General features: G+C 67.3%; 49 protein-coding genes and 4 tRNA genes. 30 read left to right on the top strand and 23 right to left on the bottom strand.

From position 1 onward, the window contains the following. Positions 1-8: 8 nt before the first annotated feature. Positions 9-548: a GNAT family N-acetyltransferase gene (locus B146_RS0112395; RefSeq protein ID WP_155897497.1), complete on the bottom strand. Its 540-nt coding sequence runs from the start codon at positions 546-548 to the stop codon at positions 9-11. 299 nt (positions 549-847) lie between these two features. Continuing rightward, positions 848-1,981, bottom strand: a complete 1,134-nt coding sequence (gene odc2, locus B146_RS0112390) for an ornithine/lysine decarboxylase (RefSeq protein ID WP_019996763.1) — start codon at positions 1,979-1,981, stop codon at positions 848-850. Between the two features lie 528 nt (positions 1,982-2,509). Here odc2 and B146_RS0112385 point away from each other — a divergent pair. From B146_RS0112385 to B146_RS0112370, 4 genes are all read left to right on the top strand, one after another. Further along, positions 2,510-3,427: a LysR family transcriptional regulator gene (locus B146_RS0112385; RefSeq protein ID WP_040408542.1), complete on the top strand. Its 918-nt coding sequence runs from the start codon at positions 2,510-2,512 to the stop codon at positions 3,425-3,427. A 42-nt stretch (positions 3,428-3,469) separates the two neighbouring features. Next, a complete protein-coding gene (locus tag B146_RS0112380) occupies positions 3,470-3,991 on the top strand; it encodes a L,D-transpeptidase (RefSeq protein ID WP_019996761.1) in 522 nt (173 codons plus the stop codon). A 112-nt stretch (positions 3,992-4,103) separates the two neighbouring features. Continuing rightward, a complete protein-coding gene (locus tag B146_RS0112375) occupies positions 4,104-4,775 on the top strand; it encodes a DUF1007 family protein (protein WP_019996760.1) in 672 nt (223 codons plus the stop codon). 60 nt (positions 4,776-4,835) lie between these two features. Next, positions 4,836-5,918, top strand: a complete 1,083-nt coding sequence (locus B146_RS0112370; protein ID WP_019996759.1) for a nickel/cobalt transporter — start codon at positions 4,836-4,838, stop codon at positions 5,916-5,918. 4 nt (positions 5,919-5,922) lie between these two features. Here B146_RS0112370 and B146_RS0112365 read toward each other — a convergent pair whose 3' ends face one another. Then, the gene (locus tag B146_RS0112365) at positions 5,923-6,681 is read right to left on the bottom strand and encodes a gamma-glutamyl-gamma-aminobutyrate hydrolase family protein (protein WP_019996758.1); all 759 of its coding nucleotides are present in this window, start codon (positions 6,679-6,681) and stop codon (positions 5,923-5,925) included. Positions 6,682-6,962: 281 nt separating this feature from the next. Between B146_RS0112365 and B146_RS0112360 the strand changes: the two genes are divergently transcribed. The 4 genes from B146_RS0112360 (at position 6,963) to B146_RS0112345 (ending at position 9,504) form a co-directional block, all read left to right on the top strand. Continuing rightward, a complete protein-coding gene (locus B146_RS0112360) occupies positions 6,963-7,670 on the top strand; it encodes a hypothetical protein (RefSeq protein ID WP_019996757.1) in 708 nt (235 codons plus the stop codon). Between the two features lie 110 nt (positions 7,671-7,780). Next, a complete protein-coding gene (locus tag B146_RS0112355; protein WP_019996756.1) occupies positions 7,781-8,326 on the top strand; it encodes a regulatory protein RecX in 546 nt (181 codons plus the stop codon). Between the two features lie 223 nt (positions 8,327-8,549). Then, entirely contained in the window at positions 8,550-9,113 is a 564-nt protein-coding gene (locus tag B146_RS0112350; RefSeq protein ID WP_019996755.1) for a type 1 glutamine amidotransferase domain-containing protein, read from the top strand. A gap of 139 nt (positions 9,114-9,252) precedes the next feature. Next, positions 9,253-9,504 (top strand): aa3-type cytochrome c oxidase subunit IV, encoded by a 252-nt coding sequence (locus B146_RS0112345; RefSeq protein ID WP_019996754.1) that lies wholly within the window; start codon positions 9,253-9,255, stop codon positions 9,502-9,504. A gap of 91 nt (positions 9,505-9,595) precedes the next feature. Here B146_RS0112345 and B146_RS25895 read toward each other — a convergent pair whose 3' ends face one another. From B146_RS25895 to B146_RS0112325, 4 genes are all read right to left on the bottom strand, one after another. Beyond that, positions 9,596-10,096, bottom strand: a complete 501-nt coding sequence (locus tag B146_RS25895) for a DUF992 domain-containing protein (RefSeq protein WP_019996753.1) — start codon at positions 10,094-10,096, stop codon at positions 9,596-9,598. Between the two features lie 235 nt (positions 10,097-10,331). Further along, positions 10,332-11,186 (bottom strand): tetratricopeptide repeat protein, encoded by an 855-nt coding sequence (locus tag B146_RS25890; protein WP_019996752.1) that lies wholly within the window; start codon positions 11,184-11,186, stop codon positions 10,332-10,334. A 277-nt stretch (positions 11,187-11,463) separates the two neighbouring features. Then, positions 11,464-11,703 carry a 30S ribosomal protein S21 gene (gene rpsU, locus B146_RS0112330; RefSeq protein ID WP_026358568.1) on the bottom strand — a complete coding sequence of 80 codons (240 nt, stop codon included), beginning with the start codon at positions 11,701-11,703 and terminating at the stop codon, positions 11,464-11,466. 131 nt (positions 11,704-11,834) lie between these two features. Then, positions 11,835-13,856, bottom strand: coding sequence for an FUSC family protein (locus tag B146_RS0112325; RefSeq protein WP_019996750.1), 2,022 nt, complete (start codon positions 13,854-13,856; stop codon positions 11,835-11,837). A 226-nt stretch (positions 13,857-14,082) separates the two neighbouring features. On the opposite strand from B146_RS0112325, the gene B146_RS0112320 reads away from it, so the two are divergent. Beyond that, entirely contained in the window at positions 14,083-14,991 is a 909-nt protein-coding gene (locus B146_RS0112320; RefSeq protein ID WP_019996749.1) for a hypothetical protein, read from the top strand. A gap of 170 nt (positions 14,992-15,161) precedes the next feature. Here B146_RS0112320 and B146_RS0112315 read toward each other — a convergent pair whose 3' ends face one another. Beyond that, on the bottom strand, positions 15,162-15,458 hold the full coding sequence (locus tag B146_RS0112315; protein WP_019996748.1) for a hypothetical protein: 297 nt from the start codon (positions 15,456-15,458) through the stop codon (positions 15,162-15,164). A 204-nt stretch (positions 15,459-15,662) separates the two neighbouring features. Between B146_RS0112315 and B146_RS0112310 the strand changes: the two genes are divergently transcribed. The 3 genes from B146_RS0112310 (at position 15,663) to B146_RS0112300 (ending at position 18,451) form a co-directional block, all read left to right on the top strand. Next, positions 15,663-16,574, top strand: coding sequence for a class I fructose-bisphosphate aldolase (locus B146_RS0112310; RefSeq protein WP_019996747.1), 912 nt, complete (start codon positions 15,663-15,665; stop codon positions 16,572-16,574). A 64-nt stretch (positions 16,575-16,638) separates the two neighbouring features. Continuing rightward, positions 16,639-17,139 carry a Fur family transcriptional regulator gene (locus tag B146_RS0112305; protein WP_019996746.1) on the top strand — a complete coding sequence of 167 codons (501 nt, stop codon included), beginning with the start codon at positions 16,639-16,641 and terminating at the stop codon, positions 17,137-17,139. Between the two features lie 523 nt (positions 17,140-17,662). Then, positions 17,663-18,451, top strand: coding sequence for an outer membrane protein (locus B146_RS0112300; protein ID WP_019996745.1), 789 nt, complete (start codon positions 17,663-17,665; stop codon positions 18,449-18,451). 148 nt (positions 18,452-18,599) lie between these two features. Here the strand turns inward: B146_RS0112300 and B146_RS0112295 are convergent, their stop codons facing one another. Both B146_RS0112295 and B146_RS0112290 read right to left on the bottom strand, forming a co-directional pair. Beyond that, complete coding sequence (locus tag B146_RS0112295; protein WP_019996744.1) at positions 18,600-19,553, bottom strand: carbohydrate kinase family protein; 954 nt, start codon at positions 19,551-19,553, stop codon at positions 18,600-18,602. An 85-nt stretch (positions 19,554-19,638) separates the two neighbouring features. Next, positions 19,639-20,391, bottom strand: a complete 753-nt coding sequence (locus B146_RS0112290; protein WP_019996743.1) for a DUF3750 domain-containing protein — start codon at positions 20,389-20,391, stop codon at positions 19,639-19,641. Positions 20,392-20,571: 180 nt separating this feature from the next. Here B146_RS0112290 and B146_RS0112285 point away from each other — a divergent pair, with 180 nt between their 5' ends. Continuing rightward, positions 20,572-21,591 (top strand): asparaginase, encoded by a 1,020-nt coding sequence (locus B146_RS0112285; protein ID WP_019996742.1) that lies wholly within the window; start codon positions 20,572-20,574, stop codon positions 21,589-21,591. Here B146_RS0112285 and B146_RS25885 read toward each other — a convergent pair. Together B146_RS25885 and B146_RS0112275 are read right to left on the bottom strand one after the other, a co-directional pair. Continuing rightward, the gene (locus tag B146_RS25885) at positions 21,588-23,102 is read right to left on the bottom strand and encodes a putative bifunctional diguanylate cyclase/phosphodiesterase (RefSeq protein WP_019996741.1); all 1,515 of its coding nucleotides are present in this window, start codon (positions 23,100-23,102) and stop codon (positions 21,588-21,590) included. The two genes, B146_RS0112285 and B146_RS25885, sit on opposite strands and share 4 nt — an antisense overlap. 400 nt (positions 23,103-23,502) lie before the next feature. Next, the gene (locus tag B146_RS0112275) at positions 23,503-24,756 is read right to left on the bottom strand and encodes a TIGR03862 family flavoprotein (protein WP_019996740.1); all 1,254 of its coding nucleotides are present in this window, start codon (positions 24,754-24,756) and stop codon (positions 23,503-23,505) included. Positions 24,757-24,930: 174 nt separating this feature from the next. On the opposite strand from B146_RS0112275, the gene B146_RS0112270 reads away from it, so the two are divergent. Together B146_RS0112270 and pyc are read left to right on the top strand one after the other, a co-directional pair. Continuing rightward, positions 24,931-25,326, top strand: a complete 396-nt coding sequence (locus tag B146_RS0112270; protein ID WP_019996739.1) for a VOC family protein — start codon at positions 24,931-24,933, stop codon at positions 25,324-25,326. Between the two features lie 185 nt (positions 25,327-25,511). Then, a complete protein-coding gene (gene pyc, locus B146_RS0112265) occupies positions 25,512-28,973 on the top strand; it encodes a pyruvate carboxylase (protein ID WP_019996738.1) in 3,462 nt (1,153 codons plus the stop codon). Between the two features lie 30 nt (positions 28,974-29,003). Here the strand turns inward: pyc and B146_RS25880 are convergent, their stop codons facing one another. Beyond that, complete coding sequence (locus tag B146_RS25880) at positions 29,004-30,080, bottom strand: glycosyltransferase family 2 protein (RefSeq protein ID WP_019996737.1); 1,077 nt, start codon at positions 30,078-30,080, stop codon at positions 29,004-29,006. 10 nt (positions 30,081-30,090) lie between these two features. Then, positions 30,091-32,406 (bottom strand): Tex family protein, encoded by a 2,316-nt coding sequence (locus tag B146_RS0112255; protein ID WP_019996736.1) that lies wholly within the window; start codon positions 32,404-32,406, stop codon positions 30,091-30,093. Between the two features lie 131 nt (positions 32,407-32,537). On the opposite strand from B146_RS0112255, the gene B146_RS0112250 reads away from it, so the two are divergent. The 4 genes from B146_RS0112250 (at position 32,538) to B146_RS0112235 (ending at position 37,615) form a co-directional block, all read left to right on the top strand. After that, positions 32,538-33,359: a bifunctional allantoicase/(S)-ureidoglycine aminohydrolase gene (locus B146_RS0112250; RefSeq protein ID WP_019996735.1), complete on the top strand. Its 822-nt coding sequence runs from the start codon at positions 32,538-32,540 to the stop codon at positions 33,357-33,359. 194 nt (positions 33,360-33,553) lie between these two features. After that, positions 33,554-34,510 (top strand): substrate-binding domain-containing protein, encoded by a 957-nt coding sequence (locus tag B146_RS0112245; RefSeq protein WP_081630977.1) that lies wholly within the window; start codon positions 33,554-33,556, stop codon positions 34,508-34,510. 25 nt (positions 34,511-34,535) lie between these two features. After that, on the top strand, positions 34,536-36,584 hold the full coding sequence (locus B146_RS25875) for a HAMP domain-containing methyl-accepting chemotaxis protein (RefSeq protein ID WP_019996733.1): 2,049 nt from the start codon (positions 34,536-34,538) through the stop codon (positions 36,582-36,584). Positions 36,585-37,021: 437 nt separating this feature from the next. Beyond that, complete coding sequence (locus B146_RS0112235; protein WP_155897480.1) at positions 37,022-37,615, top strand: hypothetical protein; 594 nt, start codon at positions 37,022-37,024, stop codon at positions 37,613-37,615. A gap of 388 nt (positions 37,616-38,003) precedes the next feature. Here B146_RS0112235 and B146_RS0112225 read toward each other — a convergent pair. After that, positions 38,004-38,077: transfer RNA gene (locus tag B146_RS0112225), tRNA-Gln, on the bottom strand. 349 nt (positions 38,078-38,426) lie between these two features. Here B146_RS0112225 and B146_RS25870 point away from each other — a divergent pair. Further along, positions 38,427-39,941 (top strand): Ppx/GppA phosphatase family protein, encoded by a 1,515-nt coding sequence (locus B146_RS25870; RefSeq protein ID WP_407638558.1) that lies wholly within the window; start codon positions 38,427-38,429, stop codon positions 39,939-39,941. Further along, positions 39,938-40,681 carry an RlmE family RNA methyltransferase gene (locus B146_RS0112215; protein ID WP_019996730.1) on the top strand — a complete coding sequence of 248 codons (744 nt, stop codon included), beginning with the start codon at positions 39,938-39,940 and terminating at the stop codon, positions 40,679-40,681. The genes B146_RS25870 and B146_RS0112215 overlap by 4 nt, the downstream gene beginning before the upstream one ends. 70 nt (positions 40,682-40,751) lie before the next feature. Here the strand turns inward: B146_RS0112215 and B146_RS0112210 are convergent, their stop codons facing one another. Further along, entirely contained in the window at positions 40,752-42,140 is a 1,389-nt protein-coding gene (locus B146_RS0112210; protein ID WP_019996729.1) for an MFS transporter, read from the bottom strand. Between the two features lie 404 nt (positions 42,141-42,544). Between B146_RS0112210 and B146_RS0112205 the strand changes: the two genes are divergently transcribed. Together B146_RS0112205 and guaB are read left to right on the top strand one after the other, a co-directional pair. Then, positions 42,545-43,570, top strand: a complete 1,026-nt coding sequence (locus B146_RS0112205; protein ID WP_019996728.1) for an MBL fold metallo-hydrolase — start codon at positions 42,545-42,547, stop codon at positions 43,568-43,570. 104 nt (positions 43,571-43,674) lie between these two features. Next, positions 43,675-45,180: an IMP dehydrogenase gene (gene guaB / locus B146_RS0112200; RefSeq protein WP_019996727.1), complete on the top strand. Its 1,506-nt coding sequence runs from the start codon at positions 43,675-43,677 to the stop codon at positions 45,178-45,180. Between the two features lie 18 nt (positions 45,181-45,198). On the opposite strand, the gene B146_RS0112195 is transcribed toward guaB, so the two are convergent. Continuing rightward, positions 45,199-46,146, bottom strand: a complete 948-nt coding sequence (locus tag B146_RS0112195) for a hydrogen peroxide-inducible genes activator (RefSeq protein ID WP_019996726.1) — start codon at positions 46,144-46,146, stop codon at positions 45,199-45,201. 97 nt (positions 46,147-46,243) lie between these two features. Between B146_RS0112195 and B146_RS0112190 the strand changes: the two genes are divergently transcribed. The 4 genes from B146_RS0112190 to B146_RS0112175 all read left to right on the top strand — a co-directional run bounded on the left by B146_RS0112190 (position 46,244) and on the right by B146_RS0112175 (position 50,287). Then, the gene (locus B146_RS0112190; RefSeq protein WP_040408545.1) at positions 46,244-47,749 is read left to right on the top strand and encodes a catalase; all 1,506 of its coding nucleotides are present in this window, start codon (positions 46,244-46,246) and stop codon (positions 47,747-47,749) included. 143 nt (positions 47,750-47,892) lie between these two features. Then, positions 47,893-49,191 (top strand): RsmB/NOP family class I SAM-dependent RNA methyltransferase, encoded by a 1,299-nt coding sequence (locus tag B146_RS0112185; RefSeq protein ID WP_026358565.1) that lies wholly within the window; start codon positions 47,893-47,895, stop codon positions 49,189-49,191. Next, complete coding sequence (locus B146_RS0112180) at positions 49,188-49,640, top strand: TspO/MBR family protein (RefSeq protein WP_019996723.1); 453 nt, start codon at positions 49,188-49,190, stop codon at positions 49,638-49,640. The genes B146_RS0112185 and B146_RS0112180 overlap by 4 nt, the downstream gene beginning before the upstream one ends. Continuing rightward, complete coding sequence (locus B146_RS0112175) at positions 49,637-50,287, top strand: 5'-methylthioadenosine/S-adenosylhomocysteine nucleosidase (protein WP_019996722.1); 651 nt, start codon at positions 49,637-49,639, stop codon at positions 50,285-50,287. Before B146_RS0112180 ends, B146_RS0112175 begins: the two co-directional genes overlap by 4 nt. Positions 50,288-50,324: 37 nt before the next feature. Here the strand turns inward: B146_RS0112175 and B146_RS0112170 are convergent, their stop codons facing one another. Then, the gene (locus tag B146_RS0112170) at positions 50,325-51,686 is read right to left on the bottom strand and encodes an esterase-like activity of phytase family protein (RefSeq protein WP_019996721.1); all 1,362 of its coding nucleotides are present in this window, start codon (positions 51,684-51,686) and stop codon (positions 50,325-50,327) included. Positions 51,687-51,842: 156 nt separating this feature from the next. Here B146_RS0112170 and guaA point away from each other — a divergent pair, with 156 nt between their 5' ends. Continuing rightward, a complete protein-coding gene (guaA, locus tag B146_RS0112165) occupies positions 51,843-53,399 on the top strand; it encodes a glutamine-hydrolyzing GMP synthase (RefSeq protein WP_019996720.1) in 1,557 nt (518 codons plus the stop codon). Positions 53,400-53,809: 410 nt separating this feature from the next. On the opposite strand, the gene B146_RS0112160 is transcribed toward guaA, so the two are convergent. The 4 genes from B146_RS0112160 to cpdR form a co-directional block, all read right to left on the bottom strand. After that, a tRNA-Val gene (locus B146_RS0112160) sits at positions 53,810-53,884 on the bottom strand. Between the two features lie 129 nt (positions 53,885-54,013). Beyond that, a tRNA-Val gene (locus B146_RS0112155) sits at positions 54,014-54,088 on the bottom strand. A 147-nt stretch (positions 54,089-54,235) separates the two neighbouring features. After that, positions 54,236-54,310 (bottom strand) — tRNA-Val (locus tag B146_RS0112150). A gap of 69 nt (positions 54,311-54,379) precedes the next feature. Further along, positions 54,380-54,745, bottom strand: coding sequence for a cell cycle two-component system response regulator CpdR (gene cpdR / locus B146_RS0112145; protein WP_019996719.1), 366 nt, complete (start codon positions 54,743-54,745; stop codon positions 54,380-54,382). 157 nt (positions 54,746-54,902) lie between these two features. Between cpdR and B146_RS0112140 the strand changes: the two genes are divergently transcribed. Beyond that, complete coding sequence (locus B146_RS0112140) at positions 54,903-55,811, top strand: N-formylglutamate amidohydrolase (RefSeq protein ID WP_019996718.1); 909 nt, start codon at positions 54,903-54,905, stop codon at positions 55,809-55,811. Between the two features lie 99 nt (positions 55,812-55,910). Continuing rightward, the gene (gene hisN / locus B146_RS0112135) at positions 55,911-56,690 is read left to right on the top strand and encodes a histidinol-phosphatase (RefSeq protein ID WP_019996717.1); all 780 of its coding nucleotides are present in this window, start codon (positions 55,911-55,913) and stop codon (positions 56,688-56,690) included. Between the two features lie 82 nt (positions 56,691-56,772). Here the strand turns inward: hisN and B146_RS0112130 are convergent. Beyond that, positions 56,773-57,051 (bottom strand): transposase (locus B146_RS0112130; protein ID WP_019996716.1); only part of this gene is annotated, 279 nt, incomplete at its 5' end.

The raw sequence follows: 57,051 nt of genomic DNA, 5'->3' as shown, positions 1-57,051 counted from the left end.
TGCGCAGCCTATGCGGCTTCCGCCCGAACCTCCTGCGCCGCCTCGCGCCCTGTCGGCACGATCAGCCCTTGCGCGCCGGCCAGCGCGCCCGGCGCAAGTTCCAGCCCGAGCAGGCGATGCCGCTCGAAGGGGCCGGGCATGGTGAGACCCGCCGCCGCCTCCGCCGAAAAGCCGAAGCGCTCGTAAAAGGGCGCGTCGCCCACGAGAACGATCGCCTTGTGCCCCCGGAACGTCGCTTCCGCGACCGCGCGGCGCATCAGGCTGGAGCCGAGACCGAAGCCGTCGAACCCCGGCAGAACCGCGAGCGGCCCGAGGAGAAGCGCCGGAACGGTCGCGTCCGCAAGCTCGCCCGCCGCGACAGGCCACAGGCGCACGGTGCCGACGAGAAGGCCGTCCTCGGTCTCGGCCACGAGCGCCAGGCCTTCCGCCGGAAGCCGGCCCCGGCGCAGCGCCTCGGAGGACTTGCGCACGCGCCCCGGACCCATCGCGGCGTCGAGAAGCTGCTCGCGCACGCCGACATCGCCCGCCTCTTCCTGGCGAAGGCGCATCTCGGGCTGCGAGCGCAGAAGGTCGGAGAGGGAAACGGGACGCGCGGCCATGGGGCGATCCTCGAAACGGGGGCGAGCGAACTCGCGCGTCGGCTTGGGAGCGGACGCGCGCGCGGGAAGAGGCGGCCGGGCAGGGCGGGAGGCCGCGTCCGGGCATGGCAGCGATGGGATCAGCGCGAAGCGCCGAGGGCGCGCGAGCGCCATCGGACGGAAGATCGAGCGCCAAGGCCATGCGGCCTCGGCGATGTCATGAGGGGATCGAACCTGTCGGCCGCTTCTTTAGCGCGGCCGGATCACGGTCAGATGACGTAGGAGCGCAGCGGCTCGAAGCCGTTGAACGCGACGGCCGAATAGGTCGTCGTGTAGGCGCCCGTGCCCTCGATCAGAACCTCGTCGCCCACCGTCAGCGAGATCGGCAGGGGATAGGGGGTCTTCTCGTAGAGAACGTCGGCCGAATCGCAGGTCGGGCCGGCGAGCACGCAGGGCTCCTTGCGGTCCTCGTCGCGCGCCGTGACGATCGGGTAGCGGATCGCCTCGTCCATCGTCTCGGCGAGACCGCCGAACTTGCCGATGTCGAGGAAGACCCAGCGGTTGGCGTCCTCGGCCGACTTCTTCGACACAAGCACGACCTCGGCCTTGATGACGCCGGCGTCGCCCACCATGCCGCGACCCGGCTCGATGATCGTCTCCGGCAGGCGGTTGCCGAAATGGCGGCAAAGGCTGGCGAAGATCGCGCGGCCATAGGCCTGCGCGGTCGGCACGTCCTTCAGGTAGCGCGTCGGGAAGCCGCCGCCCATGTTGACGAGGGTCAGCGTGATGCCGCGCTCGGCCAGCGTGTTGAACACGAAGGCCGCGTCGGCCAGCGCGCCGTCCCAGGCCTGCGTGTCGCATTGCTGCGAGCCGACATGGAAGGACACGCCGGTCGCCACGAGACCAAGCGCCTGCGCATGGGTCAGAACGTCCACCGCCATGGCGGGAACGCAGCCGAACTTGCGCGACAGCGGCCATTCGGCGCCGGCGCCATCCGTCAGGACGCGGCAGAAGACGCGCGCGCCGGGCGCGGCGCGGGCCACCTTCTCGACCTCTTCCACGCAGTCGACCGCGAAGAGCGAGACGCCGAGCGCATGGGCGGCCGCGACGTCGCGCTCCTTCTTGATCGTGTTGCCGTAGGAGATGCGGTTCGCGGTCGCGCCGGCATTCAGCGCCATCTCGATTTCGGCGACGGACGCGCAATCGAAATTGGAGCCGAGCGAGGCGAGGAGGCGCAGGATCTCGGGCGCCGGGTTGGCCTTCACCGCGTAGTAGATCGCCGAATCGGGCAGCGCGCGACGGAAGGCCTGGTAATTGTCTTCCACCACGTCGAGATCGACCACGAGGCAAGGGCCGGTGGGACGTCGGGTGGCGAGGAAATCGATGATGCGCTGCGTGGCCATGGGTCAGCTCCGGTGAACCGCTGAGGTTGACGAGGAGCGCACGCGATCGATGCCACGAGCGGCCGGTGGAGACCCCGCTCATGGACCAAACGCGAAACGCGACAAGACTCCGCTTCGAACGGTCGAGCGACCGCGCAAAACAGACATGGGTGCCATGGCTTGGAGGGCTTGAACCCGCCGCACTTCAGGCAAGGATGGTGTGCCTCTGCAGTATTCCCGGAGATGGAGACCGGGAGAGACCAGAAAGGCCCGCACCGTCGTTGCTTCAAGGCGTCCACGATTTCGCCAGCAGCGAAACCGACCTGGAGGGTGACTCCAGTGACCGACCCGGTGTTCTTCGCATTCGAAGGACCGGGGGACGCCCACAGGCACGTGCGACATTGGGCAAAGCGGGATATAGGACCCGCCGAACCCGCGTACAAGCAAAAAATTCACCCTCTCCTGCGGTTTCGAACCTGCTACAGAACGGGGCCGTCCGGTGTCGTCCGACGGCAACACAGGTCGGTTTTGGGCAAGGATATTGTGCCGATGGATACGTTGACCCGGATGCGCGCCTTTCTGGCCGTGGTCGAGAACGAAGGCTTCTCCGCCGCCGCGCGCAAGACCGGTCGCTCCAAGGCGCTCCTGTCCAAATATGTGCGCGAGCTGGAAGACGAGCTCGGCGTGCTCCTGATCAACCGCACCACCCGCCAGGTCGCTCTCACGGCCTCGGGCGAGGTCTATGTGGCGCGTGCTTCGGCGATTCTTGCCGATCTCGAAGCGCTCAACGAGGAAGCCCGCGAGGCCACCGGCGAGGCGAGGGGCGCCCTGCGCGTCACCGCCGCGCGCACCTTCGGCGATGCCGAACTGGGGCTCAGCCTCGTCGAGTTCTCCGCCGCCCATCCCGACATCACGCTCGACCTTCATCTCAACGACAGTTTCGTCAATCTCGTGGAGGAGGGGTTCGACGTCGCCATCCGCATGACGCGGCTCACCGATTCGGCCATGATCGCGCGCCGCCTCGGGCAGCTCGACTTCGCCATCTGCGCGACGCCCGAATTCCTGGAACGGCACGGCACGCCGACGCATCCGACCGAAATCTCGCGAATGCCGGCGGTGATCGATTCCAACGCCAAGACGCTCTACAACTGGACCTTCCGCGATCCCAAGACGGGCGATGCGATCCCGATCAACGTGTCGGGCCGCTTTTCCGCCAACTCGCCCTATACGGTGCGGGCGGCGACGCTCGCCGGCCTCGGCGTCGCGCTCATTCCCGAATTCGTGGTGCGGCAGGACATCGCCGACGGGCGGCTCGTGACGATTCTCGATGAATTCGTGCCACACGATGCCGGCATCTACGCGGTTTTTCCGCATCGGCGGCATTTGCCGGCGCGAACGCGCGTGTTTGTTGACTTCTTGGCAACCTGGTTTCGAAAGAATTGCCCGGGTCGCGAGCCCTCCGCTTGACCGTCAGGGTCGCGGCGTGCCCGCTTTGATCGAGGTCATCCCATGCTCCGCTTCCGCGCCCTCGCTGCCTGCGCCGCTCTCGTCCTTTCCACCATGCTGGGTTCCGTCGCCGCCGAGGCCGCCGCCGGCGGGCGGCAGGAAACCCTGTTTCTGGGCGACTATGAGCCCGGCACGATCGTGGTCTTCACCGGCGCGCGCCAGCTCTTCCTCGTCACCGGCCACGAGCGCGCGCTGAAATACGACATCGCCGTCGGCAAGCCGAGCGAGCAGTGGTTCGGAACGAGCTGGGTGTCGAAGAAGCGCCTCAACCCGATCTGGGTGCCGACGCCCTCCATGCGCGAGGCCAAACCCACGCTTCCCACTTCGGTCGGCCCCGGCCCCAGCAATCCGCTCGGCAAGCGGGCGATGAATCTTGGCTGGGGCACCTATCGCATCCACGGCACCAACTCGCCGAACTCGATCGGCTCGGCCGCCTCCGCCGGCTGCTTCCGCATGCGCAATGCGGATGTGGAAGACCTGTTCGAGCGCGTCCATGTCGGCGCGCAGGTCGTCGTTCTCCAGTAGCAAGCCGCGTGTAGGACGGGTAAGGGCCATCAGCGCAGCTTGGCACTTGCTTCGTCCCCAATTTGGCCGCTCTTTGCGCTTCCAACGGGCCGAAGCCAACGGGGACGGCAGGATGAACGCGAAACGGATGAGCCGGATCGGCGCGGTGGCGCTCGGCCTGTGTCTGGCCGCGACCGGTCTGGCACAGGCGCATCCGCATGTCTTTGCCGATTCCAAAATGGAAATCGTCGGCAATGCGGAGGGCAAGCTCCTCTCCGTGCGCAACATCTGGCGCTTCGACGAACTCTTCTCCTCCTCGGTCGTCGTGGATTTCGACAAGAACGGCAATGGCAAGCTCGACCCGCCCGAGCTGGAGGAGGTCGGCAAGACGGTTCTCGGATCGATCGCCGAATGGGAATTCTACACCTTCGTCACGGTGGACGGGCGCGACATCAAGCTGACGCCGCCCAAGCAGATCCGTGGCCTCTACGATCATGGCCAGATCACGCTTTTCTTCGAGATGACGCCCGCCGAGCCGGTGGACCTGACGAAGAAGAAAGTGACCTTCTCGGTCTATGACGAGAGCTATTTCGTGGCCTTCGATTTTGCCGACGAGAACGCCTACCAGCTCCTCGACCTGCCCAAGGCCTGCCGCAAGAGCTTCACCAAGCCGGACCCGGACGCCGACGCGTCGGAATGGATGAACTCGGTTTCCATGCTGAAGCCCGACCAGAAGATCCCCGACGACGGCGTGAACTTCTCGCAGCTCATCGCGACCCGCATCGACGTCACCTGCGCGCCCTGACGCGCGCCGCCCCTCGAACGAACCGCCCCCGCTTCCGAGCGATCCCCGAAAGGCCCGTCCATGCGTTCGCCCCTGCGCCTCGCCGGTCCCCTCCTGGCTTTCCTGTGCCTCGTCTCGACCGCGGCGCTCGCCCAGTCCTCGCTCGGCATCGGAAACGCGGAAGTGACGGCCGTTCCGGGCGGCCCCTTCGCCGGGCTCTTCGTGGAAATCCTGCGCATCCAGCGCGGCTTCTTCGTCGACCTGCGGCACGCGCTCGTCAGCATTCGCGACGGGCAGGGCGGGTTGCCCTGGCTCGTCGGTCTGTCCTTCGTCTACGGCATCTTCCATGCGGCCGGGCCGGGCCACGGCAAGGCGGTGATCTCCACCTACATGCTCGCCAACGAGGTGGAGCTGAAGCGCGGCGTCGTCCTCTCCTTCGCCTCGGCCCTGGCGCAGGCGATCTCGGCGGGCCTCATCGTCACCGTCGGCTGGCTGGTCCTGCGCGGCACGGCCCTGTCCATGACCAATGTGGCCTATGGGCTGGAGCTTCTGTCCTATCTCGCGATCGGTCTGATCGGCCTCTGGCTGGCGCTGCGCAAGGGCGGAACGCTCCTGCGCCGGCTGCCGCTGCCCTCGCTCCCGGTTCTGCGCTCGGCCTCGCGCGGGCCGGATGGCCTCGCCTTCGCGGGGGCGGGCACGTTCACAGACGGTCGTGCCACCAAGCGCGCCTCGACCCTGCCGCGCGCCTCGGGCGGCTATGGCGCCGATGTCTGCGACGATGCGGCGGGCGATGATTGCGACTGCGGGCGCCCGCATATCCTGGGCCCGGCGACGCTCGGCGCGCCCGGCTTTTCCTGGCGCTCGGGGCTTGCTGCCGTCGTCGCCATCGGCCTTCGCCCCTGTTCGGGCGCGATCGTGGTTCTGACCTTCGCCATGCTGAACGAGCTTTACGGCAGCGGCGCGCTCTCGGTCGCGGCCATGGCGCTCGGCTCGGCGATCACGGTGTCGCTGCTCGCCACGCTCGCCGTCCTGTCGAAGGACGCCGTTCTGTGGCTCGGGCGCGGCACCCAGCGGCTGCGTCCGCTCCGCGCCGCCGTGGAACTCGGCGGCGCCCTGCTTCTCGTCTTTCTCGGCTTCGGAATGTTCCTGACGGCGCTCGGCTGAGCCTTCAGCCCCGCGCGTCGCGCCGCGCGCGGCAGGCGTGTGCGAAGGCTTCGAAGATCGCGCGGGACGGCCCGTCGCTCGTCGCCCAATATTCGGGATGCCACTGAACGCCGAGCGTAAAGGCTCCCGCGCCCGCGACCGACACGGCCTCGATCGTCCCGTCTTCGGCGCGCGCCTCGACGCTTAAAGCGTCCGCCATCCGGTCGATCGCCTGACGATGAAGCGAGTTGACCGGGAAGGGCGCGTCGCCGACGAGGGCGGCGAGCTTGCCGCCCGGCTCGGGGCGGACGGGATGGCGCAGCGCAAAGCGGCCGTCCTGCTCGGGATGCTCGGGCGCGCGATGGTCCATCCGTCCGTCGGCTTCCTGGATTTCGGTGGCGAGCGAGCCGCCGAGCGCGACGTTCAACTCCTGATGGCCGCGGCAGATCGCCAGAAGCGGCACGTCCTTCTCGATCGCCTTGCGGATCATGGCGAGCGACAGCCGGTCGCGCTCGCCGTCGAAGGGCTCGTGCGCGGGCGTGGCCTCGACCCCGTAGAGAGAGGGGTGGACGTTGGAAACCGAGCCGGTGACGAGCACGCCGTCGATCCGCTCGAACAGAAGGTCGAGATCGGCGTCCGTCGCGAGCGTCGGCACGATCAGGGGCAGGGCGCCCGCGACGTCGCGGATCGCCTGAAGATAGGTGCTGGGGCTGGCGTGCCAGCGATAGTTTTCGAAGCTGCGCATATCGGCCGGCACCGCCACGAGAAGCCCGTTCGCACCCATGAAACCCCTCAAATCCCTCTCCAGCGGCGCCGATCCGGCGCGCGAGGCTGTCGCGTGGCATACGCGGAACGGGCTGACAAGCCCCGCATCAGCCGCAGCGCCCGCGCGCGCCGAGGCGTTAACACCTCGTTAACCCTAACAGAAGTTTAATCAATCCAACGAGGGACTTAGCGGCCGATCCCGCTTTTCGGCCGGTTCTTCAGACGGTTAGACTTCAACCCCAGCGCGACGCCACGGCTCCTGTGCGCTTGAGCTTTTGCGCGCCTTGCGAAAGGCATGCCATGATTCCCGTTCTGTCCATCGGGTCTCTCAAGACCTCCGGCTCCTCCACCCTCGCGCTGGCTCTGGCGAGCGTCGCGTCGGCCGCCGACATTCCCGTGGTGCTGATCGACGCCTCGCGCGACAAGGACATCGCCGCCTGGGGCGCCAAGCCCGGCCGGCCCGAGCGCTGCACCGTGGAGATCGCCGACGACGAGATGGCGCTGGAGCGCCTGGTGCGCGCGGCGCGCCGTCGCGGCGAAGTGGCCATCATCGACGCCGGCGACAATGCCGATCTCCTGCGCGCCGGCGCGCGCCTCGCCGACAAGGCGCTGATCCCCGTGCGCTTCTCGCCGCTTTCGGCCTATGCGGCGCTCGCCACCGACCAGCTCCTGCGCATGGAAGCGGGCAAGGGCCGCCGCGACCGCGACTGGGCCTTCGTCGCCAGCGCCGTGACCACGATCCCGAGCCGCATCGCCCGCAGCATCGAAACCATGATCGAGCGCTCGCCGACGCCGCGCCTGGAGACCGGCCTCGTGCAGCGCGCCGCCTATGAGGCGCCCTTCATGCATGGCGGCACCTTGTTCAACCTCACGGAAGAGCATGTCTCCGGCCTCGACCGCGCGCAGACCGAGGCGACCATGCTGGCCTACGAAGTCGGCCTTCTCGGCGGCCAGATCGGCGCGCGCCAAAGCGCTCCCGCGATCGGCGGCTACGCTCGCGCCGCCTGATCGCGCGGCCTGCTATTCAATCGGGAGGGCCGGTGCGCGCGCATCGGCCTTCCGTCGTTTCAGCCTGTCGCCCTTGGTGCGGAGAGGCAAGCGCCCTATAGGCTTGTTGCATGCGCCGACCGAACCCCACCGACGAGCCCAAGCCGCCAAGGCCCATCACGGGCGACTGGCTGTTTCGCGCCGCTGCGCATTATCTGGAGCGCTACGCCGCCAGCACGGCGCATCTGAAGCGCGTTCTGGAGCGCAAGGTCCTGCGCCGCGCCATGCTGCGGGGGGAGGACCCGGCCGAGTTCGCGGGGCTGGTGGACGAAACGGTCGCGCGCTTCGTGGAGCTGAAGCTTCTCGACGACCGCGCCTTTGCCGAGGCCAAGCTCGCCAGTCTTAGGCGGCGCGGCGCCTCGCGCCGCCACAGCGCGCTGAAGCTCAGCGAGAAGGGCGTCGATCGCGAGACGGTCGCGAGCGTGCTCGAAGCCGACGAGACCGACGAGGAGGCCGCCGCCCGCGCCCTCGCCAAGCGGCGGCGCCTCGGGCCGCATCGCCTTCGCGAGCGCACCGAGCGCCGCGACAAGGACGTGGCCGCGCTGATGCGGGCCGGCTTTTCCTATTCCGTGGCCGCCGCCGCGATCGACGCGGACCCCGAGCCCGACGCCTTCTAGATCGGCGCTCGGCTTCGCCTTCATCCTGAAAGGCAAGGTCTGCCAACGGGTTCGCGGCAATGGCGACCGGCCGCGCTTCGACCGCAGGGCGTCGTTCCGGGTCTCGGCTCCCCGGTGGAACCATCCCCCAAAGCCTCCGTTAGCCCCTTCGAACGGCCGGGCACCGCCGCAGCTTCAAGCCGGCGCCGCCCTTCGAAGGCCGATATCCAACAGAGGTTTTCCCATGACGTCCATCAACCAGGCCAAGATCGCGATTCTCGCCACCGACGGGTTCGAGCAGTCCGAACTCACCGTGCCGCTCGAGAAGCTGAAGGCGGCCGGCGCCACCGTGCACGTCGTCTCGCTGGAGAAGGGCGAGATCAAGGGTTGGGACCAGACCGACTGGGGGCAGAGCGTTCCCGTCGACAAGACCCTGTCCGAGGTCACGGTCGCCGATTACGACGCGCTCGTCCTGCCGGGCGGCCAGATCAACCCCGACAAGCTGCGGGCCGAAGAAAAGGCCGTGTCCTTCATCCGCGACTTCTACAATTCCAAGAAGACGCTGGCCGCGATCTGCCACGCGCCCTGGCTCCTGATCGAGGCGGGCGTCATCAAGGGGCGTGACGTCACGTCCTTCAAGTCGATCAAGACCGATGTCGAGAACGCCGGGGGCCGCTGGCACGACGAAACGGTCGTGACCGATCAGGCGCTGATCACCTCGCGCAATCCGGGCGATCTCGACGCCTTCGTCGCCAAGATCATCGAGGAGGTCGAGGAAGGCCGCCACGAGAAGCGCGAAGCCGCCTGATCGGGCGGGTGAAGCGAGAGAGGAGTGCGGAGCGCCCACAAGGCGCTCCGTTTGCGTTTCGGCACAGCCCTTCGATTGCCCGAAGCCGGGCTTTTGGCTATTCAGGACGAACGTGGGTTTTGCGATCGGGGAGAAGAGGATGGCGGAGCAGTCGGGATACGAGGTCGGCCAAAGCGCGCCGATGGATTACCGCGAGCACAAGCGCACCTATTCCGGCTTTCTGTGGCTGGTGAAGTACGGCACGGCCGGTGTGATCGCGATCCTTCTTTTCATGTTGATGTTCCTGATCGTCGGCGCCGGGCTCATCATGAGCTTGGTCGGTGTCGTCATCTTCCTGGTTCTCATGCACTTCCTGGTGCTGAAGTCCGAAGAGGTATCGATGACGCATTGAGGCGATCCGCCTCGAATCGTCGTCAAAGAAAAGCCCCGCCGGCGAGCACTCGCGGCGGGGCTTCCTTTTGTCCGAAACGTTCGGCCTCGGCTCAGGGCTTGTAGACGATTCGGGCCGGCGCGGCCTCTTCCAGCGTCAGGCGGGCGACGCCGACCGTGGCGTTGACGCCTTCCTGGATCTGCAGGCTCGTCGGCTGCAGCGTGAAGCCGCGATCCGGCCCGCCGATCAGCGACTTACCACCGACACCCGCCGCGAAGGACGCGTCGATGCTCGTGCCGTAGTAGCGGCCGGCCAACGACTGCGGCTCGCCCGACGTGAAGCTCGCGGCCAGGACCGACCAGACCATGCGCGTGCGGCCGGTGATGCCGAGATCGATGCCATAGGTGTCGAGCGTGCCGACATAGGTCTCGGTCGGCTTGAAGCGGCCGAACGGCGTGTAATTGCAGAGAACCGTCTCGCTCGAGGTGACGATCTGGTTGATCGTGCCCTGGCTGCTGCAGGTGAGGGTGCCGACCTTGGCGCCGGCCGAAGCGGGCAGGACGGAGGCGGCGAGGACGAGCGCGCCGAGCGCGGCTGTGAGTCGGAGTTTCATGGTCTGCGATACTCGTGTTGACTACTCGGATAGGCCAACAACCCCAGAACAGACCGTCCGGTTTCGCAACGCGGTAAGATTTCGTTCACAAAGATTAACAAGCGCCGCATCGCGTGATGCTTTCGCGCGTCCGATCGCCCTCAGTCCAGCAGCGGGGCGCACGAAAAAGCCGCCGCAGCGGCGAGGCTGCGACGGCTCGATGGGAAGAGACGTTCTTGGTCGGATGCGGGTCCCGTCAGGACCCGGCGGCGCTTCTCGTGCGCGACACGCCGTCCTTGGCCGGCTGGTAGTTCGGGTCGAGAAGCGAGGCGTGCGAGAAGGAGCGGAAGGCCTTGGCCTTGTCGCCGCGCGCTTCGAGCACGAGGCCCTGGTTGACCCAGAACTCCGCGCGCTTGCCGTCGAGCTGGATGGCACGATTGATGTCGTCCGCCGCGTCCTCGACATTGCCGAGCGCCAGATAGGAGATGGCGCGGCCCGAATAGGGCTCGGGCGCGTTGGCGTCCATGGAGATCGCGGTCGAGAAATCCTCGATCGCCTGCCGGTGCTGGCCGTCGAGCTGATACAGAAGGCCGCGATTGTGATAGGCGCGCGGATCGGTCGTGTTGAGATCGATGGCCCGCTGGAAGTCGGCCAGCGCCTCGCGGTTGCGGTTGGCCAGACGATAGATATTGCCCCGGCCGATATAAGCCGTGTCGTATTTCGGGTTGATCTGGAGCGCGCGATTGTAGTCCGCGACGGCTTCCGGATTGCGGTTCATCTGCCGCAGCACCAGCGCCCGGTTGGCATAGGCCTGATAAAAATTCGCGTCGAGCTGGATGGCGGTCGAGAAGTCCTTGATCGCCCGGTCGTTGTCGCCCGAGCGGCCATAGGCGATGCCGCGCACGTTGTAGACTTCCGGGTTGCTCGGGCTGGCGTTCACCGCCGCCGTCAGCGAGGACAGGTTCTCGGCCGAGCCCTGCGCCTGATCGAGCGCGATTGATTGCAGCGCCGGGCCGGTCTGGCAGGCCGAAAGGGCGAGGCCGGACGCGACGAGCAGGAAGGCGGCGAGGGGACGAGCGGGCGTCCGGGCGGTCTTCAGACGGTGGAACACGCGGCGACTTCCTTCAAGGCACGGCAATCAAAGCCGGACGAATCCGGCGAGATGGTCTTGGATCGGGCGCGGGCAAGAGCCAGAGGCTTCCAGCCGGCGCGCCAGACTAGGGATGCAAGCTTGCGCGGAACCGGCGAGGCCGGCCCCCAACGAAGGCGGTGAGACGGTCGGATCGTCGCCGCTCTCGCCACATCGCTTCTGACGCCCAAAACGCGAGAAGGCGACGCGGCCGATTGGCGCGTCGCCTTCCCTGTCACGCTCTAGGCGAAACGTGCGATCAGCGAGCCGCAGCCGGCTTGGCGCGGCCACCAGCGACGAGGCCTTCGCGCTGCGCCTGCTTGCGAGCCAGCTTGCGAGCGCGACGAACCGCCTCGGCCTTCTCGCGAACGCGCTTCTCCGAGGGCTTCTCGTAGAAGTTGCGCATCTTCATTTCACGGAAGACGCCTTCCCGCTGAAGCTTCTTCTTGAGCGCGCGGAGAGCCTGATCGACGTTGTTGTCGCGAACGAGTACCTGCACAGAATAATCCGTTTCCAAGGGTTCGAATGGTGGCGTGGAGAAACAGCGAAACGCGCCGAACCTCCCGCGGGAAGCAATCTTCCCGTGATCGTGGCGGCTTCCTTACCAGACGGTCGAGCCCATGTCGAGCGTCAAGGCCGCGACGCCTCGCTCTTTGAGACGCTCGCTGGCTTGTCGGTCTCGCCCAATGCCTGACGAAGAATATGGCGCAGCGCGTGAAGGGCGAGGGTGGCGTCCGGCGCTTCCAGATCGCGGCTCTGCGCCAGCGCCTCGGTCGGGGTGAGGGCGACCGGACCGCTCTGGCGGAAGAAGTTGCCGCTGCCCGAGCGCAAGGCGGCAATATCGGCCCTGCATTCGGTGATCCGCGCCTCGATTTCGGCCCCGTCGCCGGTCGTGCTGCCCTCCGCCTTGGAATCACGCGCGGCGGAATCACCCGCCGCGCTCGCCAGCCGATGGCCCCAATAGGCGAGGGCGGCGAGACGCAGCAGCCCGAGCCGTACGAGGCGGCGGCGCGGCGCGGCGATCCAGCCGCTTTCGAGGGGCCGCACGGCGGCCACGATATCGAGATGGCGCCGGTCGAGCGCGCGCGTCACCGCCAGCACCTTCCAGGCCGAGGCGTTGCCGCGCCGATTCTCGAAGGTGATCTCGAGCAGCCGGTCGAGTTCGGCGAGAAACCGATCCACCGCGCCCCGGGAAATGTTCTCCGTGCGCTGCGGGAAGACGAAGAACGAGACGCTCATGCCGGCCAGCGCGCCCACCAGCGTTTCCTTCAGCCTGAGAACGAGGAGGTCCGGCGTGAAGCTGCCGAGAAGCCCGTAGATCAGCGACAGGCTTATCGTCACGAAGAAGGTCAGCGCGCCGTAGGACACCTGCACCAGATAGAAGCCGACGAAGACGCAAGCGATCACCAGCGCGATCGAAATCGCGAAGGCGCCGTTCACCAGCGTCGCGACGAGAATGCCGACCACGATGCCGGCGGCGGTGCCGAGCGCGCGGTCGATGCCGCGCAGCACCGTGTCGCCGCGCGACTGCGTGTTGACGAAGACCAGAAAGGCCGTGAGCACCGCCCAGAACCAGCGCTGCTCGGACACCCAGAGACCGCCGGCCATGGCGATGGCGCAGGCGAGCGTCACCTGGATCGCCAGCCGCAGGGCGGGTTCGCGGTGCCAGGGCATGGTGGAGCCGCCGCTCTTGGGCAGGGCCAGCGCGGGACCCGCAAAATCGGCTGATGTCAGCCCCTTGGCCGAGCGGCGCAGATCGAGCCGTGCTTTCGCGAGCCGATCGAGCGCCGGGGTCAGGTGAAGGCCGGGGCGCTCCGTGTCCTGCGGCTCGTCCAAGGCGGTGGCGAGCGTCGTTTCGGTGGCAAGATGCAGGTCGAAGAGCTTGATCGCGAGGCGGGAGGCCGAGGTTTCGCGCGTCGCCCCTTCCGCGTCGTCGGGCAGGAGAGCCTCGGCGACGGCGATCGCGTCCTTCACCTTCTGCTCGGCGGCGATTGCCGCGCGGCGGGCTTCCGGCGGCCAGCCGAGGCGCCGCCCGGCCCGAATGCGCGACACGAGCCCGCCGATGCGCTCCTCCACCGCCCGCAGCGTGCGCGCGAAGTCGCGGGCGGGCCGGTCGGGAATGAGATGCTCGCGCACGCCATGGGCCACCAGGCCCGACAGGCACAACGACAGGGCGATCGTGGGAAGGTCGCCGAAGCCGGGCCGGAAATAGGCGCCGGCAAAACAGGCCATGAAGCCGAACATGCCGACCGCATTCCAGCGCGGCCCCCATTTGCGGGCATAGACGGCGAGAAAGGTGACGAGAAGAAAGAATCCGTCGACGAGGCGCGTCTGATTCTCCAGCGCCGGAATGACGAGGAGCGTGCCGAAGCCGGAGAGAGCGCAGCAAAGGCGCGTGCGCAGCCGATCCTTGCGCGTCCTGTCCTTGATCGCGAGCGCGTTCTGCATGGCGAGAATGAGCCCGACCGAGATGCTCGCGACCGGCAGAGGCTGCACGGTGTGGAGCGCGACGAGGGCGAGGCCGACGAGAAGAACCGTCAGCGTCACGCGCGTCGCCATGCGCAGCCGAACGAAGCCGGGGTCCGCGCCCGCCAGACGACCCAGCGCGCGTTGAAGGAGAAGCCCGAGGGAGAAGCGATCGGCCGAGTTCATGCGCCATGGCTTGGGGCGGCACCCATGCCGCGTCAACCGGCCCGGTGATTCGCGACAAGGGCGCGAGGCGGTTTTTTCGAGACCAAAGGCAGCCGGCCAAGAAAAAGCCGCGCGCGCATCTGGAAGCGCGCGCATCCCGACCATTTAGCAGTTTATGGCGCCTTTTTGGCAGGCGCTTCCTTTGTCCGCGCCCCTTCGAGGCGGCGCGCTAGTTTGGAGTTGAGGCATGGTGGATATCGTTGATCGCGGCGTGGCCGCCAACGTCGGGGTGCGTCGCATTTCCTGGGGCGCCATTATTGCCGGGACGATCCTCACGCTCGTCGTGCAGATCATGCTGGCGTTGCTGGGTCTGGGCATCGGCTTGGCGACGATCGACCCGAATTCGAACGGGTCGCCGTCGATCAGCACCTTTTCTTCGGCCGGCGGCATCTGGACCGCGCTGACCGTTCTGATCGCCACCTTCGTCGGCGGCTATGCCGCGGCGCGCTTCGCCGGCTCGACCAACCGCCGCGACGCGGCCCTGCATGGCATCACCACCTGGGCGACCTCGACCCTCGTCGTCGTCTATCTCCTGACCAGCGGCGTTTCGGCGCTCGTTTCCAACGCCTTCGGCGCGCTCGGCTCCACCATCTCGACGCTCGGCTCGGCCGCGACCTCCGTCGTGCCGAACTCGATCGATTCCCTGCCGCCGCAGCTTCGCGATCAGGCCCGCCAGCTTCTGGCTCGCGGTCAGCAGCAGGCCGATCAGGCCGTCGATGCCGCGCAGAACGAAGCCAACCAGGCGGCTCAGAACGCCCGTCAGGCGGCCGGCACGCAGGATCTCGGCGCGGCGGTCTCCGAAATCTTCCAGGGCCTCGGCCGCGACGCGACGCCCGAGCAGCGTTCTGCCGCCGTCAACGCGATTTCCTCGCAGGCCGGCATCAGCCAGCAGGAAGCCGAACAGCGTCTGAACCAGTTCCAGGGCCAGTACGATCAGGCGATGGCGGAAGCCCGCGAGGCCGCCGCGAAGGCCGCCGACACGGCGTCCACCACGGCTTTCGTCGCCTTCGTCGGCCTGCTTCTCGGCCTGATCGTCGGCGCGCTCGGAGGCGTCGTCGGCCGCACGGAGCGCGTGGTCGGTTACTACCGCGACTGATCCTCGATCCGAGAAACGTGGGAATGAGAAAGGCGGGCTCTAGCCCGCCTTTTTTCATGCGCTTCGCCGTTTCGAGGCGAGGGCATCGGCGTGCCGCGCAAGAGGTGTGCGGAATTTCGGGCCAAGCGAAAATACGCCGCCCGCTCCCCCTGAAATTTCAGTCGGCGCTCTCAGAAATAGTTCAGGAAATAAAGGCTGGAGGCGAGCGCGACGCCGAGGACGACGGAGGGCCAGAACACGGAGACCGAGCCGTTACGCCGCGTCCGCGCCTGTTCTTCGAGCTCCTCGATGCGTCGGGGCAGGGGCGCGCGAGCGATGCGGACCGGGCCGGGACGAGGGTCGGGCTGGATGGCGAGCGTCGGGGCGATCGGGCCGCGCGCGTCGCGCCGCCTTGGAGACGCGGCTCCGCCGCTCGCCAAGGTCGGATCGCATCCGAAGCCTGCGGGAAACTTCGTCTGCCCTTGCATGGCCCTGTTCTCCGACGTTCTGCAGGAGAAACGAGAGGCAAGCGAAAACGGTTGCGCGCCGCTCGGGCTGCGGGCTCGAAATTTCAAACGATTTTAATGTGTTGCGCTGCCGATCGATGGGTTTACGCCCCGCATGGGACCCGGCAAAAGGCAAGTCTCGGCCGCCGACACGCGCGCGGCTCACGGGAACTCTGGGGGAAATTGATGCTGAGAACCGACACCGTCCGCAAGATCCTGTCTTGGTACGAGGGCGAAACGCCGGGCCTGAAGTCCAATCTGTCCCGCCTCCTCATGCACGGACGCCTCGCGGGAACGGGCCGTCTGGTGATCCTTCCAGTCGACCAGGGCTTCGAGCACGGGCCGGCCCGCTCCTTCGCGCCGAACCCGGCCGCCTACGACCCGCATTACCTCTATGAACTCGCGATCGAATCGGGCGTTTCCGGCTATGCCGCGCCGCTCGGTCTTCTGGAACAGGGCGCCGACACGTTCGCCGGCGAGGTGCCGCTGATCCTCAAGCTGAACAGCGGCAATTCGCTCGTCACCCGCCAGGATCAGGCCCTGACCGGCACGGTCGAGGACGCCCTGCGCCTCGGCTGCGTGGGCGTCGGCTTCACGATCTATCCGGGCGCCGACGAATCCTACGGCATGATGGAGGAGCTGCGCGAGATCACGCTCCAGGCCAAGTCGCGCGGCCTGATGACCGTGGTCTGGTCCTACCCGCGCGGCGGCAAGGTGACGAAGGCCGGCGAGACGGGCCTCGACATCATCGCCTATGCCGCCCACATGGCGGCGCTGCTCGGCGCGACGATCATCAAGGTCAAGCTGCCGTCCGACCATATCGATCTCGCCGAAGCGAAGTCGACCTACGAGAAGAACGACATCGCGACCACGAGCGCCGCCGATCGCGTGCGCCACATCATGCAGGCGTCCTTCGCCGGCAAGCGCATCGTGGTCTTCTCGGGCGGCGCGGCCAAGAACACGGACGAGCTGCTGGACGAAGTCCGCGCCATCCGCGACGGCGGCGGCAATGGCTCGATCATCGGCCGCAACAGCTTCCAGCGCTCGCGCGAGGACGCGCTGAAGCTCCTGGCCGAAGTCATGGACCTCTACGCCTGAGACGAAACACGCCGCCGCTTGTACTCGGGCAGGCGGGCCGCTACCTCCAAGGCGGAGGGACGACATGTCCCTCCGCCTTTTCACGTTCGGGGACAGACTGTTCGAGACCGCGTCCCTCGAAGCCGAGGGAGCCCGCCGCGGCATGACCAACGAACAGCGCCTGACCCGCAACGAGACCCTGGTCCTCACCGTCCTGCGCGAAACCGCGAGCCCGCAGACGGCCTACCAGCTCCTCGACCGGCTGCGCGGCGACGGGCTGAAGGCGCCGCTCCAGGTCTACCGCGCGCTGCGCTCCCTGTCGGAGCGCCATCTCGTGCATCGCCTCGAAAGCCTCAACGCCTTCATGGCCTGCAACCACCATCATGGCGATCATCATCACGCGGCGGTGTTCCTGATCTGCCAGACCTGCGGCCGGGTCAGCGAGGCGACGGACCCGGCGCTGGACGAAGCGCTGGCAGGCCTTGCCCGTCGCGGCCGGTTCGCCCTGCACGATGCGGCCGTGGAAATGCGTGGCCTTTGCGCCGAGTGCGCCGCGACTCGCAACGAGGACGCCGCGCTCGCCTGATCTGACGTTCGGCCCGATCTCTCGTTCGGCCCGATCTTTGTTTGGAAAGTGGCAAGCATTGGGGCCGAAACGTGGCGAGGGCGGGGCGGGAGCCGGCCTCGCCGACGAGGGCGGTCAGCCCGATCGGGGTCCTCTCCAGCGCCGGACAAGCCCGATCGGCCATCCAAATGGGTTCTGCCGTGCGACGGGTGTTCAACTCTTCATTACAGCTGTTGCCGTGTGTGATGCGCCGCGATGTGAAGCGGAAGATCCCTGCGATTACAATGGTTTGTGGCGATCGCAAGGGGCGCTCTGAGTTAAGCAAAGCTTAACATAGTAGCTGTATTTCTCATTCGAACGCTGATGGGGGTCGAGGGCCATGTTGCCGCGCTGCCACACAGCGGTCGGTATCGAGAACGGTGCCATTGTTCGGGCACGGTGTCGAACCATAAATCACCCCAACCCCGAGACAATCGGGACCAACCTTCCGGGTCACAAGATCCGGCAGCACGAACGTCGCCCCGGCGACAGTGGAGTATCGAACATGAAACGCTTTGCCCTTCTTCTCGCTTCGACCGCCTTCGTCACGCCGGCTCTCGCCGCTGACGTCGTCTACCAGGAGCCCGCTGCCCCGGTGGTCGCCCTGGCTCCGGCTTACAGCTGGACCGGCTTCTACATCGGTGGTCAGGCTGGCGTGGCCTTCAACCGCGATGCCGGCGACGTTCGCTACAACCCCGGCACGGGCGTGTTCTCGTCCACCGCTTTCACCGGCGGTTCGGACAACAGCGATGACGCGGCCTTCATCGGCGGCGTGCACATCGGCTACGACTACCAGATCAACAACTTCCTGATCGGTGCGATCGCCGACATCAACTACATCGACGCTTCGTCGACCTCGACCTACACGATCACGTCGGGTCCGGGCGTTGTCGACACGTTCGGCCTGTCGAACGACATCAACTTCGTCGGCACCGTCCGTGCGAAGGTCGGTGTGACCGCTGACCGCTTCGCCGTCTACGCAACGGGCGGTCTCGCCTACGCCGACACGGACACCGAGTACTTCGCTCCGGGCTCGCTCCGCGCGACCAACGGCTTCGTCCCGACCGTCGACTCGAACTCGGATGACGTCGGCTACGCCGTCGGCGCCGGTGTCGACTACCTCGTCACGCCGAACCTCTCGCTCGGCCTCGAGTACCTCTACACCGACCTCGGCAAGACCGACACGAAGGTCACCTACACGAACGGCATCACGCGCGCTTCGTTCGACGCCAACTCGTCGAGCGACCTCGACTTCCACACCGTGTGGGCCAAGGCTTCGTTCCGCTTCAACTAAGACTTGCGAAACCGGCTTCTTCGGAAGCCGGTCTCCTTTCAAGCCCGTCGCGATCCTGTCGCGGCGGGTTTTTTCGTTTCGGACGCCAACTCAAGCGAAAAAAACCACGCGGCGCGGGCCGCGTGGTTCGAGCGGGAAGTCAGGCGGTTCAGGCGAGGGGGGCGAGGTCTAGGTCGGCGCGGCGGGGCAGGTCGGCCCCGCGCCGCGAGCAGGTGATGGCCGCCGCGCGCACCGCAAAGCCGAGGAGTTCGCCCAAGGCTTCCTCACCGAGCGAGCCGGCGGCTTCGGCCGAAAGATGGCCGCCTTCCTTGAGGCCGGCCAGAAGCGCGGCCTGGAACGTGTCGCCGGCGCCCACCGTGTCCGCCACGGTGATCGAACGGCCCGGCGAGCGGGCGGTGACACCCGAGCGCGTCGCGGCCACCGCGCCATGTTCGCCGAGCGTCACGACGGCGAGCGACGCGCCCGCCGTGATCCAGTCCGCCAGAACCGACTCGACGCTGCGGCCGGGATAGACCTGCTCCAGATCCTCCTCGCTCGCCTTCACCAGCGCCGCCAGCGGCACGGTCGCGCCGATGCGCGAGCGCCAGATGTCGAGATCGGGCTCGATGCTCGCGCGGATATTGGGGTCGTAGGAGATGAAGCGCCGCCCATGCTCCTGCGCGGCGAGCCGGGCAAGCGCGCTGGCGGTCGGCTCGGTGACCGTGGAGTAGGAGGCGAGATGAATGGCTTCCACCGCGTCGGGCAGCGCGCTCGGCACTTCGCCGGGCTCGATCGAGCGATCCGCCGTGCCCTCGATATAGAAGTCGTAGCGCGGTGTGCCGGCGCTCGACAGCGAGACCATGGCGAGCGTCGTATTGCGCGTCGTCTCGATCAGGAACTGCTGGTCGATGCCCTCGCGCTCCATGAAGGCGCGGATGCGCCGTCCGAACGGATCGCCGGAGACCTTGGTGAAATAGGCCGTGGGATGGCCGAGCCGGGCAAGGCCGAGCGCGACGTTCAGGGGCGATCCGCCGATCCGCCCCGACAAGGCGATGGAGGCGACATCGGCTTCCTCGCCGCCGGCAAATAGGTCGAACAAGGCATCGCCGCAGCTCAGGAACATCCGCTTCCCCCAGGTTTCGCGTCAGGAGCCCGTTGGCTAGCAAATATGCGCGGGTCTGGAAATGCGGCCGCGACCCGCCCGCCCGTCAGAGCGAGCGCGGCGCCAGCGAATAGGCGCCGAAGGCCGGAATCTTGATCTGCCAGCGGAACGGGTCGATGCCCGCCACGAGGCCCAGGAGATTGACCTCGAACCCGCTCTGCGCCCCGATCGCAAGGCCGGCATAGCCGAAGAGCGAGGCGCGGAATTCGCCGGCCTCCCGGTCGATGCGCAGGAGACGCCCGTCGGTCGGATAATCGCGCCCGACGGCGGCCGGCGGAAGAACCGCGCCGAGCGCCGGCACCTGCCGCAGGACATGCGCGACGAAGCTGTTGGAGTTCGGCCCCGGAAAGATGTGATAGCCGCCGCGCGCCGCGAACGGATAGGACGCGATCGCCGCCTCGACCTCAGGCATAGCCCGCTCGGCGGCCTCGCCCTCGAGCTTGGCGACGAGCCGCGGCTCGTTGGAATACCAGCGACCGTCGGCCGCATAGCCGTTGCGCCGGATCGGCATGCCCCAGCCGACCTTGTCGTAACGCTCGTATCGCGCCGCCCCGCGCGCCTTGGTCACGATCCAGGAATGTTCCGACAGGGCACCCTTCAGCCCGCCGGTGCGCGCGGCCAGCACGTAGATCGCCGCCGCCTCGCTCGCATCGGCCTTCGGCAGGAGAGCCGCCGAACTCCAGTCGGCATCCCGCCACGAGGCCGGATGGCTTCCGCTCCACCACAGAAGCGTCGCGAGCGCGGCGGGAAGGAGATAGATGAGGAGGAAACCGATCAGAAGAGGTCGCAGTACGATCATGACTCGCGTTCGGTGGCAGGGCGCGGCGACGCCGTGCTAAATCGGGAGAAGGAAGCGGCAAGAGGCCGGGCGGCGGGTGCGGGGCGAGACAGGCGAAGAGGCCGGGCCATTCGCCGGACGCGCCCGGCTCGGTCGAGATCGCGGCTTACCCGCTGAAAACGCCAGGAAAGAGGCCATCCCATGCCCGAGCTCGCGGTCGAAGTCACACGCGGCCCTCTCGTCGAAAGTCGCCACCGCGTCAGCCTTGCGGTGGTGGACGGAGCGGGGCGGGACGTCCTGCGGGCCGGCGATGTGGCGGCCCCCGTGTTTCCACGCTCGGCGGTAAAGGTCTTCCAGGCCCTGCCGCTCGTCGAAAGCGGCGCGGCCGATCGCTTCGGTTTCACGCAGGGCGACCTGTCGCTCGCCTGCGCGTCGCATTCGGGCGAGGCGGGGCATGTCGAGCGGGTCGGGGCGATCCTGGCGCGGGCGGGGCTCGGAGAGGGCGATCTCGAATGCGGCTGTCACTGGCCCTTCGACGCGCCGGTCGCCCGCGATCTGGCACGAAGCGGCGAGACGCCGACGCAGCTTCACAACAATTGCTCGGGCAAGCATGCCGGCTTTCTCTGCACCGCCGTGCATCTTGGCGAAGACACCTCGCGCTATGTCACGCCCGGGCACGCGGTTCAGCGCCGGGTTCGCGCGGTGCTCGCCGATCTCGTCGGCCTGCCCGAGGATGCGCTCCCGATGGGCATCGACGGTTGTTCCATCCCGACCTTCGCCGCGCCCTTGCGCGGGTTTGCCGCCGGCTTCGCCGCGCTCGCGAGCGGGCAGGGCGTCGCGCCCGAGCGCGGGGCGGCGGGACAGCGGCTGATGGATGCCTGCATGGCCGAGCCCTGGTTGATGTCGGGCACGGGGCGCGCCTGCCTGCGCCTGATGGAAGCCGCGCCCGGCCGCGTCTTCGCCAAGACCGGCGCGGAAGGCGTGTTCTGCGGCGCGGTGCCCGAGCTGGGCGTGGGCTTCGCCTTGAAGGCGGAGGACGGCACGACCCGCGCGGCGGAGGCCGCCGTCGCCGCCGTTCTGGCGCATCTCTTCGAAACGGAAGACCCGGCTCTCTCAGCGCTCTATGGCGACCAGGCGCGGCCCGCCCTGCGGAACTGGGAAGGCGTCGAGGTCGGCGGCCTGCGCGTCGTCGGCCTCGGCTCGCGGGCCGGCGCCTTCTAGCTGCCCTGCGCGACGGGCGGGGGCTCCGGCGTGCGGCCGGCCGGGCGTTCGGGCTGCTGCCTTTCGCGCGCGAGGCGCTCGAGGCTGGCATCGGCCGACAAGGGGCGGTCGAACAGATAGCCCTGTCCGAGCCGCCCGCCCGCCATCAGAACGACCTTGCGGTTCTCCTCGGTCTCGACGCCCTCGGCGACGATCTCGAGAGCCAGCCGATCGGCGAGTTCGCAGACGGTACGGATGATCGCGACGTCTTCGTCCGAACCGCCGCGCAGGAAGAACTGGTCGATCTTGAGCTTGCTGAAGGGGAAGCGCCGGAGATAGCTGAGCGAGGCGTAGCCGGTGCCGAAGTCGTCGAGCGAGAAGCGGCACCCGAGATCGCGCAGCCGGTGCAGCAGCGTCAGCGCTTCGGCGTCGTTCTCGATCAGGACGCCTTCGGTGATTTCGAATTCCAGGCGGGACGGGCGGATTCCATGGCGCAGGAGACTCTCGCCGACGACGTCCGGGAGCATGACGTCGCCCAATTGTCGCGCCGACATGTTGACCGCCACGAAGATGTCGTCGGGCCAGAGACGCGCCTGCCGCAGGGCCTGTTCCACGACCCAGCGCCCGATCGGGACGATCAGTCCGGTTTCTTCCGCCAGCGGCACGAACTCGGCGGGCGAGATCGACCCGAAGGCCGGATGGGTCCAGCGCAGAAGCGCTTCGAAGCCGCGCGTGCGCCGATCGCCGAGGTCCACGATCGGCTGAAACACGAGATGAAGTTCGCCGCGCTCCACCGCGTCCCGGAGATCCTCGCGCAGGCGCTCCCGAAGGCGACCGGTCGTCCGCATGCCATCGTGAAAGGCGTGGATCTGCCCGCGACCGTTCGCCTTGGCGGCCTGCAGCGCGATGTCGGCATTCTTGAGGAGGGAGGCCTCCGGCGTGTCGACGCCCGCCGCAAGGCCGATCGTCACGCCGACACGCAGGCGCTCCCCGGCTAGGCGAAGCGGCTCCGCGAGGCTGGACAGGACGCGTTGCGCGGCGACCCAGGCCTGTTCCTCCGCCTGCGGGCCAAGGTGCAGCAAGGCGAATTCGTCGCCTCCCACCCGGGCCATGATCCGAGCCGAGGGCGCGGCGCTCTCGATGCGCTCGCACAGCGCCAGAAGCACGGCGTCGGCGGCCTCATGCCCCAACGCGTTGTTGATCGTCTTGAAATGCGTGACGTCCACGAGAACGATCGCCGAGGGCTCGCCCCGGACGTTGCGGAGCGCCGCGATGAAGGCGAGGCGGTTCGGCCGGAGGGTCAGGGCGTCGGTCGTCGCGATGCGCTCCAGCTCGCGCGTATGCCGGGCGACGGTTGCCAGGAGGATCGCTCCGCAACCGAAGAGCGTGGCGGCCAGGAGCGACTGGCTGATCGATCCGAAGGCCACCACATTGAGCACCGCCAGAGCCATGAGAAGCAGGGCGACGCTCGCGAGGGCGATGCGGATTCGGTTGCCATCGGGCGGACCGAAGGTCTTGGACGTCGCCTTCATCGGGACCGCGCCATCGGCCGGGAAGACAAGCGAGCGCGCCGTCCGGAGGCGGCAACGGGAGCGGTGTGAGCCCGCCGAGCGGGCACGACCCACCGCTTCGACCCGACGAGTGTCCCGCCTCCCTTGATCAAATGCCGCTCCATCCCTTGGCCTCGCGACGTCGTCAACGATCGCGCCCGGCCTCGAAAGGCCCGGCGCGGATCATTCCCGTCCGTCCGGCAAGCCGCGCCTAGCAGCCCATCACCGCGACCAACATCCCACTCAAGTCTTAATCGGCCCTGAGGCGGGAGGCTAAAGAACGATCGAAGGTTCGATCGACCTATCGCTGCGTCAATCTGCCGGGGAGGCGGTCAGATGTCGCGGCCACGTTCGAGAAGAACACGGCTCGTCGCGGACCGTTTTACGTTCGATGGTCTTTGCGGGCGTCGGACGTCGTCTCGTTCAGCCAGCAATCCACGCCGACGCCGGCCGCGCGGCCGGTCGCGAGACAGGCGGTCAGGAGATAGCCGCCGGTCGGCGCTTCCCAATCCAGCATCTCGCCGGCCGCGAAGACGCCGGGCCGGCGTGTCAGCATCCCGTTCTCGTCGAGCTCCCCCAGGCCGAGCCCCCCGGCCGAGGAGATTGCCTCCGCCAGCGGTCGGCAGGCGTCGAGCCGAAGCGGCAGAGCCTTCACGAGGCCTGCGAGGCGAGCCGGGTCGCCCCGATCCTCCGGACCCGACACCTCGCGCAGGAGGGCGATCTTCACCGGGTCGAGGCCCGCGCCCTTGCGCAGTCTGGTCGCAAAGCTCGCCTTGGCAGGCTGGCGGGCGAGCGCGAGTGCCAATTGTTCAGCAGAGCGACCGGGCGCCAAGTCGAGTTCGAGGATCGCCGAGCCGTCCCGCTCGATGGTGTCGCGCAGCGCGCTCGCATGGGCATAGACGAGGCTGCCCTCGATACCCGTGCGGGTCAGCACGAATTCGCCCTGCAGCCGGCCCGCTGCCGACCGCGCGGTGACGGCCTTGACCGGGGCGCCCGCGAAGCGCTCCGCGATCTCGGCGCTCCACGCGACGTCGAAGCCGCAATTGGCGGGGCGCAGGGGCGCGACCCCGAGGCCGAGCGCTTCGAGGTGAGGCACCCAGGCGCCATCCGAGCCGAGCTTGGGCCAGCTCGCACCGCCGAGCGCCAGAAGCGTGGCTTGGGCGCTGACATGGATTTCGCCCTCCGGCGTTGCGAAGCGAAGCCGCTCGCCATCGAAGCCAAGCCAGCGATGACGCGGGTGAAAGGTGACGCCCGCCTCGCGCAGCCGCGCCAGCCAGGCGCGCAGCAGGGGCGAGGCCTTCATGGCGGTCGGGAACACCCGACCCGACGAGCCGACGAGGGTCGGCGATCCCAGTGCCTCGGCCCATTGGCGCACGGCGTCGGGCGGAAAGGCGTCGAGCGCTTGTGCCAGTTGCGCGTTGGCCGCGCCAAAGCGGGTGCGGAACCGCTCATAGGGTTCGGAATGCGTGAGATTGAGGCCGGACTTTCCGGCGAGCAGGAACTTGCGCCCGAAGCTCGGCATGGCGTCGAACACGCAGACCCCGCGCCCGCGCGCGGCCAAAGTTTCGGCGGCGGCAAGGCCCGCCGGGCCACCGCCGATAATGGCGATCTCGATCTGTCGGTCGGCTTGCGTCATGGCGGGGATGTGACCTTTTCCACGCGCGCGAACAAGGGGACGGGCGCGCCTCCTCGCGTTCGTTTGAGCGTGTTTTGCCGGCACCCGCCCCTAGCCGAAGGCCGAGCGTGGCCTTTATGGGGCTTTCATCCGGCCGTTCCCCCGTGAACGGCGCTTCATCAAGGGTCGCTCCGCATGGCCAAGCTCATCCATTCCATGATTCGGGTTCTCGAAGAGGATCGCTCGGTCGCCTTCTATCGCACCGCCTTCGGGCTCGAGGTCGCGGAGCGGATCGAGTTCGACCGCTTCACGCTGATCTACCTGCGCAATGCCGAGAGCGAGTTCGAGCTGGAACTGACCGTCAACAAGGGCCAGGCCGGCGCCTATGATCTGGGCAATGGCTATGGCCATCTTGCCGTCTCCGTCGCTGATCTGGAAGCCGAGCACGAGCGGCTGAAGGCCGGCGGCCTGACGCCCAAGGATATCAAGGAGTTGAACACGCCTGATGGGCACAAGGCGCGGTTCTTCTTCATCGAAGACCCCGACGGCTACAAGATCGAGGTTCTCGAGCGGAGCTGGCGCTTCGCCTGATCGAGGCCGATCGGCGCCGCCTTCGAGCCTGGGTGATCCGCCGCCATTTCGCAAGCATGGTTGGCTCCGGCATCGCCCAGCGGAGAATCGCGCCGCAAAAACGATCGCCGCTCGCTGCTGCATTGCAACGCAGGGAAACTTGTCGTTAGCTCCCACCCGAAACGTCGATTTGGGGGAATGGGCAGTTGGCGATAGCGAAGATTCTCGTGGCGAACCGGTCGGAAATCGCGATCCGCGTTTTCCGGGCAGCGAACGAGTTGGGCCTGAAGACCGTCGCGATCTGGGCGGAAGAAGACAAATACGCCCTGCATCGCTTCAAGGCCGATGAGAGCTATCAGGTGGGACGCGGCCCGCATCTCTCCCGCGATCTCGGCCCCATCGAGAGCTATCTGTCGATCGAGGAGGTCATCCGCGTCGCCAAGCAGTCGGGCGCGGATGCGATCCATCCCGGCTACGGCCTCCTGTCCGAGAGCCCGGAATTCGCCGACGCATGCCGCGAGAACGGCATCACCTTCATCGGCCCCACGCCCGAGACGATGCGCCGGCTCGGCAACAAGGTCGCCGCGCGCAATCTCGCGATCGAAGTCGGCGTGCCCGTCGTGCCGGCCACCGATCCGCTGCCCGACGACATGGCGGAAGTCGCGCGCCTTGCCGAAGAGATCGGCTATCCCGTGATGCTCAAGGCTTCCTGGGGCGGCGGCGGGCGCGGCATGCGCGCCATCCGCAAGGCCGAGGACTTGGCGCGCGAGGTGCTGGAAGCCAAGCGCGAGGCCAAGGCCGCCTTCGGCAAGGACGAGGTTTATCTCGAGAAGCTGGTGGAGCGCGCTCGCCATGTCGAGGTGCAGATCCTTGGCGACACGCATGGCAACGTCGTCGATCTCTTCGAGCGCGACTGCTCGATCCAGCGCCGCAACCAGAAGGTCGTTGAGCGCGCGCCCGCGCCTTACCTGAACGACGAGCGCCGGCGGGAACTTGCCGCCTATGCGCGCACGATCTGCGCGGCGACCGATTATGTCGGCGCAGGCACGGTCGAGTTCCTGATGGATGCCGATTCGGGCGAGTTCTACTTCATCGAGGTGAACCCGCGCATTCAGGTCGAGCACACGGTGACGGAAGTCGTCACCGGCATCGACATCGTGAAGGCGCAGATTCACATTCTCGACGGCGCGGCCATCGGCACGCCGGAATCGGGGGTCCCGCCGCAGGAGGAGATCAAGCTCAACGGTCACGCGCTGCAGTGCCGCATCACGACCGAGGACCCCGAGCAGAACTTCATTCCCGACTATGGCCGCATCACCGCCTATCGCGGCGCGACGGGCTTCGGCATTCGCCTCGACGGCGGCACGGCCTATTCGGGCGCGATCATCACGCGCTTCTACGATCCGCTTCTGGAAAAGGTGACGGCCTGGGCGCCGAGCCCTCAAGAAGCGATCGCGCGCATGCACCGCGCGCTGCGCGAGTTCCGCATCCGGGGCGTGGCGACGAACCTCACCTTCCTCGAAGCGATCATCACGCACCCGGCCTTTGCCGACAATTCCTACACGACGCGCTTCATCGACACGACGCCGGAACTCTTCGCGCAGGTGAAGCGGCGCGACCGCGCGACGAAGCTCCTGACCTATCTCGCCGACGTCACCGTCAACGGCCATCCCGAGACCAAGAACCGCCCGCGCCCGGCCGCCGACGCGCGTCTGCCCGTCGCGCCGCAGTTCCGGGGCGAGATCCGGCCGGGCACCCGCCAGAAGCTGGAAGAGCTGGGCGCCAAGGGCTTCGCCGAGTGGATGCGCGCGCAGCCCCAGGTGCTCGTCACCGACACGACGATGCGCGACGGGCATCAGTCGCTGCTCGCGACGCGCGTTCGCACCCATGACATCGTCGGCATCGCGGACGCCTATGCGAGAGCGCTGCCGCAGCTTCTGTCGCTCGAATGCTGGGGCGGGGCGACCTTCGACGTCGCCATGCGCTTCCTGACGGAAGACCCTTGGGAGCGCCTGTCGCTGATCCGCGAAAAGGCGCCCAACATCCTTCTGCAGATGCTGCTGCGCGGCTCCAACGGCGTCGGCTACACCAATTATCCCGACAATGTGGTGAAGCAGTTCGTGCGCGAGGCCGCAAGCGGCGGCGTCGATTTGTTCCGCGTCTTCGACTGCCTGAACTGGGTCGAGAACATGCGCGTCTCGATGGACGCGGTGCTGGAATCGGGCAAGCTCTGCGAGGGCGCGATCTGCTACACGGGCGATCTCTTCGATCCGGCCCGCTCCAAGTATGATCTGAAATACTACGTCAATCTCGCCAAGGAGATGGAGCGCGCGGGCGCGCATATTCTCGGCCTCAAGGACATGGCGGGTCTGCTCAAGCCCGCTGCCGCGCGTGTGCTGGTCAAGGCGCTGAAGGAGGAGGTGGGCCTGCCCATCCATTTCCACACGCATGACACGTCGGGCATCGCGGCGGCCACCATCCTCGCCGCCGTGGACGCGGGCGTCGATGCCGTGGACGCGGCGATGGACGCGCTGTCCGGCAACACCTCCCAGGCCTGCCTCGGCTCGCTGAACGAGGCGCTGCATGGCTCCGAGCGCGACCCCGGCCTCGACAAGCAAGCGATCCGCCGCATCAGCTTCTATTGGGAAGCGGTGCGCAACCAGTACGCCGCCTTCGAGAGCGATCTGAAGGGGCCGGCTTCGGAAGTCTATCTCCACGAAATGCCGGGCGGCCAGTTCACCAACCTGAAGGAACAGGCGCGCTCGCTCGGGCTGGAGACCCGCTGGCACGAGGTGGCGCAGGCCTATGCCGACGCCAACGCCATGTTCGGCGACATCGTGAAGGTCACGCCCTCGTCCAAGGTCGTCGGCGACATGGCGCTGATGATGGTGGCGCAGGACCTGACGGTGGCGGACGTGGAAAGCCCGACCCGCGACATCGCTTTCCCGGACTCGGTGGTCGCCATGCTGCGCGGCGATCTCGGCCAGCCTCCCGGCGGCTGGCCGGAAGGCTTGCAGCGGAAGGCCCTGAAGGGCGAAGCGCCGATCGCGGTTCGTCCGGGCTCGCTGATCCCCGACGCCGATCTCGCCGCCGAGCGCGCCAAGATCGAGGAGAAGCTCGGCCGCAAGATTTCGGATCAGGAGTTCGCCTCCTATCTGATGTATCCCAAGGTTTTCACGGATTTTGCCCTGGCGGCCGAAACCTATGGGCCGGTCTCGACCCTGCCGACCGCCAACTATTTCTACGGTATCGGCACGGAAGAGGAGATCCTGGTCGATCTCGAACCCGGCAAGACGCTGGTCGTGCGCTGCCTCGGCACCGCCGACACGGACGAGAAGGGCCGTCGCACGGTCTTCTTCGAGTTGAACGGCCAGCCGCGCCGAGTGAAGGTGCCCGACCGGTCCAAGGCGGGCGGAGCGGGGGCAATGCGCCCGAAGGCGGAAGCGGGCAACCCGGCCCATGTCGCGGCCCCCATGCCCGGCGTCGTCTCGACGCTCGCCGTGCAGCCGGGCCAGGTGGTGAAGGCTGGCGACATTCTCCTCTCCATCGAGGCGATGAAGATGGAAACCGCGCTTCATGCCGAGCGGGACGGAACGATCTCTGCCGTGCATGTGCGCTCGGGCGATCAGATCGACGCCAAGGACCTGCTCGTGGTCTTCGCGGCTTGAGACAGAAAGGCGGCCTCCGGGCCGCCTTTTTCATGATCGGAGGTCGCGCATGAAGCCGCGCCGAACCAAGTCTTCGGACGACTGGAAGCGCAGCGAGCCCTCGTAGCGGAAGTCCGTGTGCGGGCCGAACCCGTCGCTCTGCACGATCGCCTTGTAGAATTCCGCGCCGTTGAAATGCGCTTCCTCACCGGCCAGCGTGCGGAAGATTTCCACCGCGCCGGGCGCGAATTTCTGGTGCAGCAGCACCGCGTCGGGCGGCGCGAAATTGCGCGCGAGCGGCAGCGGGCCATGGGCGGTGTTGGTCGCAAAATGCAGCGCCGCGTCGGCGTAGAGAAGCGGGAACTTCGTCATCCGCATCTGCGTCCCGAAAACGCGGTTGCGTGGGCCGCCCCGGATCGAGGTGCAGAACTTCTCGTCCGCCACCTCGTAATGCGAGCCGTCGAAAAGCGGGCAGAGCGTGGTCGGCGGGCTCAGCGCGTCGGCTGGCGGTTCGACCTCGCCGATCGGTCCTTCCGGGTAGAGATCGATCATCGGCGCCATGGCGCGCTTCAGCCCGGCGCGTTCGAGATCGGCCACGAAGCTCTGGAGCGGGCGGGTCTCGCAGCCGGGGAAGACCAGATATTCGTCGCTGTCGATCGAGAGAACCCAGCGCCCCCGGCCGATCCGGTCCAGCATCAGGTCGCGCCAGACGAGACCGCCACCCGATGTCAGGAAATTGCCGGCGGAGGTGAAGAGCGCGAGGTCCGGCTGCGCTTCGAGGAAAGCGCGGCTGCCGTCCGTCGAAGCGTCGTCCACGACCGCGAAATGCCGAACGCCCATTCGCCGGTAATGGTCGAGGAAGGACGGCAGCGTCGCCATGGCATTGCGCACGACCGTGATGAGAACGATATCGCGCGGCCCTGGCGCGGCGGCCATCGGCTTGATCTCGGTCAGGCGGCAATCGCCCGTCGCCTTGCCCCGCTGGCGATAGCGCCGCTCGCGCCAGACGAGCTGAAGCCGCGCCAGCAAGCCGAGCGCGCCGTAGCGCAGCCAGAGCGCAGGGTCGGGGTTCGGGTAGGGCAGGGCGGCCCGCCCGTTCGCGCCGGGCGGGGTCTTGGATGCGCGCAAGGCCGGCTTCCTATCGACGCTTGAAGGCGTCGGCGAGCGCCGCACCGAAGCCGCCGATCTGGGGCGCGGCGGGCTTCGCTTCCCGCCGCTCCGGCCGGGCCTGGCCTTTGGACGCGCCGGCCTCGTCACGCTTGCGAGGGGCGGCATCCGGCTCGACCTGCGTCTTCATCGACAGCGAAATGCGCTTGCGCTTCTCGTCCACCTCGACCACGCGCACCCGCACGACCTGACCGGCCTTCACCACCTCGGCCGGGTCCTTCACGAACCGGTCGGCGATCTGCGAGACATGGACGAGCCCGTCCTGATGGACGCCGATATCCACGAAGGCACCGAAGGCCGCGACATTCGTCACCGTGCCTTCCAGCATCATGCCGGGACGCAAATCCCGAATTTCGTTGACCCCTTCGGCAAAGCTCGCCGTGCGGAAGGCGGGTCGCGGGTCGCGGCCGGGCTTTTCGAGTTCGGCCAGAATGTCCCTCACCGTCGGCAGGCCGAACCCGTCGCCGACGAAGCGCTGCGGATCGAGCGTCTTCAGCGCCGCGCCGTCGCCCATGAGCGAGCGGAGGTCCCGCCCGCAGGCTTCCACGATCTTGCGCGCCACGGGATAGGCTTCCGGGTGAACGGCCGAGGCGTCCAGGGGCTCCGTGCCGCCCTGGATGCGCAGGAAGCCGGCGCATTGCTCGAAGGCCTTCGGCCCCAGGCGCGGCACTTTCAGAAGCGAGCGGCGCGTCTTGAACGGGCCTTCCTTGTCCCGGTGCGCGACGATCGCATCGGCCAGCGACGGGCCGATGCCGGAGACATGCGACAGGAGCGCGGCCGATGCCGTGTTCACATCCACGCCGACCGCGTTCACGGCGTCTTCCACCACGGTTTCCAGCGCGCGGGAGAGGGCGGGCTGATCGACATCATGCTGATACTGGCCGACGCCGATAGCCTTCGGGTCCACCTTCACGATCTCGGCCAGCGGGTCCTGCAGGCGGCGGGCGATCGAGGCCGCGCCGCGCAAGGAGACATCGACACCTGGCAACTCGCGCGAGGCGATTTCTGACGCCGAATAGACGGACGCGCCGGCTTCCGACACCACGACCTTGGTGGGCTTGGCCCCCGGCAGCTTGGCGATGACGTCCGCCGCGAGCTTCTCTGTCTCGCGGCTGGCCGTGCCGTTGCCGATGGCGACGAGTTCGACCTTGTGCTTCTCGATCAGGCCGGCCAGCACCATCATGGCACCCGCCACGTCGTTGCGGGGCTGGAAGGGATAGACGGTCGCGGTGTCCACCAGCCGCCCGGTCCCGTCCACGACCGCGACCTTGACGCCGGTGCGGATGCCCGGGTCGAGGCCCATCGTGGCCTTCGGCCCGGCCGGCGCGGCGAGGAGAATATCCTTCAGATTGCGCGAGAAGACGCGGATCGCCTCGGCATCCGCCCCTTCCTTCATGGTCGCCATCATCTCGTTGGAGAGCGAGCCGTGAATTTTCTGTCGCCACGCCCAGCGCGCGACGTCCATCAGCCAGCGCTCGGCCGGCGTGCCGCCCTGCGTCTTCACGCGGAACTCGCGCGCGATCATCGCTTCCACCGGCTTCACCGGCGAGGGATCGTCGGCATCCACTTCGATGTCGAGCGAGATGACGCCTTCCTTTTGCGCGCGCAGGATTGCCAGGACGCGGTGGCTCGGGGCGCTCGCCCATTTCTCCTCATGGTCGAAATAGTCGGAGAACTTGGCGCCGGCCTCCTCCTTGCCCTTCTGCACCTTGGCGCGGATGCGCGCCTTCGACACGAGATGCGTGCGGATCGCGCCGACCAGCGCGGGCGTCTCGGCCATGGTCTCGGCCACGATGTCGCGCGCGCCCTCCAGCGCCGACTTGGTGTCGGCCACCTGATCTCCGAGGAAGCGCTTGGCCAGCGCTTCCGGGTCGGCGGAGCGATCGGTCAGGAGGGTTTCGGCCAGCGGCCCGAGGCCCTTTTCGCGCGCGGCGTCCGCGCGGGTGCGGCGCTTGGGGCGGAAGGGGAGGTAGAGGTCTTCCAGCGTCGCGCGGGTCGTCGCGCCTTCGATCTGGCGCGAGAGCGCATCCGTCAGCTTGCCCTGCTCGCGGATGGAGCGCAGCACCGTCTCGCGCCGCGATTCCAGTTCGCGCAGATAGGTGAGCCGCACCTCCAGCGTTCGGAGCTGCGCGTCGTCCAGCCCGCCCGTCGCTTCCTTGCGGTAGCGCGCGACGAAGGGAACCGTCGCGCCCCCGTCGAGCAGCGCGACGGCGGCCGCGACCTGCACCTCCCGCGCGCCGATCTCTGCGGCAATGAGGCTGTCGATGGATGGGCGCGGGGCGGTCATGGGCGTTGGTCTCCTCGGTCGGGCGAGGCTTACCCTCAAGCGCGGCCAGACGGCAAGAAAGAGGCGTTGCCGCTCAAGGCCGCCTCATGCGATGCCGGGCCTGATCCACCATCTCAGGAAAGGCGTCGGCCATGACACAACGCTCGTATTTCTCGCCGCCCGGCGGTCTGCCGGGGCAGGACCAGCTTCTGTCCGGCAAGGCGGTCTTCACCAATGCCTATGCGGTGATCCCGCGCGGCGTCTACAGCGACATCGTGACGAGTTTCCTGCCGCATTGGGAGAAGACGCGGCTCTGGATCATCGCGCGGCCGATGACCGGCTTTTCCGAGACCTTCTCGCAATACATCATGGAAGTGCAGCCGGGCGGCGGCAGCGCCAAGCCGGAGCCGGACGAGGAAGCGCAGGGCGCGCTGTTCGTCGTCTCCGGCGAGATCGCGGTGACGCTCGGTGGCGAGACGCACCGCCTCGCGCCCGGCGGTTTCGCCTATCTGCCGGCGGGCGCCGCCTGGACCCTGCGCAACGAGGGCGAGGCCGCGGCGACCTTTCATTGGATCCGCAAGCGCTACGAGGCCGCCGAGGGGATCGCCAAACCCGACCCGATCTTCACCAGTGAGAAGGACATCGCGCCGACGCCGATGCCCGACACGAACGGCGCCTGGGCGACGACGCGCTTCGTCGACCCGAGCGATCTGCGCCACGACATGCATGTGACCATCGTCACCTTCCAGCCGGGCGGCATCATTCCCTTCATGGAAACCCATGTCATGGAGCACGGGCTTTATGTTCTGGAGGGCAAGGCCGTGTATCGCCTGAACTCCGACTGGGTCGAGGTCGAAGCCGGCGATTTCATGTGGCTGCGCGCCTTCTGCCCGCAGGCCTGCTATGCGGGCGGCCCCGGCCCGTTCCGCTACCTTCTCTACAAGGACGTGAACCGCCACGCCGCGCTCTGGTAGATCTCGCGATGTCGGCGGGTCGGCTTCCCTAGCGGACCCGCCGAGGCGGTGGGGAGCCTTTAGTGACTCGGAAGGGTTAATATGAACCCCGCTCCTCGACCTCCAGTCGTGAAAATGAATCCTAAGCTTTAGATGTTTGGATTGCCGGCATTGTCACTGCCTTTTCGTTTCGTGCGGATCAAGGGAGACTTCAAATGCCGCGACCTTCCCGAGTGAAGTCGTCCCTTCTGCCGCATGTGTTCGCGGCTTTGCTGTTGCAGGGCGCGATGATCGCGCCTGCTTGCGCCCAGACGATCGGGCTCGTGATGCCCGTCGCCAACGACACGTTCCGCGATACGATCGCCGCTGGCGTCGCGGCGGCCGCCAAGGCGGCAGGCTATCAGGTCACCCAGACCGACGCGCAGGGTGACGAGAGCCTTCAGATCGCCAATGCCAAGCAGCAGATCGCCGACGGCGCCTCCGCGCTCGTCGTGCTCGGCCTTGCCGATAGCGTCGAGACGCAGATCGCCGCGCTGGCGCGCTCAGCCAAGGTGCCCCTCGTTTTCGTCAACCACGAACCCGACCATGCGCTTCTGGGGAACGGCGTCGCCTATGTCGGCTCCGAGGAAAAGGTCGCCGGCACGCTGGAAACGGAAGAGGCCTGCCGGCTCATGGGCGGCAAGGGAACGGCTGTCGTCCTCATCGGCGAACTGACCCACCCGGCGGCCCGCACCCGCACCCGCTACGTCCACGAGGTTCTCGCCCGGCCCGAATGCAAGGGCATCGAGATTCTGGAGGAGCAGGGCGGAAATTGGGACCGCGCGGAAGCCAAGGCGCTGATGCAGTCCTTCCTGGATGCCGGGCTGCGGCCCGATGGCGTGATCTCCAACAATGACGAGATGGCCCTTGGCGCCATCGACGCGCTGAAGCCCGCCGGGTTGAAATCCGTCGTCACCGGCATCGACGCGACGAACGACGGCCTGGAGGCGATGAAGGCCGGCGATCTGTCCGCCACCGTGCTTCAGGACGGGCAAGCGCAGGGCGCCCTCAGCGTCGCGCTCGTCGGCAAGATGCTCGCCGGCGAAGCGGTCGAACCGCTGAACTGGATACCTTTCGTGCTCGTCCGGCCCGGAGACGTCGCCGCGCTCCAAGCCAAACGCACCACGAACTGACGCGCTCTCCTTTCAGGACTTTCCCATGCGCATCCGCACCCGCCTTTTCGTCTCCTTCGGCGCCGTTCTCGTTCTGGCCAGCGCCTCCGGCCTTCTCGGCATCCAGAAGCTCGCCGAGGGCAACGACCGAATGGAGGCCTTCGTCGCCGGCCCCTTCGACCGGAGCCTCAAGATCGCCGCGCTGCGCGACACGGTCGCCCAGGCGCGCCAGACGGCCAACGACACGATCCTGTCGCATGTCGATCAGGAGATCGCCGATGGCCAGGCGCGTTACGACGGGCTGATCAAATCGGTGCAGGCCCAGCTCGAGGCGCTGCGGGTCGGGGCCTCGGCCGACACCGGCAGCGATCTCGATCGGATGAAGGGCGAGCTTCAACAGTTCGACATTCTGGCGCGCAAGGCCTCCGGCCTCGCCGCTCAAAACGACTCGGCGCGCGCGTCCGAGCTCGACCGTGACAAGATCCGCCCCATCGGCGGCCGGCTCGATCTGTCGATCGGCAGCTTGCGCGACGAGATCGTGCTTCTCGACGGCCCGGAAACCGCGATCACGACGGCAGGGCAGTTGCGCGCCGACGTGCCGACGCTCCGCCGTCTTCTGATCCGCAGCCTGTCGGAAACCGACGATGCCGCGCTCGGCCAACTCGCGGAGCGCGCGCAGACCTTCGTCGTGGCGATCGACCAGAAGCTCGCCCGCCTTACCAAGGCGCTTGCCGTCGCCAAGATCGACGCGCCGGCCATGCCGCGCGTGCAGGCGCTCTGGACCGAATTCAAGCCGCTGGCGAACGAGCTTCTGCAGCGGGGCGTCGCCAATTCCACCTTCCATGCAAGCCAGATCCTGCGCGCCGACATCGCGCCGATCCTGGCGCGCATCCAGGACGACCTGACCCGCTTCAGCGAGGCGGAGCAGCGGGCCGCCGAGGCGACCGTCGCGAAGGATCGGGCGGCCTTCGAGGCGACGCGCCTTCTCCTGATCGCCTGCTGCGGCCTCGCGGTGCTCTTCGGTCTGTTCGCGGCGTTCCGCATGTCGGTTTCCGTGGCGCGCGGTCTCAAGCGCTCGCTCGACATGGCCAGGACGATCGGCTCGGGCGATCTGACCCGTGTCGAGGACGTGAAGGCCCGCGACGAGTTCGGCGACCTGCAGCGCGCCACCAATGCCATGACGCTGCAGCTGCGCGAGATCGTCGGCGACGTCGTCGGCTCGGCCCGGCAGGTGACGTCCGGCGCCGTGCAATCGGCGACGGCCTCCGAGCAGCTGTCCTCCGGCGCCACGGAACAGGCGGCGGCCTCCGAGCAGGCCTCGGCCGCGATCGAGGAAATGGCGGCCAATGTCCGCCATACGTCGGAAAACGCCGTCACCACCGAGAAGATCGCCTCCCAGGCCTCGACCCGCGCTGCCAAGGGCGGCGAGGCCGTCACGCGCTCGGTCGACGCCATGCGCACGATCGCCGAAAAGATCGCGATCATCCAGGAAATCGCCCGCCAGACCGACCTTCTGGCCCTCAACGCGGCCATCGAGGCGGCGCGCGCGGGCCAGCACGGCAAGGGCTTCGCGGTCGTGGCCTCGGAAGTGCGCAAGCTCGCCGAGCGCTCGCAGAAGGCGGCGGCCGAGATCGGCACGCTGTCGGTCGAAACGCTTCATGTCTCGGAAGAAGCGGGCGAGATGCTGAACCAGCTCGTTCCCGACATCCGCAAGACGGCCGAACTCGTGACCGAAATCTCGGCGGCCTGCCGCGAACAATCGGTCGGCGTGGACCAGATCAACCAGGCGATCCAGCAGCTCGATCAGGTGACGCAGTCCAACGCGGGCGCCGCCAACGAGATGGCGGCGACGGCCGAGCGGCTATCCCTGGAAGCGGGGCGCCTGGAAACGCGCGCCGGTTTCTTCAAGCTGAGCGAGACGGCTGGGGTGCCGCCGACGGAGGCCTCGATGTCCGCCGCGTCCGGCACGGTCACGCCCCTGCCGGCACGCCGCGCTCCCGTCCGCGCGCCTGCCCAAAAGGCGAGCGGTCCAGCCGACCGAGCGAACGGATTCGACCTCGACATGGAAATGGATTTCGACCGACTCAGCGCCTGACATCGCGACCGGTCGGACTTCAAAAGGAGGGCGCGCCCGCGATCGGCGCGCCCTCTGCGTTTCAGGCGCCCGCATTGGCGGCGATGGGACGGGCAAAGGGGAGGTGACCTCTGCGACCCACCTCGACCAGAAACCGAAAAGCGCGAAAGCGATCGAGCGCGGGCAAGCGACCGGTTGCGGCCAGATGACCGACTGTATCGGGACCATGCGAGACGATCGCCTCACTTGGGTGCGCCAACTCGGTTGAAGATGCTTTGCTCGACAATCAACGGAAGCGGTCGATTGGAAAGGCCTCGGATTGACGGACCATTCTTCCTATGACCACGATTGAACGGTTGCCGGACTTATACAGCGGTTGATACTTCCTCTTCCGCGCTGATATTTTTGGAGCAGGAAGCGCAATGCCGATATCTTACCTTTATATAGTCGATCGTACTATGGCATCTGCCGCACAACAAATCTGGAGAGATCAGGAGTTTTTCGCGATCGAGCAGCAGACGTCCTACCCGGATGCTTCGCAGGGCGGTATCAGAAAAGCGGCTGCGGGTGGCGTCAGCAGTATGGAAAAACTACCGCCAGCTACAGCAGGCTACGTTTTCTTCATCGATCAGTCCACGTCGATCGTACCGGAAGCTTCATCCCATTACGTCATCAAAAACACCCTCATGTATGGCGGCGATTTCTACGTTGCGACCATTTTGAATGCGCTGGGGGTTTATACTGTCAAGAGCATCGTCAAGTCGCCGTTCGAGCCGGTATCTCTTACGGAGAGGGTGATCGCGAAAAATATGACGCGTGAACAGATTCGCTTGGCGATGCAGGTGACGCCTGCCCAAATCCAGTCGATGATGGAGGGCCAATACGTTTCAGAGGGTCCAGGCAGCGAGTCCACGCCGCCGTCCAGGTCCCAAGCACCCGCAAACGCTCAGCAGAGGTTCGCTCCGGGGAAGCCTGGCGCTGGAGCCCATGCGCCGCGGCTGGGAATCGGGTCGCATCGGCGGCCTCCCGCGAAAGGGACGGATCTCCCCTGAGAACCGTTGCATGAAATGGTTGAAGGCGTCCGCCATCGTCGCGGATGCTCGCCAAGCGCGGACGGATGTCCGCCTCAGGTCCGCCGGACATGTCAGGCGAGCCCTCGTCGGGTGGCGTCGTCTGTCCGCAGCCGTCAGCGGCCACACCCGTCTCGCCTTCTCCGATCCCGCCGAGGTCGTATCCGATCTGGATGGAAATCGAGCAACTCGAAAACGCGGACGGCTTCAAGATAGCGGTCGTCGTGGAAAATTGCGAAGCAAGCGCACGCTCGCGCTGAACGGGCCGGGAACAAACTGTGCCGGGTTTTCGCGCGCCACATCGCGCACTGAGGCTCGGTCTGTCTGATCTCTCGTGAAGGTGGAACCCCTAACTTCTCAGAGGTTTTGCTGGCTGGGGAACCTGGATTCGAACCAAGACTAGCGGAGTCAGAGTCCGCTGTTCTACCCTTAAACTATTCCCCAGCATGGAGCGTATCGCAGTTTCGATCCGCTCCGCTCGCCTCGGTCAGCTTGGCTGTCCGTTGCGGCGATGAAGGGGCATGTAGTCGATTCGATTGGAGGCGTCAATCGGTTTTCGACATCGGGCCTCGTCATCGACGCGTCGTCGACGTGTCGTCGACGTGTCGTCGACGGGGATGGGGCGCGCGACGAGGGCCCGGATCGGGAGCCCTGCCGCGAAAATCCGTGGGGCGGGTGCTGCGGTGGCCAAGGGGTGCCTTGTGAAAAAATGGCGGATGGCTACACTTCGATCCAACGAAACGGCCCCTCGCGGGCCGAGGGAGCGCGCCTTGCGCCGCTCCGGAGATTTGAAGTGATCCATGACACGAGACAGGGGCGATCAGCGAAGAAGGTAAAGGACGGAAGCGGGTTCGGGATCGAAGGGTTTTCCGGGCAGCCCAGCGGCGGTGAACGACGGGGAGGGGAGCCGAACGAGGCCCGCTCGCCGCGCCCGCCCGCCGGCGCGCCCGACAGCAAGCCTGCCGGGGCCAAACCGTCCAAGCGCCAGAAGCGCCGTCGCCGCAAGAACAACGCTCCCGCCGCTCCGCCGTCCAGCGGAGGGGCTTTGCGCGAGCTTCCGCCCGCTCTCGGCGCCAAGGTGGCCGAGGCCGAACGCGTCCTGCGCGAGCGCAAGGGCGGCGCACAGGCGCGCCCCGCGCCGGCCAAGAATCGCCGCCGCCGAAAGGGGCGCGCGGGCTTTCCGCCGGCGCCCGCCGGGGGCGGCGCGCCCGCCGCCCGGCCCGCCGCGCCGCCCGCCATCGAGGCGCCGGCCGTCGCGCGGTCTGCCGCGTCCGGCGGCGCGCATCGCGTTCCCGCCTATGCGGCGCTGGATCTCGGCACCAACAATTGCCGCCTCCTGATCGCGGTGCCGACGCGCCCGGGGCAGTTCCGGGTGATCGACGCCTTCTCGCGCATCGTGCGGCTCGGCGAAGGTCTGGGGCGCACGGGCAGCCTGGCGGCGACCGCGATGGACCGCGCCGTGGCGGCGCTCGAAATCTGCAGTCAGAAGCTCTCGGCGCGCGAGATTCGCGGCGCGCGGCTGATCGCGACGGAAGCCTGCCGCTCGGCCGCCAACGGGCGCGAGTTCATCTCCCGCGTCCAGCGCGAAACCGGGCTGCGGCTCGAAATCGTCAGCCGCGAGACCGAGGCGCGGCTCGCCGTCTCCGGCTGCGGCTCGCTGATCGACCGGACGGCGCGCGGCGCGGTCCTGTTCGACATCGGCGGCGGCTCGTCGGAAGTGGCGCTGCTCGATCTCAGGCGCGGCGCCAGCCGGCGGCTCGCCAACAATATCGTCGGCTGGACCTCGCTTCCGGTCGGCGTCGTGACGCTGGCCGAGCGCCATGGCGGGCGCAACGTGACGCCCGAACTGTTCGAGCGCATGGTGAGCGAGGTCGAGGCCATGATCCAGGCCTTCCCCGGGCGCAACCGGCTGGCCGACATCGTGGGGCGCGACGGGTTCCACCTTCTGGGGACGTCCGGCACGGTGACGACGCTGGCCGGAATCCAGCTCGAACTCGAGCGCTACGACCGGCGGCAGGTGGACGGGCTCTGGCTCGCCGACAAGGACGTGGACACGCTGGTCAATCGACTGCTCGGCTGGAGCTTCGAAGAGCGCGTCGCCAACCCTTGCATCGGCTCTGATCGGGCCGATCTGGTTCTGGCGGGCTGCGCGATCCTTCAGGCGATCCGCCGGGCGTGGCCGGCCAAGGTCCTGCGCGTGGCCGATCGGGGCCTGCGCGAAGGATTGCTGACGGAAATGATGGTGGCGGACGGCGTGTGGCGCCGGCCGTCTTATGCAGGCACAGGACAGACGGGATCGGGCGCGTGACGGGTTCGGGACGAGGCGACGATCGCGGGCTGACGGTCCGCGTCAAGAAGAAGCGCGGGTTGAAGGTCTCCTCCCGCCGCTGGCTGGAGCGCCAGTTGAACGATCCCTATGTGCGCCGCGCCAAGGCGGACGGGTATCGCTCGCGCGCGGCCTACAAGCTGATCGAGATGGACGACCGCTACAAGCTCCTGAAGAAGGGGATGCGCATCGTCGATCTCGGCGCTGCCCCCGGCGGCTGGTGCCAGGTGGCGGTGGAGCGCACGGCGCTGAAGCCGGACGACGCACTGGTGGTCGGCATCGACTATCTGCCGGTCGACCCCATCCCCGGCGCGACGATCCTGGAGCTCGACTTCCTGGACGACAGCGCGCCCGAACGGCTGATCGAGGCGCTCGGCGGCGACCCCGACATTGTCCTGTCCGACATGGCGGCCCCGACCACGGGTCATCGGCGCACGGACCATCTTCGCACGCTGCACCTGTGCGAAGTGGCGGCGGATTTCGCGATCCGCACGCTTCGCCCCGGCGGCCACTTCCTGACGAAGACCTTCCAGGGCGGCACGGAAGGCGAGCTGCTGGCGCTTCTCAAGAAGAACTTCCGCTCGGTCCACCATGTGAAGCCGCCGGCCTCGCGCGACGGGTCGGTGGAGCTTTACGTTCTCGCCAAGGATTTTCGCGGGCGTCGCAAGGCGGATGCGGAGGGCGACGAGGACGAGGGCGAAGAGGCTTCGTCGGAGGACTGAGCTCTTCCACAGGATCAGCCACAAGAAAGGGGCGGCTCGCGGAGCCGCCCCTTTTTTCGTTGGCGATCGCCTATTCGGCGGGAACGCGCCGCCCGGCGACCTCCGCCCCGGCATCGGCCGGAAGGCGCAGGAAGGCGAGGGTGGAGAGGAGCGCCGCGGCGCCGACCACGAAGAAGGCGAGCGAGAAGTCGCCGAGCGTCGCGGCCTCGCGCCCATGCCAGATCATGCTGGCTTCCAGCACCGCGCCGGCCGTCGCGACGCCGCCCGCGATGGCGATCTGCTGGAAGGCGGCGAGAAGCGCCGTGGCGTCGCCCGTCCGCGCCTGAGGCACGTCGGCGAAGGCCATCGTGTTGACGCTCGTGAAGAAGAGCGAGCGGAAGAAGCCGCCGATCAGGAGAAGAAGCAGGAGAACCACGAGCGGGATGTCGGGCCGGTAGAAGCCGAGCGCGCCCATCAGGAGCCCGCCGACCACGCCGGCGCCGAGCAAGGTGACCCGGAAGCCGAACTGCTTGAGAATCGGCTTCACCAGCGTCTTCATCATCATGGCGCCGCCGATCGAGACCGCGCTGATGAGCCCCGATTCGAAGGGGGAATAGTCGAGCCCGAGCTGCAGCATCAGCGGGAACAGGAAGGGCACGGCGCCCGCGCCGATCCGAAACACGCCGCCGCCGACCACCGCCGCCCGCAGCGTCGGAATGCGGAACAGACGCAGTTCCACGACCGGACGCTCATGCCGCCGGGCATGGCGGACATAGACGAGCGCGAAGGCGAGGCCGATCACCGTCGTCGCGACGCCGACCGAGGGCGGCAGGGCCGGCAGGGAAACGACCGAGAGGCCGAACACGACGCCCGCGCAGGCGAGTCCGGACAGGACGAAGCCCGTCCAGTCGAACCGAACCTCGGGCATCGGCTCGATGAAGGGGAGGAAGCGCTGCGCGAGCATCATGCCGATGATGCCGATCGGCAGGTTGATGAAGAAGATCCAGCGCCAATCCGCATAGGTCGAGATCGCGCCGCCGAGCGGCGGGCCGATCAGGGGGCCGATCAGGGCGGGAATCGTGAACCAGGCCATGGCCGAGACGAGATCGGAACGCGGCACGGCGCGAACGAGAAGAAGCCGGCCGACCGGCGTCATCATGGCGCCGCCGATCCCCTGGAGGAAGCGCGCCGCGACGAAACCCTCCAGCGAATTGGCGAAACCGCAGGCGAGCGAGCCGAGCATGAACACGCCGATTGCCATCTGGAACACGGCGCGCGCGCCGAACCGATCCGCCATGCGCCCCGAGATCGGAATGAACACGGCGAGCGAGACGTAGTAGCTGGTCAGCGCCAGCTTCAGCGCGATCGGGCTCGTGCCGATGTCGCGGGCGATGGTGGCGAGCGAGGTGGCGATGACCGTCGAATCGATGTTCTCCATGAACAAGGCGACGGCGAGAACCACGGGAACGATGCGTTTCACGGGACGAGTATCCGAGGCGAGCGGAACGGACAAATTCGGGCGACGGGACGACGAAGAGAGACGCTCTTCGTGGGCCGCCACCCGAGCTGGCGCGGGGACGCGCAGTCCGGCTTCCCTTGGGGCCCGGCTGATCCGGCGAGCGGGCGAGAGCCGCTTGTCGTCGGGCGGGCCACGAGTGAAGCCGGCGCGGATCGCCCCTTGCGCCGACGAAAAGATAAGTGCGCCGTAACAACGGCGAAACGGCGGAAGCGTTGCCCCTCGGAGATGACACGGCCGGCTTGTCACGAAAAGGGGAGCGGCTTGCCGGTGCGGGCTCAAATCGTATGTAGCTCTGACATTGCCGGTGACATCCGCACCGAGACTGGCGCTTTCGTCGGTCGCGCCTAGCTTTGGGGAGAAGCCTTATGTCTCGAACCCTCCGCTTCAATCGCCGCGAGGCGATCGCCCTGACCGCGAGCGGTCTGGCGGCCACGGGTCTGGGGCTTGGCCCCGCTGCGGCGCAGACCGCGCCGGCGGAGGCGACAACATCGGAGACGATCATGACGAGCGAGGACACCCATCCCCTGGCGCCCGGCTGGCACCGCCTCTCGCTGGGCGAGGCCCGCGTGACGGTCGTGCTCGACGGCGTTCGCCCCGGCGAAGGGCCGCATCCGACTTTCGGCGAGGACCAGACCGCCGAGGCGGTCGGTGATCTCATGGCGGCGAACCGCCTACCGCGCGACCGTTTCGTCAATTTCTTCAACGTGGTGATCGTGGAGACGGGCGGGCAGACCGTGCTGGTCGACACGGGCTTTGGCGAAGGCGGCCGCGCCAACGGCATGGGCCTTCTGCGCCAGCGCATGCAGGCCGCCGGCTACCAGCCGGAGGATATCGACGTCGTCGCGCTCACCCATCTGCATGGCGATCATATCGGCGGCTTGAGCGAAGGTGGCGCACCGGCCTTCCCCAATGCCTCCTATGTCGTCGGCCGGCAGGAAATGGAGTTCTGGACCTCGGACGAGGCCAGGAACGGCCCGCGCGCCGAGAATGCCAAGGCTGTCGAGGCAAAGCTCGGCCCTCTGAAGGACAAGACCCGCCTCGTCGAGGATGGCGGCGAGGTCGTGCCGGGAATGATCGCGCGCGCCGCCTTCGGCCACACGCCCGGCATGCTCTGCTTCGAGGTCGGCTCGGGCGACACGATGGTCGTGCTGACGGCCGACACGTTCTCGCAGTTCGTCGTGTCCTTCCAGAAGCCGGACTGGCAGGTGCGCTTCGATCAGGACAAGAACGCCGCGGCCGAAACGCGCCGGCGCTGGGCGGACAAGCTCGCGCAATCCGGCACGCCGCTCATCGGCTATCACCTGCCGTTCCCGGGGATCGGCTATGTGCAGGACGAGGGCGACTCCTTCCGCTTCGTGCCGGAAACATACCAGACCCTCGTTTCCGGCTAGGCGCAGCGGCTTTCCTTCCGGGAGGCTCCGTGCTACGAGCCCGTGCCAATCCTCGACAATCCGGCGCCCCCTAAAGGCGCCGCATTCCATTTAAGGACTGGCCCATGGCTCGCATCATCGAAACAGCCACCGGTGCGCTCGCGCTCACCTTCGACGACGTGCTGCTGCAGCCGGGTCATTCCGAGGTCATGCCGGGGCAGGTCGATGTGCGTACCCGGATCACCCGCTCGCTCCATCTGAACATTCCGATGCTTTCCGCCGCCATGGACACGGTGACGGAATCGCGCCTCGCCATCGCCATGGCGCAGGCCGGTGGCATCGGCGTCATCCACCGCAACCTGACCCCGGCCGAGCAGGCCGAAGAGGTCCGGCAGGTGAAGAAGTTCGAATCGGGCATGGTGGTGAACCCCGTCACGATCGGCCCCGACGCGACGCTCGGTGACGCGCGCGCCCTCATGCAGATCCACCGCATTTCCGGCATTCCGGTGGTCGAGAACGGCGGCAAGGGCGGCCAGACCAAGGGCCGGCTCGTCGGCATCCTGACCAATCGCGACGTGCGCTTCGCTTCCGACGATCGCCAGAAGATCTTCGAGCTGATGACGCGCGAGAATCTCATCACCGTGCGCGAGAATGTCGATCAGGCCGAGGCCAAGCGCCTTCTGCACAAGCATCGCATCGAGAAGCTGCTCGTGGTGGACGGCGAGGGCCATTGCATCGGCCTCATCACCGTCAAGGACATCGAGAAGTCGCAGCTGAACCCCAACGCCGCCAAGGATGCGCAGGGTCGTCTCCTCGCGGCCGCCGCGACCAGCGTCGGCGATGACGGGTTCGAGCGCGCCGAGCGCCTGATCGACGCCGGCATCGATCTCATCGTCATCGACACCGCGCATGGCCATTCGCAGCGCGTGCTGGACGCGGTGGCCCGCGTCAAGAAAATGTCCAACGAAGTCCAGATCATCGCCGGCAATGTCGCGACGCCGGGTGGCACGCAGGCGCTGATCGACGCGGGCGCGGACGGCGTGAAGGTCGGCATCGGCCCGGGCTCGATCTGCACGACGCGCATCGTGGCCGGCGTCGGCGTGCCGCAGCTCTCGGCGATCATGGATGCGGTCAATGTCGCCGACAAGGCGGGCGTGCCCATCATCGCCGATGGCGGCATCAAGTTCTCCGGCGATCTCGCCAAGGCGCTGGCGGCGGGCGCCTCGGCGGCCATGGTCGGCTCGCTTCTGGCCGGCACCGAGGAAAGCCCCGGCGAGGTCTATCTGCACCAGGGCCGCTCGTTCAAAGCCTATCGCGGTATGGGCTCCGTCGGCGCCATGGCGCGCGGCTCGGCCGATCGCTACTTCCAGGCCGAAGTGCGCGACACGCTGAAGCTCGTGCCGGAAGGCATCGAGGGGCAGGTGCCCTACAAGGGCCCGGTCGGCAACGTCATTCACCAGCTGACCGGCGGCCTGCGCGCCGCCATGGGCTATACGGGCGCGGCGACGCTCGAGGAGTTCCGCCAGAAGGCGACCTTCGTGCGCATCTCCAACGCAGGCCTGCGCGAGAGCCACGCCCATGACGTGACGATCACCCGCGAAAGCCCGAACTATCCGGGCTTCGGCGCCTAAGGCTCCGCGACGATCCGATCAGATCGAGGCCGGCGATGCTCGTGTGTCGCCGGCCTTGTCATGTCCGCTTCCCTCACTGGGGCCGAGGCAGGCGCGGATCATTTCGGCGAGCCGCTCGAAATCGGAGCGCCGGCCCGACGAGGTGCGAAAGGCGAGCGCCAGATGGCGCGAGGGAACGGGCGCTTCGAAGGGCAGGAAGCGGATGCCCCCGGCGCGCGCTTCGGTCTCCACCGCGCTCTGCGGCACGAGCGTGACGCCGAGGCCGCCGGCGACCATGCGCATCAGCGTGGTGAGGCTCGTCGCCCCCAGCGTCGCCAGATCGCGCTGTTCCACGATGCGGCAGACATCCAGCGCCTGGTCGCGCAGGCAATGGCCTTCCTCCAGAAGAATCAGCCGCTCGTTTTCCAACTGGCCGGGGGAGACCGGAACGGGAATGCGATCACCGCTCCCTTCCGGCACGGCCAGAAGAAACGGGTCCTCGCAGAGGGCAATGGTGGAGACGCCCTTGCGCTCCACCGGCAGAGCCTGAACCACGCAGTCGAGATCGCCGCGCGAGAGTTCGTCGGCGAGCACCGCCGTCACGTTCTCGCGCACACCGACCGTGAGGCGCGGATAGGAACGGGCGAGCTCGGCCAGAAGACCGGGCAGGAGATAGGGCGCGAGCGAGGCGATGATGCCGATGCGCAATTGGCCGACCAGAAGCTCGCCATGGGCCTCGGTGAGTGCTTCGAGGTCGCGCACCTCGGCGAGAATCCGCCGCACCCGCCGCTTCACCCGCTCGCCCTCCGGCGTCAGCGCGACGCCCGTGGACCGGCGCTCGAAGAGAGCGGCGCCGAAATGCTCTTCGAGCTGCGCGATCTGCGCCGAAAGCGCGGGCTGGGAAATGTTGAGACGGCGCGCGGCCTGCCCGAAATGCAGGGTCTCGCTGAGGGCCTCGAAATAGCGGAGCTGGCGGAGCGTGAGCATGCCGATCAGATAAACTGATCGGGAGGCATTGGAAATACGATTGGAAATTATCGAGAGAATCGGTTGGAATGGTTCTCAACTTCATATGGAGGCCATGATGACCGACAGACCCCGGTTGACGACCACCGCTGGCGCGCCGCTTTCGAGCAACCAGAATTCCAAGACCGTCGGCCGCAACGGCCCCGTGCTTCTGGAAGACTATCAGCTCATCGAGAAGCTGGCCCACCAGAACCGCGAGCGCGTTCCCGAGCGCGTCGTCCACGCCAAGGGCTGGGGCGCTTTCGGCACGCTGACCGTGACCGAGGACATCACGCGCTATTCGCGCGCGAAGGTCTTCTCCGAAGTCGGCAAGAAGACCGAGATGCTGGCCCGCTTCTCGACGGTGGCCGGCGAGCAGGGCGCGGCGGATGCCGAGCGCGACGTGCGCGGCTTCTCGCTGAAGTTCTACACCGAGGAAGGCAACTGGGACATCGTCGGCAACAACACGCCGGTCTTCTTCGTCGCCGACCCCTACAAGTTCCCGGACTTCATCCACACGCAGAAGCGCCATCCGCGCACCAACCTGCGCTCGGCCACGGCCATGTGGGACTTCTGGTCGCTCTGCCCGGAATCGCTGCATCAGGTGACGATCCTGATGTCGGATCGCGGCATCCCGGTCGACCCCTCGCGCATGAACGGCTACGGCTCGCACACGTTCTCCTTCTGGAACGATCAGGGCGAGCGCTTCTGGGTGAAGTTCCACTTCAAGACGAAGCAGGGTCACAAGACCTTCACGAACGAAGAGGCCGAAAAGGTCATCGCCAAGTCGCGCGAGAGCTACCAGGAAGCGCTCTACGGCATGATCGAGGACGGCCAGTTCCCGAAGTGGGACTTCTTCGTGCAGATCATGCCGGAGCTGGAAGCCGAGGAGTTCGAGAAGAAGACCGGCTGGAGCGCGTTCGACCTCACCAAGGTCTGGCCGCACGGCCTGTACCCGCTCATCAAGGTCGGCGAGTTCGAGCTGAACCGCAACCCGGACAACTACTTCACCGATATCGAGCAGTCGGCCTTCAACCCGTCCAACGTGGTGCCGGGCATCGGCTTCTCGCCGGACAAGATGCTGCAGGGCCGTCTCTTCTCGTATCCGGACGCGCACCGCTACCGCATCGGCGTCCACTACGAGTCGCTCGAGGTCAACAAGCCGCGTTCGCCGGTGAACCACTACAATCGCGACGGCTCGATGCCCTTCGGCCTGCGGACCAACCCGGACGCCTATTACGAGCCCAACTCGTTCGGCGGCCCGGTGGAAGACCCGAGCGTGGAAGAGCCGCCGCACCGCTATAGCGGCCAGGTCGGCCGCTACGAGTATCGCGCCGAGGCCGATCACTACTCGCAGCCCCGCGCGCTGTTCCAGATGTTCGACGACGCCCACAAGGAGCGCCTGTTCAAGACGATCGCGGGCGCCATGCAGGGCGTGCCGGAGTTCATCGTGGAGCGTCAGCTCGGCCATTTCGAGAAGGTCCATGCGGACTACGGCGCCGGCATCCGCCGCGCGCTGGCCGCCCAGGGCCGCGACGACGAGCAGGCCAGCCTGACCACCAGCCACTCGGCCGCCGCCGAGTAAGCGGGGCGATCGATCCGAGATGAAGAGGGCCGGGAGCGATCCCGGCCCTTTTGCTTTTGCGCCATCCCCTTCGTGCCGATGGCTTGAGATTGCGCCGCCGCGAAACTACCAAGCAGGTCAGAGACGAGAAGAAGGAAGCCATCATGCGGCTGGGCGGACGGATCGCGGCGGCGGTCGAGGTGATCGAGGACATGACGGCACGCCGCCGTCCGGTGGCCGACGCGCTGAAGGACTGGGGCCTCGCCCATCGCTTCGCCGGCTCGGGCGACCGATCGGCCATCGGCAACATGGTCTATGACGTCCTGCGCCGACGCCGCTCGCTGGCGCACCGCATGGGAAGCGATGCGCCGGCCGCGCTCGTCTTCGGCGCCGTGCTCGACGCGGGCCAGACGCCCGACGGCCTGCGGGCCGCGCTGGAGGGCGATCGCTTCGCCCCGCCGCTGCCGGGCGAGGACGTGCTCCAGCGTTTCCTGTCGGGTGACGGTTTGAAGGACGCCCCGGAGGTGGTCGCCGCCGATGTGCCGGACTGGCTGGGCCAACCGCTTGAAGCCTCGCTCGGGGCCGATTGGGTCGCGGAAGCACGCGCCCTGTCCGACCGGCCGCCGCTCGACATGCGCGCCAATCTCCTGAAGGCGCAGCGGGACGACGTTCTGGCGGAGCTGAAGCCCTTCGCGGCCGAGCCCATGCCGCTCTCGCCCTGGGGGCTGCGCATCGCGCCGATCGAAGGCGAGGGGCGTCATCCCAACGTCCAGGTCGAGCGTGGCTTCCAGACCGGCCTCTTCGAGATTCAGGACGAGGGCTCGCAGATCGCCGCGCTTCTCGCGGGGGCCGAACCCGAGACCCGCATTCTCGACTATTGCGCCGGCGCGGGCGGCAAGACGCTGGCGCTCGCCGCCGCCAGCGGTAACGCGGCCGAGATCCACGCCTTCGACGCCGACCGCCAGCGCCTCGCGCCAATCTGGGATCGCCTCGCGCGCGCCGGAGCGGAGGGCGTCGAGGTTCACAACCCCCGCGACGATCTCGCCCCGCTGCATGGCACCATGGACCTCGTTCTGGTGGACGCGCCTTGCACGGGCGCGGGCACCTGGCGCCGTCGGCCGGACGCGAAATGGCGGCTGAGCGAAGCGCAACTGCAAAAGCGCATGGGCGAACAGGACGCGGTTCTCCAGAAGGCCTCCGCCTTCGTGAAGCCCGGCGGTCGTCTCGCCTATGTCACCTGTTCGGTGCTGCGCGAGGAAAATGCAGCCCGTGTGGAGGCTTTCCTGGCCGCCCATTCCGCGTTCCGGCTTTGCGACGCAGAGGCGATCTGGGCCGAGACGCTGCCGGATGCGCCCAAAGCCTACCATGCCGAGCGGCTGGCGGACGGCGCGGTGCTGACGCTGACGCCGCTGCGCTCGGGAACCGACGGTTTCTTCTTCGCCCTGTTGGAGCGCGCGGCATGAAGTCGGCGATCGCCCTTGTCGTCTTCCTCGCCGTCTCGCTCGGCGGCGGCGCCTGGATCGGCACGATCGCCCGGCCGGACGGCTGGTATCGCCATCTCGACAAGCCCTGGTTCAACCCGCCGGACTGGATCTTCGCGCCGGTCTGGTCAGTGCTCTATGTGCTGATCGCGCTCGCCGGCTGGCGCGTCTGGCAATCCGGCAACCGGAAGGCGCTGACGGCCTGGATGATCCAGATGGCGCTGAACTTCCTTTGGCCGCCGCTCTTCTTCAACGCCCATGCAACCCTGCCGGCCCTCGTCATCATTCTCGGCTTGCTCGCGTCGATCCTGATTTTTCTGGCGCGCGCCGGGGCGCGGGACCGCTTCGCCTTCTGGTGCTTCGTGCCCTATGCCATGTGGGTGTCCTATGCCGCGCTGCTCAACGCCGCGATCCTGAGGCTGAACGGATGAGCGAGGCCGCAACCCACGCACTCGAGACCTGGGGCGGCCGACGGCTCCTCTTCGTCATGGCGGCGCCTGCCGAATATGGCCCGGAGCTTCAACGCCGCATCCGCCCGTTGATGACCGGCATCGGCCCGATCGAAGCCGCGCTCGAAACCGGCATTGCCCTTCAGCGCCTGCGGGATCAGGGCACGCCGCCCGATCTCCTCGTCTCGCTCGGCTCGGCCGGCGCGCGCCATCTGGAGCAGGGGCGCGTTTATCAGGCCTCCAGCGTCTCCTGGCGCGACATCGACGCCTCACCGCTCGGCTTCACCAGGGGCGTGACGCCGCTGGTGGATCATCCCGTCGCCGTGCCGCTCGCGACGCCCTTGCCGGGCATTCCGGCCGCGCGGCTTTCCACGGGCGGCAATGTCGTGTCGGGCCTCGGCTACGAGACGATCGACGCCGATATGGTGGACATGGAGACCTTCGCCGTGTGGCGCGCGGCGCATCGCTTCGCGGTGCCGCTTCTGGCGCTTCGCGGCATTTCGGACGGTGTGGAGGAACTCCGCCAATACACCGACTGGACGGCGCTTCTTCCGACGCTCGACCGCGAACTGGCGCTCGCGCTCGATCTTTTGAAGCGTGGCCTCGAGGAGAACGCGCTGACCTTCTGAAAGTGGCCGGAGGCGTTGAGCCCCCGGCCGCTCGATTTTATTCGGCCTTCAGGAAGTCGCCGACTTCGAGCTTCACGAACTCGTTGTCGTCGGCCTTGTCGAGCGCGCGACCGGCCGAGAAGGGGAAGTTGTTGTCGTTGCCGACGATGATATGTGTCTCGTCCAGTCGGTCGACATTCTCGATCGTGACGAAGGGCATGTCGTAGACGCCGTCTTTGGAGCCCTGGCTTGCGACGCCCTTCGGGTCCTTGATGTCCAGAAGATCGATATAGCCGATCTTGCGCACCGCCTTGCCGACCGTCTCGTCGTCGAGCGCGATCTTGTAGACGCGCTTGACCTTGGCGGGCGTCGCGAAGCAATCGAGCTTCGCCTCGCCCTGGCAGGCCTGTGCCGCGCGGCCGGCGCCATTGTCGCGCTCGATCACGAGGCCGGTCTTCTCGTCCAGCATGTTGAAATCGCCGATCGCGGCGCCGCCGGCGCTCAGCGGATAAAGCCAGGAGCGCCCGGTCCAGTCGCCCGTCTTGACGTCGAACTCGGCGATGCGAAGGGCGGTGCGTCCGTCCTCGGTCTTCTCCGGCGCGCCGTCCTTGAAGATCGGCCCTTCCAGGAGCGCGAGAAGGTGCGTGCCGTCCTTGGACAGGGCCATGCCCTCGAAACCGCCCGAGCGCTTCAGATTGAAGGCGGGGAGGGGCTTCGTCGGATCGGCCGGCAGGTTCAGCGTCGGATTGTCGGGCGAGCGGACGGTGACGTCGCCGATCTTCGTCTCATGGACGGAGAGCAGCTTGCCGGTCTTGTCGACATGCAGGAGATAGGGGCCGAACTCCTCGCCGATCCAGAACCCGTCCTCGGTCGGCTGGATGGATTCGACGTCGAAATCGGCGCCGGTCAGATAGCGCTTCTCCGCGCCTTCCAGAACGATCGGGAAGGGCGCGACATGGTCGGGGTCGGTGAGGAAGATCGTTTCCTGCCGCTCCACGCCGCCCTTCTCCCAGTCGATGCGCAGCTTGTGCAGCATCAGCGCGGCGTCGCTGGAATTGGCCTTGGTGCCGAAGCCGTTGTCGGAAAGGCTCCAGAACGTGCCGTCCGGCATGGTCCTGATGCCGGAAAAGCCCTGCACGGCCTGACCATCCAACGGCAGGCCGTAGCCGGTCGCGCGCAGGCCGTCCTTGCCGGGCACGGAGCCGAGCGCCACCGTGCGCTTGCGGTCGGGCGTCGTGAACTTGCCGGCCTGGCGCAGATGCTCGGGCGCGTCCGCAGGTGCGGGTAGCGTCGTGTCGGCGGGGAGCACGGCCTGCGCTTCCAGCGTCGCAGGGAAGGCGCGGCCTTCGAGGGCCTCGTCGGCGAAGGCCGGGAAGGCGCCGAGCGCGAGAAGGGCGGTGAGCGTGAGAATCGGTTTCATAGGATGTCTCCGAGGGGGCGGAATGCGGCGGAGAACACAAGGGAACCATGACAGGAGGGCTACGAGCCGGCGACGCTTGCGTGACAAAACGCGTCGCGGCGGCCCGCCGGACCGGCAGGCTCTTGCCTTTTGCAGCGCCTTATCTAGAAGTCCGCCATGACCCAGCACCTCGATACCATCCTCATCGTCGATTTCGGCTCCCAGGTCACGCAGCTCATTGCGCGGCGCGTGCGCGAGGCCGGCGTCTATTCCGAGATCGTGCCGTTCCAGTCGGCGGAAGAAGGCTTCCGCCGGTTGAACCCGAAGGCCGTGATCCTCTCCGGCTCGCCCGCGTCCACCACCGAGGAAAACTCGCCGCGCGCGCCCGAGATCATCTTCTCGTCCGGCATTCCGGTTCTCGGCATCTGCTACGGCCAGCAGACCATGTGCGCCCAGCTCGGCGGCCGGATCGAAGGCGGGCTGCATCGCGAATTCGGCCGCGCCTTCCTCGAAGTGCAGAAAGCCTCGCCGCTCTTCGACGGCATCTGGGCCGAGGGCACGCGCCATCAGGTCTGGATGAGCCATGGCGACCGCGTCACCGCGCTGCCCAAGGGTTTCGAAATCATCGCCGCCTCGCCGGGCGCGCCCTTCGCCGCCATCGCCGACGAAGCCCGCCGCTTCTACGGCGTGCAGTTCCACCCGGAAGTCGTCCACACGCCGGATGGCGCCAAGCTCATTTCCAATTTCGTCCACCGCATCGCGGGTCTCAAGGGCGACTGGACCATGGCCGCCTTCCGCGAGCAGGCGGTGCAGGAAATCCGCGCCAAGGTCGGCGATGCCCGCGTCATCTGCGGCCTGTCGGGCGGCGTCGATTCCTCGGTCGCGGCCATCCTCATCCATGAGGCGATCGGCGATCAGCTGACCTGCATCTTCGTGGATCACGGTCTCCTGCGCATGGGCGAGGCAGAGCAGGTCGTCGGCATGTTCCGCGACCATTACAACATCCCGCTCGTCCACGTTCAGGCGCAGGACCTCTTCATCGGCGCGCTCGAAGGCGAGATGGACCCCGAGGTCAAGCGCAAGACGATCGGCCGCCTCTTCATCGAGACCTTCGAGGCCGAGGCGAAGAAGATCGGCGGCGCCGACTTCCTGGCGCAGGGCACGCTCTATCCGGACGTCATCGAAAGCGTGTCCTTCACCGGCGGTCCGTCGGTGACGATCAAGTCGCACCACAATGTCGGCGGTCTGCCCGAGCGCATGAACATGAAGCTCGTGGAGCCGCTGCGCGAGCTCTTCAAGGACGAGGTGCGCGAGCTTGGCCGCGAACTCGGCCTGCCCGAGCAGTTCGTCGGTCGCCATCCGTTCCCCGGCCCGGGTCTCGCCATCCGCTGCCCCGGCGGCATCACGCGCGAGAAGCTGGAGATCCTGCGTCAGGCGGATGCGATCTATCTCGACGAAATCCGCAAGGCCGGCCTCTACGACGCGATCTGGCAGGCCTTCGCCGTGCTCCTTCCCGTTCAGACGGTCGGTGTCATGGGCGACGGGCGCACCTACGAGTTCGTCTGCGCCCTGCGCGCCGTGACCTCGGTGGACGGCATGACGGCGGATTTCTACGCCTTCGACATGGAGTTCCTCGGCAATGCCGCGACCCGCATCATCAACGAGGTCAAGGGCATCAACCGCGTCGTCTACGACGTGACGTCCAAGCCGCCCGGCACGATCGAGTGGGAATGATCCGCTCGCCCGGCTAGGGCGACGACGGATCGGCAGGACCAAAGCGCCGGCGGACCTCGACAGGACCGCCGGCGTTTTTGCGTTCGGAGGAGGGGCTGGGAGCGCTGGACGGAGGAGAGGCCAACATCATGCCGGTTTGGGGCCGGATACGCTGTGCGGGCCGCGATGGCGGGCAGAGGGCTTCTCGGGAAGGTGTTCCCGGATCGAGTTGGGAAGCGCCCGTCGTAAAGGCTCTTCAGGGGTCGGATTGGGTGCGCCCTCGCATCACCTCGTCGCGGCGTCGATCGCATGGAGGGAGCTGAACGGACGCGTTGGATCCATCTGCGAGCAGAGGAAGCTTGCGGTCGGATCGGGGGCGAATGACGAGGTCCGACTGCCCAGTAAGGGGCTGGAAACCTCGAGGGCTCGAATGGTGGGCGTGACAGGGATTGAACCTGTGACCCCTACGATGTCAACGTAGTGCTCTCCCGCTGAGCTACACGCCCATTCGATGAAGCGCATAGACCATGACGGCGGCCGGTCGTCAAGGATGAATCGCGCGAAATCCATGGCGCGAAGCGGGACGTGCGCGACGCTGCGCGTTGCATATCCAGGAAGGGAAGGAAGGGGTCGGATGGTGGGCGTGACAGGGATTGAACCTGTGACCCCTACGATGTCAACGTAGTGCTCTCCCGCTGAGCTACACGCCCAACCGACGAGGCGGATAGACCATGGATCGCGTGAGTCGTCAAGAATGTGAAAGCGGCGTGACAGGCTGAAACGCGACGGGAAACACCGAACACCGCCGCTCGATTACGACGGTACGAAGAATGATGATGATGGAATGACATTTCGAATGGTGGGCGTGACAGGGATTGAACCTGTGACCCCTACGATGTCAACGTAGTGCTCTCCCGCTGAGCTACACGCCCATTCGATGACGCGCTTATGACCATGTCACGGCGGCGAGGTCAAGCGATTCCCGCCGCCGATCGATGGTGTCAGGCGGCGTCCTGGAGCATCTTGCCGACTTCCTCGACCAGCTCGCGCAGGTGGAAGGGCTTGGACAGGATCTTGGCGTCTTTCGGCGCCTTGGAGTCCGGGTTCAGAGCGACGGCGGCGAAGCCCGTGATGAACATGACCTTGAGGTCGGGGTCGAGCTCGGTGGCGCGGCGCGCCAGTTCGATGCCGTCCATCTCGGGCATGACGATGTCGGTGAGCAGGAGCGAGAAGGGCTCTTCGCGCAGCCGCTCGTAGGCCGAGCCGCCATTGTCGTAGGCCGTCACCTCGTAGCCCGCCTTTTCGAGCGCCTTGGCGAGGAAGCGGCGCATGTCGTTGTCGTCTTCGGCCAAAAGGATTTTGTACATTCGTCCATGTCCGTCTGCCGGGATGGAGCCCCGGATGAAAGCCCGTTTCCAACAATCCATTTAGCAGATTGCTTAAACAAGGGCTAAGTGGAATGTTCAGGAGAATTCCCGACCTTATATTCGACGCAGAAGGCTTAAGAAAGGGGAAGGAGCACCGTTGCAGACCGCCATACCGAGCTTCGAAACGGCGGCCGGCGCATGCCCAGCCTTCGAGATCGTCGAACCCACCGACCAGACCCTTCCCTTCGTCTTCTGCTCGCCCCATAGCGGCCGGGCCTATCCGAGCCGCTTCATCGCGCAGAGCCGTCTCGGACCGGACGCCATCCGGCGCTCGGAAGACCTGTTCGTCGATCAGCTGTTCGACTTCGTGCCGGCGCTCGGCGCGCCCTTTCTCCTCGCGCGGTTTCCGCGCGCCTATCTCGACGTCAATCGCGAGCCCTACGAGCTCGACCCCGGCATGTTCGACGGGCCGCTGCCCGATTTCGTGAACGCGGCCTCCGTGCGGGTCGCCGGCGGTCTCGGCACGATCCCGCGCATCGTGGCCGAGCGCGAGGAAATCTACGGCACGAAGCTGCCGCTGACGGAAATCACGGATCGCGTCGACGCGATCTATTTCCCGTTTCACGAGGCGCTGGAAGCGCTGATCGAGCGCACGCGCCGCCGCTTCGGCTTCGCGATCCTCGTGGACTGCCATTCCATGCCGTCCTCGGTTCGGCTCCTGCCGGGCGGCCGGCGGGCGGACATGGTGGTGGGCGATCGGTTCGGCACAAGCGCGCTGCACGCCTATGTCGTGATGGTGACGCAGCGCCTCGGCGCCATGGGCTACGAAGTGACACGCAACAAGCCCTATGCGGGCGGCTTCATCACCGAGCGCTACGGCCGGCCGCGACGCGGCGTCCACGCCATCCAGATCGAGATCAACCGCGCGCTCTATGCCGACGAGGCGGCCTTCTTGCCCCATGACGGGTTCGGAGCGCTTCGGCGCGACCTGTGGAGCCTCGTGACCTGTTTCGCCGACGAGGTGGAAACCGGCTGGCGCGGCGAGATGGCGGCGGCGGCGGAATAGCAGAGCGCCGCCGCGCGACGCGATTTCGGCGCGAGGCGGCTTGGCCTCGCCCCGCGCGCGGGTCCATATGGGCGGCGCTTCTGCCGAGAGGATTCGCCCATGCAACTCCCCGATGCCGACTTTCTCTTCCGCCTCGCCGACGTGGCGGCCAAGGAAACGCTGCCGCGTTTTCGCCAGCCGCTGCTCATCGATAACAAGCCGCGCGAGGGCTATACGTTCGACCCGGTGACGGAAGCCGATCGCGAAGCCGAAAAGGCGATCCGCCGCGTGATCGAGGAGGTGTTTCCCGCCCACGCAATTCTCGGCGAGGAATTCGGCCGCACGGGCGAGGGCGATCTGCTCTGGGTGATCGACCCGGTGGACGGAACGCGGCCCTTCATCTGCGGCGTTCCCGTCTGGGGCACGTTGATCGGCCTCACCGTGAAGGGCGTCGCCCAGTTCGGCATCATGAGCCAGCCCTATACGGGCGAGCGCTTCTGGGCGACGCCGGAGGGGGCCTGGAGCGACGGGCCGCTCGGCCGGCGCACGCTGCAGGTGCGCGATATCGGAGGCCTGGAAAGCGCGACGCTCTTCTCCTCTGCGCCCGAGCTGTTCCATTCGCCGCTCAAGGAGCGGTTCCAGTCGCTGGTGGATTCGGTTCGCCTGACGCGTTTCGGCGCCGATTGCTACGCCTTCGCCATGCTGGCCTCGGGCCATGTCGATATCTGCGTCGAGCCCGGCTTGCAGCCCTACGACATCGTGGCGCTGACGCCGCTCGTGGAGAAGGCGGGCGGCGTCATCACGACCTTCGATGGCGGGCGTCCCGAGGAGGGCGGCGACGTCATCGCCGCCGCGACGCCGAAGCTGCACGAAGCGGCGCTGCGAATCCTCAACGGCTGATCGGCTGGAGCGGGCGGACTAGTCCGCCCCGGCGGAGCGATCCGCCCAAGCGGCTCAGTCCGCCCGGGCGGACTAGAGCGTTTCAGGTTTTGACGGAAGCATAGCCTGCGTTTTCGAAGTAGTTTGCGCATTCGTCGGACGGGATGGTGGTGACGAGGTGGCCGACGTGTCGCCACGTTTCCTCGATGGTCCGCTTCTGGGCCATGCGCATCCAATGCTTGATCTTGGCGAAGGCCTGTTCGATCGGATTGAGGTCGGGCGAGTAGGGCGGCAGGTACCAGAGCCGTGCCCCGGCCGCCTGGATCATCCGGCGGATCTCGGCCGACTTGTGCGAGCCGAGGTTATCCATGACGACGATGTC

Origin of the sequence: Aureimonas ureilytica DSM 18598 = NBRC 106430, assembly GCF_000382705.1 — a bacterium.
In the GTDB taxonomy this organism is placed as follows: domain Bacteria; phylum Pseudomonadota; class Alphaproteobacteria; order Rhizobiales; family Rhizobiaceae; genus Aureimonas; species Aureimonas ureilytica.
The sequence above is the reverse complement of the archived record's forward strand: the minus strand, read 5'-3'. Positions and strand labels throughout refer to the sequence as shown.

Coding starts and splice junctions, on each gene's coding strand:
- B146_RS0112235 (WP_155897480.1), top strand. CDS start 37,022: ATGGCATCTGCCGCACAACAAATCTGGAGAGATCAGGAGTTTTTCGCG.
- B146_RS0112255 (WP_019996736.1), bottom strand. CDS start 32,406: ATGACCGCCCCGCGCCCATCCATCGACAGCCTCATTGCCGCAGAGATC.
- B146_RS0112385 (WP_040408542.1), top strand. CDS start 2,510: ATGGATACGTTGACCCGGATGCGCGCCTTTCTGGCCGTGGTCGAGAAC.
- B146_RS0112365 (WP_019996758.1), bottom strand. CDS start 6,681: ATGGGTGCGAACGGGCTTCTCGTGGCGGTGCCGGCCGATATGCGCAGC.
- B146_RS0112245 (WP_081630977.1), top strand. CDS start 33,554: ATGCCGCGACCTTCCCGAGTGAAGTCGTCCCTTCTGCCGCATGTGTTC.
- B146_RS0112300 (WP_019996745.1), top strand. CDS start 17,663: ATGAAACGCTTTGCCCTTCTTCTCGCTTCGACCGCCTTCGTCACGCCG.
- B146_RS0112395 (WP_155897497.1), bottom strand. CDS start 548: ATGCGCCTTCGCCAGGAAGAGGCGGGCGATGTCGGCGTGCGCGAGCAG.
- B146_RS0112310 (WP_019996747.1), top strand. CDS start 15,663: ATGCTGAGAACCGACACCGTCCGCAAGATCCTGTCTTGGTACGAGGGC.
- cpdR (WP_019996719.1), bottom strand. CDS start 54,745: ATGTACAAAATCCTTTTGGCCGAAGACGACAACGACATGCGCCGCTTC.
- B146_RS0112360 (WP_019996757.1), top strand. CDS start 6,963: ATGATTCCCGTTCTGTCCATCGGGTCTCTCAAGACCTCCGGCTCCTCC.
- B146_RS0112345 (WP_019996754.1), top strand. CDS start 9,253: ATGGCGGAGCAGTCGGGATACGAGGTCGGCCAAAGCGCGCCGATGGAT.
- B146_RS0112315 (WP_019996748.1), bottom strand. CDS start 15,458: ATGCAAGGGCAGACGAAGTTTCCCGCAGGCTTCGGATGCGATCCGACC.
- B146_RS0112205 (WP_019996728.1), top strand. CDS start 42,545: ATGTCTCGAACCCTCCGCTTCAATCGCCGCGAGGCGATCGCCCTGACC.
- B146_RS0112275 (WP_019996740.1), bottom strand. CDS start 24,756: ATGACGCAAGCCGACCGACAGATCGAGATCGCCATTATCGGCGGTGGC.
- B146_RS0112195 (WP_019996726.1), bottom strand. CDS start 46,146: ATGCTCACGCTCCGCCAGCTCCGCTATTTCGAGGCCCTCAGCGAGACC.
- B146_RS0112350 (WP_019996755.1), top strand. CDS start 8,550: ATGACGTCCATCAACCAGGCCAAGATCGCGATTCTCGCCACCGACGGG.
- B146_RS0112175 (WP_019996722.1), top strand. CDS start 49,637: ATGAGCGAGGCCGCAACCCACGCACTCGAGACCTGGGGCGGCCGACGG.
- guaA (WP_019996720.1), top strand. CDS start 51,843: ATGACCCAGCACCTCGATACCATCCTCATCGTCGATTTCGGCTCCCAG.
- odc2 (WP_019996763.1), bottom strand. CDS start 1,981: ATGGCCACGCAGCGCATCATCGATTTCCTCGCCACCCGACGTCCCACC.
- B146_RS0112285 (WP_019996742.1), top strand. CDS start 20,572: ATGCCCGAGCTCGCGGTCGAAGTCACACGCGGCCCTCTCGTCGAAAGT.
- B146_RS0112355 (WP_019996756.1), top strand. CDS start 7,781: ATGCGCCGACCGAACCCCACCGACGAGCCCAAGCCGCCAAGGCCCATC.
- B146_RS0112290 (WP_019996743.1), bottom strand. CDS start 20,391: ATGATCGTACTGCGACCTCTTCTGATCGGTTTCCTCCTCATCTATCTC.
- B146_RS0112185 (WP_026358565.1), top strand. CDS start 47,893: ATGCGGCTGGGCGGACGGATCGCGGCGGCGGTCGAGGTGATCGAGGAC.
- B146_RS0112325 (WP_019996750.1), bottom strand. CDS start 13,856: ATGAACTCGGCCGATCGCTTCTCCCTCGGGCTTCTCCTTCAACGCGCG.
- B146_RS0112320 (WP_019996749.1), top strand. CDS start 14,083: ATGGTGGATATCGTTGATCGCGGCGTGGCCGCCAACGTCGGGGTGCGT.
- B146_RS25875 (WP_019996733.1), top strand. CDS start 34,536: ATGCGCATCCGCACCCGCCTTTTCGTCTCCTTCGGCGCCGTTCTCGTT.
- guaB (WP_019996727.1), top strand. CDS start 43,675: ATGGCTCGCATCATCGAAACAGCCACCGGTGCGCTCGCGCTCACCTTC.
- B146_RS0112295 (WP_019996744.1), bottom strand. CDS start 19,553: ATGTTCCTGAGCTGCGGCGATGCCTTGTTCGACCTATTTGCCGGCGGC.
- B146_RS0112180 (WP_019996723.1), top strand. CDS start 49,188: ATGAAGTCGGCGATCGCCCTTGTCGTCTTCCTCGCCGTCTCGCTCGGC.
- hisN (WP_019996717.1), top strand. CDS start 55,911: ATGCAACTCCCCGATGCCGACTTTCTCTTCCGCCTCGCCGACGTGGCG.
- B146_RS0112370 (WP_019996759.1), top strand. CDS start 4,836: ATGCGTTCGCCCCTGCGCCTCGCCGGTCCCCTCCTGGCTTTCCTGTGC.
- B146_RS0112190 (WP_040408545.1), top strand. CDS start 46,244: ATGACCGACAGACCCCGGTTGACGACCACCGCTGGCGCGCCGCTTTCG.
- B146_RS0112375 (WP_019996760.1), top strand. CDS start 4,104: ATGAACGCGAAACGGATGAGCCGGATCGGCGCGGTGGCGCTCGGCCTG.
- B146_RS0112380 (WP_019996761.1), top strand. CDS start 3,470: ATGCTCCGCTTCCGCGCCCTCGCTGCCTGCGCCGCTCTCGTCCTTTCC.
- B146_RS0112270 (WP_019996739.1), top strand. CDS start 24,931: ATGGCCAAGCTCATCCATTCCATGATTCGGGTTCTCGAAGAGGATCGC.
- B146_RS0112305 (WP_019996746.1), top strand. CDS start 16,639: ATGTCCCTCCGCCTTTTCACGTTCGGGGACAGACTGTTCGAGACCGCG.
- B146_RS0112170 (WP_019996721.1), bottom strand. CDS start 51,686: ATGAAACCGATTCTCACGCTCACCGCCCTTCTCGCGCTCGGCGCCTTC.
- B146_RS25895 (WP_019996753.1), bottom strand. CDS start 10,096: ATGAAACTCCGACTCACAGCCGCGCTCGGCGCGCTCGTCCTCGCCGCC.
- B146_RS0112250 (WP_019996735.1), top strand. CDS start 32,538: ATGACACAACGCTCGTATTTCTCGCCGCCCGGCGGTCTGCCGGGGCAG.
- B146_RS25885 (WP_019996741.1), bottom strand. CDS start 23,102: ATGAAGGCGACGTCCAAGACCTTCGGTCCGCCCGATGGCAACCGAATC.